Below are 57,671 nucleotides of genomic sequence, written 5' to 3' on the forward strand. Positions count from 1 at the left end.
CGCAACTAATCCCCAGAAGACTACATCTACCGACTACACGGCGGACTGTCTGTCCTGTCACGTGCCGGCGCGAACGTCAGACTGGATCTACACTCACGGCTATCCGCCCCTGAACCGATAAGCGGGGTGTGGCGTCGATGATGTGTCACTGGTCAAGCCGCTGCCCTGCACCGAACAGTTCGGGAAGCGAGGTCACGTCGACCACTGGCAAGGCGCTGTTGCGCCTTCGCTTTCGGAAGCTACCCATGGCCCCTGGCATGAGATGTCGAACGGGCTTTCCAACGCTGCGACATTTCCACCAAAGAGACAAATGATCGAGGAGACAATTATCATGAAGGCGATCGTGGTAACGGACCAGGCTGCGGGAATGGCCGGGATGAAGCTGGTGGAGCAGCCCGAGCCGCAGGCAGCGATAAACGACGTCGTCGTTCAGGTTCATGCGTCGGGATTCACCTGGGATGAGCTGACGTGGCCCTCGACCTGGACCGATCGCCTCGGCCGTAACCGGACGCCGGTTATTCCCGGGCAGGAGGTGGCCGGAGTGGTTACCGCCCTCGGCTATGGCACGACGGGACTGTCGGTGGGACAGCGGGTGTTCGGCCTCTCAGACTCGTATCGCGGCGGCACCCTGGCGGAGTATGTGGCCGTCGAGGCACGCAACCTCGCGCCGCTGCCGGGCGACGTCGACTTCACGGTGGGCGCGAGCGTGGCGATGCCGGGCCTGACTGCGTGGCAGGGACTGTTCGAGCACGGCCACCTTCAGGCGGGGCAGAGCGTCCTCGTGCACGGCGCGGCCGGCGCAGTCGGGTCGATTGTAACCCAGCTCGCACGTGAGGCCGGCGCCTACGTCATCGGCACCGGACGCGCTGCCGACCGTCAGAAGGCGCTCGACTTCGGCGCGCAGGAGTTCGTCGACCTCGAGAACGACGTCCTCGAGGACGTCGGCGAAGTCGATCTGGTGTTCGACGTCATCGGCGGCGACATCGCGAAGCGGTCCGCGAGCCTGATCCGACCCGGAGGAACGCTGGTGACCATCGCCGGGCCGACCGAGGCGCGGCCCGCCGACGGCCTGGCGATCGACTTTGTTCTCGTGTCCGATCGTGCCCAACTGAGTGAGATCGTCCAGCGGGTGCGGGACGAGCGACTGCGGACGAACATCGGCAACGTCGCGACCCTCGACGAGGCCGTCGCCGCCTTCAACCGGACGAAGCGGATCAAGGGGAAGACGATCATCCGCGTTCGTCCGTGAGCGACACGCGCCCATCGATGCACGCGGCCGGCCGGCGCTGTCCAGATCGGCCGGCTGCGTCCTATCAGACCCACCGGGGGCAAGCTGGGAGATTACCCGTGGCCCCTGGCACGAGATTTCGAACGGGCGTTCCAACGCTGCAACATTTCCAGCAAAGAGACAAATGACCGAGGAGAAAATTCTCATGAAGGCGATCGTTGTGACGGACCAGGCTGCGGGAATGGCCGGGATGAAGCTTGTGGAGCGGCCCGAGCCGCAGGCAGCGATAAACGACGTCGTCGTCCAGATTCATGCGTCAGGATTCGTCCCCACTGAGCTGACGTGGCCCTCGACCTGGACCGACCGCCGCGACCGTGACCGAACACCGTCGATCCCCGGCCACGAACTGGCCGGAGTGGTCACCGCTCTCGGCTACGGCACGACGGGGCTGTCAGTGGGACAGCGGGTGTTCGGCCTCGCGGACTGGTATCGCGACGGCACCCTGGCCGAGTATGTGGCGATCGAGGCACGCAACCTCGCGCCACTGCCGGGCAACGTCGACTTCACGGTGGGCGCCAGTCTGCCGATCTCGGGCCTTACCGCGTGGCAGGGACTGTTCGAGCACGGCCGTCTTCGGGCGGGGCAGAGCGTCCTCGTGCACGGCGCGGCCGGCGCAGTCGGGACGATGGTGACGCAGCTCGCGCGTGAGTTCGGCGCCTACGTCATCGGCACCGGACGCGCCGCCGACCGTCAGAAGGCGCTCGACTTCGGCGCGCAGGAGTTCGTCGACCTCGACAACGACACCCTCGAAGACGTCGGCGAAGTCGATCTGGTCTTCGACGTCATCGGCGGTGGCATCCAGAAGCGGTCCGCGGGCCTGATTCGACCCGGGGGAACGCTGGTGTCCATCGTCGGGCCAGCCGAGGCGCGCCTCGCCGACGGCCTCGCGGTCGACTTCGTTGTCGAGTCCGATCGTGCCCAACTGGGTGAGATCGTCCAGCGGGTGCGGGACGAGCGACTGCGGACGAACATCGGCAACATTGCGACCCTCGACGACGCCGTGGCCGCCCTCAACCGGACCGAGCGACGCAAGGGGAAGACGATCATCCGCGTTCGTCCGTGAGCGACGCCCGCCCATCGATGCACGCGGCCGGCCGGCGTCCAGATCGGCCGGCTGCGTCCTATCAGACCCACCGGGGGCAAGCTGGGAGATTACCCGTGGCGCCTGGCATGAGATGTCGAACGGGCTCCATCCCTGCAGCATTTCCAGCAAAGAGAGCGAAAACGCTCTTGTACTTCAACCTATCCCTTCACGCATAGGAATCACCACAACCAACGGAATCACCATGACCAACCAGATGAGCCTCTACGAGGCCATGTGCCGAATCACCTTCAAGTTCAACCAGAGCCCGATCCAAGCCCTTGTCCTGGAGCACGCCAAACATCGAGAGGCAGCATGAGCAACTGGCTGTACCTAATCGGATCGTTTTGCTTCGTAGCCGGGACGCTCCTCAACATGGTGCAACGATGACCTTCAGCCTGGACTTCAACCACGGCGCCCTGAAGGACGCCAACGACCCGCGCGCTCGGGACATCAGCGAGCGGATCAACCCCCACATCGACGCGGCGCTATTCCGCGCCCGCGATGAGGTTTGAACCCACTTCCATCCGCTGCAGCAGGCCGACGCTGTCCAGGTCGGCGGGCTGCTTTCTATCAGCCCCCAGCCACAAGAGGCGGCCATGGCTTTCACCCTAAAGATCAACGGCACACCCCATGAGGTCGATGTTGATGGCGACACCCCGCTGTTGTGGGTGCTGCGCGACGTGCTCGGTATGACCGGAACCAAGTTCGGCTGCGGCCAGGCGCTATGCGGGGCTTGCACCGTGCATGTTGACGGCGCGATGACGCGGTCCTGCATCACTACCGTCGACAGCGTCGGCGAGAGCGAGATCACAACTATCGAGGCGATCGCCCAGACGCCGCAGGGCGCAGCCTTGCAGAAAGCGTGGCTGGAGCTGGAGGTGGTGCAGTGCGGCTACTGCCAGTCCGGCCAGATCATGTCGGCGGCGGCGCTGCTAAAGTACACGCCCAAGCCGACGGATGACGATATCGACGCCGCCATGTCGGGCAATGTCTGCCGATGCGGCACCTATCAGCGCATCCGCGCGGCGATCAAGCACGCTGCAGGAGTTTGAAATCATGGATGAGCTTGTTCTGAAAGAGCAGATTGTCGATGAAGCAGCGATGTCGCGGCGCGCCTTTCTTCGAGGCACAGGTTTGCTGCTTGGTTTTGCGCTGACCGGTGCAAGCACGGAGTCCGTCTTCGCGGCGCCTGCTTCGCGGGTGGTCGAAAACGAGGTCACAGGTACTTTCGCGCCGAACGGATTTATACGGATCAATCCAACCGGCGCCGTCATCCTGGTCATTCCGATGATCGAGATGGGACAGGGGGTTTACACGTCGCTCTCGATGCTTCTCGCTGAAGAACTGGAAGTGAACCTTGACCAGATTCAGGTTCAGCATGCGCCAGCAAATCATGCGCTTTACGTCAATTCGATCATAGGCATTCAAAATACAGGTGGTTCCGCCTCTGTCCGCGCCTTCTGGACACCGCTGCGTCAGGCAGGGGCAGTGGGTCGTCATCTGCTGATTGCGGCAGCCGCAAAGCGCTGGAATGTCGATCCAGCGACTTGCCGCGCCAAGGACGGCGTCGTGTTCGATGCGTCAGGCTCGAAGCATCTGACCTACGGTGCACTTGCCAAGGCCGCAGCGAAATTGCCTATGCCGCCCACGGCGAACGTCAAATTGAAGGATCGGAAGGATTTTAACCTGATCGGCACGCGTGCCAAGCGCGTGGATTCAGCAATAAAGGTCGATGGGCGCGCGCTCTACGGCATCGATACGCGATTGCCGGATATGAAGGTCGCAGCAGTTGCTATTTCGCCCGTGCTCGGTGGCAAGGCGAAAACGGTGGACGAGAAGGCGGCGCTGGCAGTGAAGGGCGTCCGGCAGGTGGTGAATATCGATGAAGCTGTTGCAGTTGTAGCCGATCACATGGGTGCGGCGAATAAGGGGCTCCAGGCCGCCGCCATCACGTGGGACCACGGGCCGAACGTCAAGGTCAGCAACGCCGATATCGTCAAGCAATTGGAAGAGGAATCCAAAAAGCCGGGCGCTGTTGCCCGTAACGTGGGTGATGTGGGGAAGGCACTTGCGGAGGCAACGCAACGGGTTGAGGCCATCTATCAGGTGCCTTTCCTGGCCCATGCGGCGATGGAGCCGATGAACTGTACCGTTCATCTGCAGAAGGATCGTTGCGACATTTGGGTCGGGACACAGGCGCCTACGATCACACAGTCTCAGGTGGCCGAACTCACCGGCCTGCCAAAGGATGCAATCAAGATTCACAATCATCTGATTGGCGGTGGTTTCGGCCGAAGGCTGGAAGCCGATGGCACGGTGCTGGCCGTCAAGATCGCCAAGCACGTCGATGGTCCGGTGAAGGTGATCTGGAGCCGCGAGGAAGACATCCAGCACGATATGTATCGGCCGTACTATCTCGATCGGCTGTCGGCTGGACTTGATGCGGCCGGCAAGCCGGTTGCTTGGACGCATCGGATCGCCGGCTCCTCAGTCATGGCTCGCTATTATCCCCCTTACGTCAAGGACGGATTGGACCCCGATGCCGTAGAAGCGGCGGCCGAGCCGCCCTATGCGCTGCCCAATATCCACGTCGACTTTGTCCGGGTCGAGCCCCCTGGCGTCCGGACGTCCTGGTGGCGCGGTGTCGGACCGACTCACAATGTTTTTGTGGTCGAAAGCTTCCTAGATGAGCTCGCGCATGCCGCGAAGCAGGACCCCGTCGCTTATCGCAAGGGATTGCTTGGCCATAATCCGCGAGTGCTTGCTGTTCTTTCGCTTGCTGCGGAAAAAGCTGGGTGGGGATCACCACTTCCCGCGCGGCATGGCCGCGGGATTTCGGTACAATTCGCATACGGAAGTTACACGTCGCAGGTCGCCGAAGTCGAAGTGGCGTCCGATGGCTCTGTCAAAGTCAAGCGGATCGTCTGTGCGATTGATTGCGGCATGTACGTCAATCCCGATACGATCGAAGCGCAGGTTCAAGGTGGAACGCTTTTCGGGCTGACTGCTGCGCTCCATGGCTCGATCACCTTCAAGGATGGACGCGTCGAGCAGAGCAACTTCGACAGTTATCTGCCGATGCGTATCGACGAGGTGCCGGCGGTGGAAACGCACTTGATTGAGAGCATCGAAGCGCCAGGCGGTATCGGTGAAGCTTCAACGTCCATCGTCAGTGCCGCGGTGGCCAATGCGATCTTTGCCGCAACCGGCAGGCGCCTGCGCAGCCTGCCGTTCGATACTGACTCGCTGAAGTAAGGATCGTCGCAGCAATGCCCCCAATACCCGCGGTGGAGAATTCTGTCCGGCGCGAGGGCTACGCCGAATATCTCGATCAGGTTGAGGAGGTTTAACATGCATCAGCGCGCAGTATTCACTGTGGGATGCTTTTGGGGGATGCAGGACATGATCCGCAAGCTTCCCGGCGTTGTCTCAACTCGCGCCGGCCATGCTGGAGAGAACCCTGCATCGTACAAATCACCATGTCCGGACTTCCCACCTGGTCTCAGCGCAAGCGACGAACCTTTTGACTATGTCGATACGCCAAAACTGCGAGAACCCTATCTCGGCTGGTGCGGCGTAAGCGGATTTGAACTTATTGCCGTCGGAGCGGCGGCATGAGACGGACTGGCGCCTGCTTTTGTTGTCCGGCGATAGTGGCACTGATCTTCGCCGCCGCGCCCGCGAAGGCCGGCGACAACTCCATTGATGTCGCTGTGATCGTCTATGACGGGGTGCTGACCAGCGATATCATTGCTCCGCTTGAAGTCTTCGGGAACGCCGCCAGGAAACCCTGGCTGCACAAAATCAATGTCGAGGCCGTTGCCGCGGACGGGGATCTCGATATCCTTACCGAGGAAGGCATCAAGCTGAAGGCCGACAGGCTTCTCGCTGCAGCGCCCCGCTATGACGCGGTCATCGTGCCCAGCCGCTACGGCATGGACGCCGTTCTCGGCAACCGGGCGCTCATCGACTTTATACGGGATCAGGCAAAAACGGCTCACTGGATGGCGAGCAATTGTTCGGGCGCGTTGGTATTGGCCCAAGCGGGCGTTCTCAACGGAAAACGGGCAACGACCTGGGCAGGTGGCGAAGCATCGTTTCAAAAGAAGTACCCGAACGTGCTTGTGCAACACGACATCAACATCGTCATTGATGACGGCGTCCTGACGTCCAATGGCAGCGTCGTCTCATACGAAGCCGCGATCGCCTTGCTTGCGAAGCTGACGAGCGGCGAATTCGCCGCGGAAGTTGCCAATGATCTTCAGTTCAAACGTGTCGCCAATGCTGTCCTGCCGCCGCGGCTGCACTGGAAACTTGCCTTCGGCATCGCTGCGGCTGCCTTCCTGTCCGGTACGTTCGTTGCGGGTCTCACATTGTTGATACGTACCAGGAGGACAAAACGGTGATCAGCCGTCATCGTGCCCGCTCTCATGGAACTTGCCCAGGGCCGCCAGCATCCCGGCTTCCCCGTCGCTCGGCCTGTCTGGCGCTTGCCATGGGTGCGCTTGTCGTTAGCCCAGTCGGTCCGGCGCTCGCGCAGTCCGCACCGCCTCCACCTTCCGTGACCGTGAGCGCGCCGCTGCAAAAGGAAATCGTCGAGTGGCAGCAATTCACCGGGCAGTTCGCCGCGGTCGACTATGTCGAGGTCAGGGCACGTGTGAGCGGTTACCTGACGGAAATCCACTTCCAAGACGGGCAGATCGTCAACAAGGGCGACCTCCTGTTCGTGATCGATCCCAGGCCCTATGAGGCCGCGCTCGCCTCGATGCGCGCCCAGCTCAGCCGGGCCGAGGCGCAGGTCGACCTGGCGAACATCCAGCTCAAGCGCTCGGCCGAGCTGCGCCGGCGCGATTACGAGCCGGCCAGCAGCTACGACCAGCGGGTCTCCGATCTGAAGGTCGCCACCGCCGCGGTTGAAAACGCCAAGGCCGCCATCCGTTCGGCTGAGCTCAACGTAGAGTTCACGCGCATCACGGCGCCGATCACCGGGCGCATTAGTCGCCATCAGGTCAGCATCGGCAACCTGATCAGCGGCGGCGAGAGCGGGTCGGCCGGCCTGCTGACCACGATCGTCTCGCTCGACCCGATCTACTTCTATTTCGACATGAGCGAAGCGGACTACCTCGCCTTTGAGCGCGCCACGGCCAGGGGCAGGATGCGGTCGACGCGCGACAGTTCGGTCGGCGTCTCCCTCCATCTCAGCGACGAGAAGGGCTGGCCGCACGACGGGCACCTGAGCTTCGTCGAGAACCAGGTCGATCGCGCCGCGGGCACGATCCGCGCCCGCGCCGTCTTCCCCAACCCCGATCTTTTGCTGACGGCGGGGCAGTTCGGCCGCATTCGCGTCCCGGGCTCCGAACCCTACCGGGCCATCCTGATACCCGACGCCGCCATCGTCACCGACCAGTCGCGGAAGATCGTGCTCACCGTCAATGACGACAACGTCGTCGTGTCCAAGATCATACGGCCGGGACCGAGTCAGGAGGGGCTGCGCATCGTCCGCTCCGGCCTGTCGCCGACCGACAAGATCATCATCAACGGCTTGGCGCGGGCGCGGCCGAACGCGAAGGTCGCGCCGCATCCCGGCACCATCGAAGTTGAGCCCGAGACCGACTGAGCCTGGCGGCGCACCATGAAGCTGACGCACTTCTTCATCGACCGGCCGATCTTCGCGATGGTCGTGTCGATCTTCATCACCCTGGTCGGCGGCATCTCGTACTTCTCGCTGCCCGTCGCGCAGTATCCCGAGATCGCACCACCGACCATCGCGATCAGTGCGAGCTATCCCGGCGCCTCGGCACAGGTGGTGAGCGAAACTGTCGCCACGCCACTCGAACAGGAGATCAACGGCGTCGAGAACATGCTCTACATGTCTTCGCAGGCGACCAGTGACGGCAAGCTGTCGCTCACCGTGACCTTCGCGCTCGGCACCAACCTCGACGTCGCCCAGGTGCTGGTGCAGAACCGCGTCGCCGTGGCCGAGCCGAGGCTGCCCGAAGAGGTGCGGCGCCTCGGGATCACGGTGCGCAAGAATTCGCCGGACCTGATGATGGTGGTTCATCTCAGTTCGCCGGACGGGTCCCGCGACCAACTCTATATCTCGAACTATGTGACCCTGCAGGTCAAGGACGTGCTGGCGCGCCTCGACGGCGTCGGCGACGTGCAGATGTTTGGTGCGCGCGACTATTCGATGCGTATCTGGCTCGATCCGGAGAAAGTCGCGGCGCGTAACCTCACCGCCGGCGAGGTCGTGGCCGCGCTCAGGGCCCAGAACGTACAGGTCGCATCCGGCGTGCTCAATCAGCCGCCGGTGCCTCAGAGCCACGCCTTTTCGGTCAATGTCGAAACCCTGGGCAGGCTGGCCGACGTCCGGCAATTCTCCGACATCGTCGTCCGAAACGACCCGGACGGCCGCGTGACCCGCATCCGTGATATCGGCCGGGTCGAGCTGGGCGCGCGGGACTACAACTCTAACGCCTACCTCGATGAGCGGGAAGCGGTGCCGATGCTGATCTTCCAGCGGCCCGGCTCGAATGCGCTCGCCACCGCAGGCCGCATCAAGGCGGCGATGGAGGAGCTTTCGGCGTCGTTCCCGGCCGGGCTGAAATATGACATCGTCTACAATCCGACGGAGTTCATCGCCGAGTCGGTGCACGAGGTCTACAAGACGATGTTCGAGGCCGTCATTCTCGTCGTCGTCGTAGTGATCGTCTTCCTGCAGACTTGGCGCGCCTCGCTGATCCCGATCGTGGCGATCCCGGTGTCGCTGATCGGCACGATGGCCGTGATGGCGGCGGCCGGCTTCTCGCTGAACAATCTCTCGCTGTTCGGCCTGGTGCTGGCCATCGGCATCGTGGTCGACGATGCGATCGTCGTGGTTGAGAACGTTGAGCGCAACATTCGTGCCGGCATGTCGCCGCGCGAGGCCTCGCATGCGACGATGGACGAGGTGGGCGGCGCGCTGATCGCCATCGCCCTGGTGCTCTCGGCGGTATTCATTCCCGCAGCCTTCATTGCCGGCATCTCCGGCCAGTTCTTCCGGCAGTTCGCCGTGACCATCGCGTCGGCGACGGTATTCTCCTGCATCGTCTCGCTTACCCTGAGCCCCGCGCTCTGCGCCCTGTTGTTCAAGCCGCACAGCGAGCATGCCGGCGCCCAGTCCTTTGTCACGCGCACGGTCGGCACCTTCTTCCGCGGCTTCAACATCGGCTTCGACAAGCTGTCCGCCGGCTACGGCCGATGGACCGCCGCATTCGTGCGCCGTAGCGCCATCTTCCTCGCCGCCTATGCCGGGCTGATCGCGCTCGCCGGCTGGCAGTTCACGCGGGCACCCACCGGCTTCATTCCGGCTCAGGACCAGGGCTACCTCATCACGGTGATCCAGCTCCCGCCCGGTGCCTCGCTACAGCGAACCGATGCGCTGGTGCGCAAGGCGGCCAAGGTCATCTTCGAAACCAAGGGTGTCGCGCATGCCGTGCCCTTTGCCGGCTTCGACGGCGCCACCTTCACGTCGGCGCCGAACGCCGGCGCCATCTTCGCCGCCCTGGCGCCGTTCCCCGACCGCGTCGCTAAGGGGCTTTCCGCCGACCACATTCTAGCCGATCTGCGCAAGCGCCTCGGCGCGCTCGAGGAGGCCTTGATCATCGTCATTCCGCCTCCCCCGGTGCGCGGCATCGGCACCGCGGGCGGCTTCAAGATGATGGTGCAGGACAAGCGCGGGCGCGGTCTGCAGGCGCTCGAGGCGGCCACCCAGGAGCTGGTTACCGCCGCCAACCAGACGCCCGGCCTGGTCGGTGTGTTCTCGCTGTTCAATACGCGCACGCCCAAGCTCTACGCCGACATCGACCGCGTGAAGGCCGAGATGCTGGGCGTTCCCGCCGACAACGTGTTCGACGCGCTCGAGGTGTATCTTGGCTCGGTCTACGTCAATGACTTCAACTATCTCGGGCGCACCTACCAGGTCACCGCCCAGGCCGAAGGCCAGTTCCGGCAGACCATCAACGACATCACCAACTGGAAGACGCGCAGCGCCGCCGGCCGCATGGTGCCGATCGGCGCGGTGACGACGTTCCAGGACATCACGGGTCCCTATCGAGTGCCGCGCTACAATCTCTATCCGGCGGCGGAGCTGCAGGGCAATACCCTGCCCGGCTATTCGACTGGCTATGCCCTTGCCGCCATGGAGAAGCTCGCCGCCGAGCACCTGCCGGACGGTTTTGGCTTCCAATGGACCGAGCTTGCCTACCAGGAGAAGCTGGTAGGCAACACCGGTCTCTTGGTCTTCGCCGCTTCCGTGGTGTTCGTCTTTCTGGTGCTGGCCGCGCAGTACGAGAGCTGGTCTCTGCCGCTTGCCGTCATCCTGATCGTGCCGATGTGCCTGCTAGCGGGCGTGAGCGGCCTGTTGTTGCGCGGCATGGAAGTGAACATCCTGGCGCAGGTCGGCTTCGTTGTGCTGATCGGGCTTGCCGCCAAGAACGCGATCCTGATCGTCGAGTTCGCGCGCCAGGCCGAGGCCGAGGGTACGAGCCGCATCGAGGCCGCGGTCCAGGCCGCCCGCACGCGCCTGCGGCCGATCCTGATGACCTCGTTCGCCTTCATCCTGGGCGTCGTGCCGCTCGCCATCGCGGTCGGCGCCGGATCGGAGATGCGCCAGTCGCTCGGCACCACGGTGTTCTTCGGCATGCTGGGCGTGACTGGCTTCGGCCTGATCTTCACCCCAGTGTTTTACGTCACCGTGCGCAACCTCGTCGACTGGCCGCAGCGCCGCCGAGTGCCGAAGCGCCCGACCTCGACCGCGTGAGACCTCAAGCGCAGCCCCGAGCAGCAGGACTGCCACCGCGCGACAATAGAGCGCCATTGCGATGCGGTGCGCAGATGCGTCCCTTTCAAGCCGCGTGGACTGCAGGTCACCAACAAGGGACGATTGGCGTAGGCCCTGGTGATAGCATCAGTCACCAAGCCGATGCTGTCTTCCCGGAAGCGGTATTGTGATCAGAATAGACCTTCCAAAGTCGACTTCAATTCTCGAACGGGGCGTCATGCCGTTGAAGGGCGGAACGAAGCTAGACGTTCGAATCTGGTTTCCAGTGGATACCGATGTTCGCCCAGTCCCGGCGGTCGTGGAATACCTCCCTTATCGCAAGAGACCCCGAATGCACGAGCGAGATGCACGCACATATCCCTATCTTGCTGGTAGTGGGTACGTCCGTGTTCCAGTTGATATCCGAGGACGTAGTGACTCTGAGAGGACTGCTGGAAGACAAATACGCGAAGCAGGAGCATGACGACGCGCTCGAGGTGATCGCCAGGGTCGTTGATCAACCTTGGTGCACAGGTCGCGCGGGCATGACGGGATTCTCGTGGGCGGCTTCATTGGGCTGCACGTTGCGGCACAGCGACCTCCGGTCCTTAAGGCGATTGTGACGTTGTGCTCTATCGACGACCGATGATTTCCCTCGCCCGCATTGCAAGGTCGTTCTTCAAAAGCATGGTCCAATTTCAGGACCAGACACCGAAGGCGCTGCGCCAGCTACAGGTGCTGATTGAACGATACAAGAGGCGCGAAAGCGAAAGACACTGATGTCCCACGAAACCTACGACATTGTCATTGTTGGCGCGGGCACAGCCGGCTGCGTTGTTGCGAGTTACATCGCCGAACACACCGATGCGTCGATCGCGCTGATCGAAGCGGGCGAGATGGATCGCGATCCGTTCATCCACATTCCTGCCGGCTTCGCCAAAATGCTGGTGCACGACCGGCATGTCTGGAGATACGAGACGGTTCCCCAGCACGGCACCAAGCGAGCTTATCGCTCCGACAAGGTGCTCGGCGGCGGCTCCTCGATCAATGCGATGACCTACGTCCGTGGTCAGAGGCGCGACTACGCTGCCTGGCAGGACGCGGTCGGCGACACCGGCAAATGGTCGTATGAAGACCTCCTGCCCGTCTTCATGGCGCAAGAAGACAACGACACCTTCCACGACGAATATCACGGCATCAATGGTGGCCTGGCGGTCCAGTTGCCTAAGGGCATCAACAAGCTGAACCAATACTGCCTGAAGGCCTTCCAGGAATATGGCGTCCCCTTCAATCCCGACTATAACGGCAAGAGCCAGATCGGCGTCTCGCCCGTGCAGTCCACGGTTGGAAATCAGCGCCGGTGCAGTGCGGCCGATGCTTATCTGCGTCCGCACCTGGCGTCGGGCCGCGTAACCCTTCTCACGGGGAAGGCCGTCGTTCGCATTCTTATCAAAAACAAACGGGCTGTCGGCGTTGAACTGAGCGACAAGGGCCTCGAGTCAATCATGGCCGGCGAGGTCGTGCTGTCGGCCGGGTCCGTCCATAGTCCGACGATTCTCATGCACTCGGGCATTGGGCCGGCTGAGCAGATGCGCCAGCACGGCATCGCAGTGATCGTCGATTCTCCGGAGGTGGGCGAAAATCTCCAGGACCACCCGATGGTACCGGTCCGTGCCTATGTAAAGGGCAATCTCGGCTATCAGGCGGCCGCGCATGGCCTCGGCACTGTCAAGGCGGGCCTGCGCTATCTCGTTACCAAAGATGGCCCGCCGTCGGGCAACGGCATTGAAACGGTTTCCCACTGGAATCCGTCCGACTTCACCGCCGAGCCCACGATCCAATGCTATCACACTCCTATCATCTCGAACCAGGAACACAGCCCGACGGGCGACCGCTCCGGCATCACCTTCGAGCTCGTAGTGCTTCAGCCCAAGAGCCTCGGTTGGGTGCGGTTGGCTGACAGCAACCCGACGTCGATGCCCCTCATCAACCCGAACTTCATCGGCGAGGAGGAAGATTTGAGGGCCGTGGTGGAATCGGTGCGCGCGATCCGCGAGGTTATGGCCCAGGAGTCGCTGGCGCCGGTGATCGAGGAAGAGATCGATCCTGGCCCGCACATCCAGTCGGACGCGGAGATTGCCGAGTATGCGAAGCGCGCCGTGACGACGATGTGGCACCCGGTCGGCACGTGCCGGATGGGCCAGGATGCACGAGCGGTGGTTGACGCACGGCTCAGGGTTCGCGGGGTCGACAGCCTCCGAGTGATCGACGCCTCGATCATGCCGAACATCACTAGCGGCAATACCAACGCCCCGACCCAGGCCCTCGCGCGCCACGCCACGGCGATGCTGGTCGAGGATCTGAAGCGGACTTAAGGAGCCCTGGCGTAAGTCGACGACGGCGCCGGCAGCGGTCTCCCGCCCGTGTCCGCCGGCGGGGCGGAGGGCGTTCCCGCCGACAACGTGTTGGACGCGCTCGAGGTCGATCTCGCCTCGGCCTACGTCAATGACTTCAACCAATTCGGCCGCACTTACCAGGTCACGGCCAGGCCGGAGGCCAATTCCGGCAGACCCTGTACGACCCCGCTGGAAGACGCCGCAACGCCGCCGGCGCATATTGCCGATCGGCGTGGTGACGACGTTCCAGGACATCACGACCTCGTTTGCTTTCATCTGGGCGTGGTACCGCTCGGCATCGCGGTCGTCGCGGGCTTAGAGATGCGCCAGTCGCTCGGCACCACGTTGTTCTTTGGCTTGCCGGGCGTGCCCGGCTTCGGCCTGATCTTCACCCCCAACGTTCTACGCCACCATGCGCGACCTCACCGACTGGCCGCAGCGCCGCCGGCGCGTTCCGCGCGCGGCCCAATTTTCCCCTCTGAGTGGATTCCGCTCGGGGGAGGTGCCCACAAGGCGGGCCGAAGGGTTATTCGAAAGGACCATTCGCGCTTCTGACCCCTTCGTCGCCGCAAGACGGCGACACCCCCTTGGGCGGGTTCCGCCAAGGGGAGAAGACGCACACTCACCACGTATCGATGGTCGGCCGTTTCTTGTGGGCTGGCGCGAACTTTGGGCCGCCAACGTTGCGCCTGCTTTCAGTGCCAGATTCCGTAAGTCGATACTTGATGTCGAGGGAGCGCATCCGCTTTCAAGGCGGTCCCACCCACGGATCTTCGATGGCTGCGACGGCCTCTAGATCGTTCAGGTACTCGGTCGCGGCCGGCGAACCGTTTTGGTTCCCGACTGGGCTCAACGTTGTGGCGATGTCGGCGCCCCTCCCGAGTGTCTTGCCGACAGGGCACTGATCAGCCATGAGCAGAATTCGTCCACGCTGTTCATCGTCGAGTGGACCGGAGAGAAAAAGCACTCGGTCATACCGGTCACGCCCTTCCAGCGACCCCTGATCCCAGGATCCTCTTTTGTAGGCCACAGCGACCTGAACCCGCTCGAGCGGAAACTTCTTGCGATCTGCATACACGCGAATGGTCATCGCGGTGCAAGCGGCCAGCGAAGCGCTTAGTAGTTCGTACGGAGTGGGACCCGATGTCCCGTTTTCAGTTCTCCGTGAACCACCGATCAAGAACGCAGAACCAGGGACCTGCCCCAACAACTGCATGCGTTCAATCCCTGTTTCCGACACCAGCATGTAGTCGCCGGCGATAGCAGCAGCTGACAAATTTGAGGACATGGGCATGCTCCCGAACAGCCTGATAAGTGGCTCGGGTGCGATTTAGCAAGCGTTGTCTCTCAATGCGAGTCACGCTGGTGTCTGGTGGATGCAGGGACACCTAAAGTGGACTTCCGGCCTCGTTGGCGCGGACATATACGGCACCGACCGTCGCCAAACATTAGAACAGCGCGCCAGCAACCATCGCAGTGTCAGATCCTGATGCCAGGAAGGCCGCAGCCAGCAAGTATGATGCTCATGAGCGCAGTCCTCAGCGACCCGCCGAACCGAGAGATCGTATTGTTGTTCAGGTCGGACTCGGCCCCGACCTTGCGGCCCTCCGCTATAGTCAACACGAGCGTTGAGATTGGCACGGCAACGCGGACATGCCGCGGAGAATTCCAGCATCGATGCGTTCGCGCAGCCGCCATCTGTTAGCCGTCGCCTCGATGTCTCCGTGTTAGTGCTGGCGAACCGGCCGGGCGGCGTTAGCGATGAACGTCACTATTCCGAGCCCGAAGTGCGTAAACGCGCTTGCATGGCTATGAAATGGTCGTTCTGGACCGAGCGCGCTTCCTCCTCGGCGTTCCCAATGTCACCAAACGAGGTTGCGATGGTGCAACCGCCAGTCAGCGCAACATGGACTGGGCAACCCTCTGCTATGGCAAGCAACTGGCTCCGTTGATCTTCAGTGAGATCACCGTCGAGGGCGAGAATGCGTTCAAAGCATACCTGATTGGCGCCATTCTTTCCGAGGTACTTAACAGCCACTCGGACTCGCGAAAGTCTCCAGGTCCGCTGATTAGCGAAAAACCGGACAGTCATCGATGTGCAGGCACCCAGGGCACCACAAAGCAGATCGTACGGATCTGGACCGCCACCCCGACCTCCAACCGCTGGCGCCTGGTCTGAGAGGAAGGATACCCCTCCGCTTCTGATCTCGACTTGAAACGGCCCGTTCTGCGTTTCGCAAAGTACCACTGTTTTGTGCATCTCGGATGGATCTGACACGGCATGCCTCGTTGTCGGCGGGAGCAGGCCCCTATCGAAGTCAAATGCACGGTCGCCCGCAAGTGAAGCTGTGTGCCGGTGGAATTTTGGACACGGATTGAAGATCTTCAGAGAGGGCAGGGGAGCGTATGTCGTCGCCGGATGACGAGGCTGTCGCCGCCGTCAACTCGACCGAGCGGGAAAATGTTCCTGCGTCCGCGAGGACGCACAAGCCAATAGTCCTTCGGTGATCTCTCGTGCGCTGCGGTTTTCTAATCACAGCGCTTTTCAGCCATTGCGGATCTAGTGCCTTTGGACCGGGGCTCGGAACGCGAGCCCAGGTCCACAGGCGCTACGGATCAACCGAACTGGAAGGGTTCGGCTGGCAATGATCCGCCAATCACACCGTTTAGCGTGGTCCAGTGCATCATCTCATCGGCCGAAATCTGAGCAAAAAGTTGGGATAGTCCGGAATCCCGGATGCTCGATATCTGGCTGATATAGCCGCTGGCGGCGCCCCGTTCGAGCGTTGTCGCCAGAGAAAGAACGTCGGCCTGCGACTTGAGCGCGCCGAGTTTCAGCTGAGAGACATAGTCGTCATCGCTCTTCGGCGCGACCGGCGTCGCGCCGATGTTGCCGATGAGCTTTGCCAACGCGTCGCGATGACCTTCGTGATGGCTTTTGAAGAGCAGGGCGACTTTCAGGGTGTCAGGGACAAGAAGGCCGCTGCCGCCCGCAATCCGATACGCCGCGATCCCAGCATGCTCACCGGCGAGCGCACTCTGGATGACTTCAACATCCTGCGAAATGTCGTGTGCTTTTCCCGTGATAGCCAAAACAACCTCCTTTTCTGGCAGGGCAGGTGCGGCCTTCCGCACCTGCATAGTTTCGATGGCTCGGCGTTCAGTTGCTGTGCTTGTTCACCCTCGAGTGGTTTGGGTTACTGCTTCACCAGTCCATCGCCAGTGGAACGTAGCGGTGCCGCACCAACTGCGAATCCGAATTGTGCATCCAGTCGTCCGGGGGGATGGCTATTGAGCGGAAGCGCATAGCTATTTGGGCGCAGTGGCATAGCGCCGATGGGCGGCGCGACCTACATCATGGTCGATGCTTGCGTGTCGCTGAGGTGATGGCCCCACTCTGAAGGGAATGCACGTGATGGTGGATGGATCAGAGCCAGCCTTCGAAGTCGGTCTTTTCCACACAAAGGTTGACCCGGCAGCCAACGACGACCGCTTCTATCAGGCGCTTGTGCCCTTCGACTCTTTTGATGACGTCGTGCGGCGAGATCGATACCGCCCTCTGCCTAGTGACTGGATCATCGCCGTTACGGACGTCAGCCACTCAACCGAGGCTATTGAACAAGGACGGTACCGCGAGGTGAATACGGCCGGCGCAGCGGTTCTTGCTGCCGTCAGCAATGCACTACCCGACCTCGAGTTTCCGTTCATGTTCGGGGGCGATGGCGCGAGCTTCGCCGCACCTGGCGCCTACTCGTCCATTATCAAGGACACGTTGGCAAAGACCGCCGCTTGGGCTGAAGACGCATTGGGTCTTACGTTGCGGGCTGCGGTCATTCCTATTGCGGACATTCGTGCTCAGCACTTGGACGTCCTGGTAGCCCGTTTCGCACCCTCTTCGAATGTCACCTACGCGATGTTTGCCGGCGGAGGACTTGCCTGGGCCGAGCGCAAACTCAAGCAAGGCAGCTACACCGTCCCACGCGCGCCCATGGGAGTAACAGCGGATCTCACAGGTCTTTCGTGCCAGTTTGCGCCGATCAGTACCAAGCACGGCGTCATCTTGTCTCTTATCGTCGTTCCGCGCGATGATCCGACTTCGTTCGTAGAACTCATACAGGAGGTCCTGCGGATGCTCCGTTCAGATGATCCCGGCCTACGTCCATTGCCTGCCGAAGGCCCGCTGCCCGCATGGACCGGCGACCATCTTGATCATGCAATAAGGACGGGCAGCCGAAAGATGCCCTTTGCGTTTCGGGCAGCTAATTGCCTGCGCGCCATCGTGGCGCGAGTGCGCACCTTGCTGGGCTTTCCTATTGGAGGCTCTGATGAAGCTCGGTTCTGGCGAGAACTTGTGGAGAATACAGACTTCCGAAAGTTCGATGACGGCCTGCGCATGACAGTGGACTGCTCATCTGAACTCGCCGACGTCATAGACGCACGCTTGGAAGAGGCTCAGCGACAAGGCGCGTGCTTTTTCGGAACGCATCGACAGCTGGCCGCAAATCTTACGTGTTTTGTGCCATCACCCACGCAAGCCAACCACGTGCACTTCATTGATGGTGCTTCCGGGGGCTACGCCTTCGCTGCGGCCAACTTGAAGCGAAATATTGCAAGCAGCTGCGTTACACGAGGAGCTCGTGCTTTGGCTGCACATGTCAGACCGATCAGACGCTCCGTCTAGGAGTGCTTCGGGTAGGCTCGCTGAGTCCGTGCGGATGAGTGGCGTCGTCATAGGCTTCGCAGCGCGTGGTGTCGCGTCTCCTACTACCTACTATGAAAGAGTAAGAGGGAAGGCATGAGGATGAGAGCTTGAGCGAGGGCAAGTTCCTGAAGACCCTGGCCGGGACGCGCTTTCGTACGCCGCCGATCTGGCTGATGCGCCAGGCCGGGCGCTACCTGCCGGAGTATCGCGCCGTCCGGGCGACGACGCGCTCGTTCCTCGATTTCTGCTACACGCCGGACAAGGCAGTCGAGGTCACCCTGCAGCCGGTGCGCCGCTTCGGGCTCGATGCCGCCATCATCTTCTCCGATATCCTGGTGGTGCCCGACGCGCTTGGCCAGAAGGTGTGGTTCGAGGAAGGTGAAGGTCCCAAGCTCGAGGCGCTGACCGACCCCGCCGACTTCGGCAAGCTCACCCGGGCGCGGCTGCCTGAGAAGCTGGCGCCGGTCTATGAGGCGATCCGCCGGACTCGTGCCGAGCTGCCGCGCGAGACGGCGCTGCTGGGGTTCGCCGGCGCGCCCTTCACCCTCGCCTGCTACATGATCGAGGGTAGCGGCAGCCGCGACTTCGCCAAGGTGAAGGGCTGGGCCTATCGCCATCCCGATTCCTTCGGCCTGCTGATCGATCTTCTGGTCGATGCGGTGGTCGATCACCTCGTCAACCAGATCGAGGCCGGCGCTGATGCGGTGCAGCTCTTCGATTCCTGGGCCGGGGTGTTGCCGGAAGAGCAGCTCTTCAGCTGGTCGCTCGAGCCGATGGTCCGCATCGCCCATGCCGTGCACGCGCGCCATCCCAAGACGCCGATCATTGCCTTTCCACGCGCTGTGGGTCCGGCGACCCTGATGTATCGCCGCAGCGATGCCTTTGCCGCCCTGTCGATCGATACCGGCATCGGCGCCCATTGGGCGGCGCGCGAGCTGCAGCCGCATATCTGCCTGCAGGGCAATCTCGATCCATTGATGCTGGTCGCCGGTGGTGCGGCGCTGGAGCGCGAGGCCACCCGCATCCTCGACAAGCTCGGGCACGGTCCTTTCGTGTTCAATCTAGGCCACGGCGTCGTGCCGCAAACGCCGCCCGAGCATGTCGCGCAACTGGTCGAGGTCGTGCGCAACTGGAAGCCATCTGCGTCGTGAAGATCGCGATCATCCTGTTCAATCTCGGCGGGCCCGATTCGCTGGAAGCCGTTCAGCCCTTTCTGCGCAACCTTTTCGGCGATCCGGCGATCCTGCGCGTCCCCGGTTTCATCCGCGGACCATTGGCGAGCTTTTTAGCTCGCCGGCGTGCGCCGACAGCGCGGGCGATCTACGACAAGATCGGCGGTTCCTCGCCTATTCTCGGTCAGACCGAGGCGCAGGCGCGCGCGCTCGAAGAGGCGCTGGGTACCGAGCACGAATGGCGCGGCTATGTCTGCATGCGCTACTGGCATCCCATGACCGAGGCCGTCGTGCGCTCGGTCGAGCGCTTCAAGCCCGACCGCATCGTGCTGCTGCCGCTCTATCCGCAATACTCGACCGCGACGACCGAATCGTCCTTCAAGGCCTGGAACGACATCGCAAAGTTCAAGGTGCCGGCCAAGATCGTGAAGGACTATCCGACCGAACCGGGATTCATCGCCGCGTCCGTGGCCCTGCTGAAGGAAGGCCTCGCCCAGGTCGGCAGCGTCCCTCACCGCGTGCTGTTCTCGGCGCATGGCCTGCCCGAGCGGGTGATCAAGGCGGGCGATCCCTATCAAAGCCAGGTCGAGCAGACGGCCGAGGCCATCGCTGATGCTGTCGGCGATCTCGACTGGTCGGTCTGCTATCAAAGCCGCGTCGGTCCGTTGAAGTGGATCGGCCCCTCGACCGACGCCGAGATCGCGCGTGCCGGCGCCGACAAGAAGGCGGTCGTGCTCTATCCGCTATCCTTCGTGTCGGAGCATTCCGAGACCCTGGTCGAGCTCGACATCGAATACCGCCATCTCGCCGACAAGGTTGGCGTTCCGAGCTACATCCGCGTGCCCACGGTCGGCACGCATCCAATGTTCATCGCGGGTCTCGCGAGGCTGGTGCGCGATGCTCTATGAAATCCTGAAGGCCATGCGCGTCCAAGCCGGCCAACGAGGACGTTGGCCGGCGTGGACGCCACTGCCTTCACGATCGCCCGAACCCGGGCTATGTCCGAGGGTAGGGGGCACACAGGCCATCGGATCGACGCGACGAGACGCTTGACGGCTTCCTCGAAGTCCGACCGGCCTTGGATGAACTTGTCCGTCCCATCTCGGCCCGTAATCGGCGCCGAGAATGTTTCAAGGACGTGGAAACCCACCTGCTTCAGCAGGAGCGCCCAACTAGCATCCCAGGCGTTCGATACGCTCGCGGAGCTCAGGTTGGGTCCTGAGGCCTGGGTCTCCCTACTGGCCGGTAGGCCTTGAGCAGCCACATCATAGCGACCATTGGGCACGCTTTCGGGAATCCCGGAGCGCCGCCGTGACATATCCTCTCCTTGAGAGCTTTGAGGTCATCGGCCCTTCGGGTGCTGCGCTTGCCGGTGGATCTTGAGGTCTATCCCCAACAGGAGACCGCTGGCGAGTCCGCGGCAGCTCCTATTCATACTGGTGTGGATGCGCGGTCCTAAATGCTGCACGACTTAGAAGCTAACTTTTTTCCTCTCCGTCGGGGCATCTCTTTGCCGGGCGGACATAATCCATGCTGGTGTGCTCTTTGTCGGATACTCGCACTTCGGCACGTCGAATTTTCATTACTGCTCAGCCGAGTGGGCCTGAAGATTGGGCCGCATTGGAATGCGACACCGGAACGATCGCAGACGTGCTGCCCGAAGAAGACGCGCTCTCTGCACTTACCGCCTGCCGTTTTGCGATGAGCGCCGCCGTGTCGATTGTCCGATTGAGGTCTACGACTTTCCTGAATCGCCCGGCAGATCGACGAGACTGTTTTTGGGGCAGAACACATAAAACTCAAAAGTGACTGCAATGACCAGTGTTAGAAACCAGGGCCGTCTTCAGATCGCCGAAAAGGGCGCTGGCTCCCTCTATTTCCTAGCCCTGCTTAGATGGGCTCTGGTTGTTATTTTTCTTTGGTTTGGCGCAATGAAGTTCACTGCGTACGAAGCAGCTGGCATCGCCCCGTTTATCGAACACAGTCCGATTGTAAGCTGGTTGCACGCCCTATTCGGAACTCAAGGGGCAAGTTACGTTATAGGCATTATTGAGCTGTCGACCGCAGCGGCTCTCATTCTCGGGGCCTTTCGGCCCACTTTTTCCGTACTAGGAGCGGCGATGTCTGCCGCGACCTATCTTATCACGCTGACGTTCTTCCTGAGCACGCTTGGTGTAGCAGAAGCGGCGGCGGGCGGATTTCCGGCGATCTCGGCAGCACCGGGGCAGTTCCTTCTCAAGGACCTTGTTTTGTTGGCTGCATCGCTGTGTCTCCTCTTTGCGTCCATACGGGGCCCGTGGCTCAACGTTCGGAAGTCATGAGATGGAAATCCCTGGTTTACCGATCGCATCTGCGACGGCGAGCATCTCGCCACGAAGCGACCGCCGGCTGCCGTCCGACAACAGCGCAAAAATACGCCGCCCCTGGTCTCATCGCCTCCGCAGAACTCCGCGATGGACAAATGGCTCGGATATCCAGGCCAGCCTACACAACAGGAGATAAGATTATGACGAACACGACCACAGCGACCGGCAAAGAGGCCGCCTATTTCGGTGTGCCGTGGGAAGATGCTTACGGCTACGCACAGGCGATCAAGATCGGTGACACTATCTATGTTTCCGGCCAGCTCAGCCACGACGACAAGGGGACAATGATCGCACCCGCAGCGCTCGATGAATCCGGCAAGCCGGCCGACTTCTCGACGATGGAAGAGCAGATGCGGGTGACCTATGCCAACGCTCGAAAGCTCCTGGCGCGTTTCGGGGCGTCCCTCGACCACGTGGTGGAAGAGACGCTCTATGTCCTCGATGTCGATGAGGCGTTTGCGGTCGCGGGAAAGGTGCGCAAAGAAGCCTACGCCACGGCGCGGCCGCAATGCTCCAGCAATCTGATCGGCGTCTCGAGACTCGCCTTTCCTGAGCAGCTCATCGAAATCGCCTTCAAGGCAGTGCTGCCTCCAGCATAGGCGGACGCGGATAGATCTCCGCTAGGGAGTGTCGGTGGCGGGTGAGGCGCTCTGTGAGACTGGCCGCAAACCCCTCCAGCGTATCGGCCTTGCCGACATGGGCGTCGTTGGCATCTGGAGGTGTGTCCATCCCTAACCCGTCAAAACAGCGGCCCTGTCGGTAGCCGCCAATGGATGCCCCGCAGAACCGGAGAACCACCATGGCCCTGACCAGCAGACCATGTGCGACGAGCAGCGCAGATCCGGCGCCCCCCGAATATTTCAAGGTCTTCGACAAGGCAGTTGTCTTCCCTGGTTCGCGCCCTGGGACTGGGCCTTCCTGCGCACCACGCTCGCACATATCGACCTCGAGGACGCGAAGCGCCAGCTCATCCTGTTGTGCCAGAGCTGGTACATGCATCCGAACCGCTAGGCGGTCGGGCAGCTCGAACTTCTCCCCGGTTTCGTAGGCAGCATCGGATGTCGCCCGTCCATTCACGCTCGGGAACGAACTTGAAGGGATAGGCGGACCCCCCGGTGCTGAGATCGGCTATCTGATCCTCAGAAGCGGATTTGATGCATGGCGCGACCAGCCTTCCTCACCGGCCAGGACGTCCAGGCTGAGGGTCGCAAGGTCATCTGCGACCGGATCCACGTCGAGGTCGCCGGATTGGTAGAACATCTTCGCGTATGTGCCGCAGTCGCCGCATATCTCGACCCTGGCCGCGCCACTATCACCTTTGATTGCTCCCAGTGCCAGGGAGCGCGACTGGCTGCACGTAATGCAAACGGCCCGCACATGGTTCCAGGCCGTCGCGCAGAGCGAGCAATGCAAGTAGCGCGCGCCGCGAACCTCTCCGGACTCGTTGACGACGCCGCACACAGGCGTGCTGCCGCAACTCGGGCAGAGACCACGCCGAGGAAGCAGACGCAACGACGAAACAGGCAAGGACTCCGCCAGGCGCGTGAAATAGACCTGCAGCGCCGCCGCTGTGAAGACAGATGCCCCGACATCGGCAGCATCCACGGATCCACGCAGGACGGAATCGGCCAGGGCTTCCTGTCCATCGGCCCCGCTGTCCCGCAGGCTCTCTATCACCAATCGCGCCAACGCCGGCGCCGGGCCGATGTCGATACCATCAAGCAGCAGGGCGAGGCCTTCGCGCCATATCGGAGCTCGCCGATGGACGCTCGCCGCGATCGGCGGCGTCACCTCGATCACGTCTTCCGCTTCAGGACGACTTGGGCTGCCGAGGGGGCCCATCACGCCTGCGACGGCGTGCTGCGCTCTTGCGAGGCTCGCCATGAAGTCCAGCCACTCCGCCATCGGATGACCGGCCGCGAGGGCCGCCAGCCGGGTGGCGGTGCGGCTAAACCTCGTGGCCGGATCGGGAAGGATCACCGCCTGCGGTGCCTTGACCCCACCATGCGGATTGCCGGTCCACTTGCCGTTGAACAACATTTGTCCTTGTCTCATTGTCGCTGTCTCCCGGTACTGACGCGCGGGCGCGGTCCTTCGGAGCCGCTGGCTGCGAGGCGCCGCAGCCATGCGCGGTGATGCCGCCAGGCCCAGCCCGGCGTCACATATCCCTGAGTCATTGCCCGGACCGAGCCCCTGACCCAGAGCGCCGCGTAGACATGGACGATCCAGACGACGATTGCCGTCACGGCCAGCAGAGAATGGATCAGGGCGGCAAGGCGCTGCTGTTCGATCGTCGTATAGGGGGAGAAGTAGGCATCCCAGATCACGATGCCGGTCAAGAACAGGGCCGGGACCAGCAGGGCCATTGCCCAGAACACGAACTTCTGGCCGGCATTGAAACGATCGACCTCGGGAATCGCACGCTCGTCGTTGCCCAGCACGCTGCCGATGGCACGCATCCAGGCGGCATCCTGCCGGCTCCAGTGATTGTCTCGCCAGAACTGCACGATCATGCCGGCATAGCTGACCAGCAGGACGATCCCGATCCAAGGATGGATCGCCCGGGTCCACTGCCCACCGCCGAACAATTCGGAGAGCCAGAACAGCATAGGGTGGAACATGGCCAGCCCCGACAACACCAGCAGCACGAAACAGCCGCCAGTGATCCAGTGGTTGATGCGGGCGGCGGTGGTGTTGCGGCGGAGCGTTCCCTTCGGGTGGGTCATTTGGGCTCTCCCGAGTCGCGCATCAGGCGTTGAGCTTCTGCGTCATCCTCCGGCTGGACCTCGTTCCGGCCCACGACGACCCAGTGGAAAAAGCCCGCGAGCGCCGCGGCGGCGATGCCGGCTAGCGCCAGCGGCTTGAAAAGCCCCTTCCACGCCCCGACCAACGGGCTGATCCGCGGCGCGTCCGGCAATCCGGCATAGAGGGATGGCCGGTCAGCGTGGTGGAGCACGTACATGACATGCGTGCCGCCCACGCCAGGCGGGTCGTAGAGGCCGGCATTCTGGAAGCCGCGCGAATTGAGATCCGCGATGCGCTCGCCTGCCCACCGCGTCATGTCCGTCTTCGTGCCGAACATGATCGCACCCGTGGGGCAGGCCTTTACACAGGCCGGTTCGAGGCCCGCCGTGACCCGGTCGGAGCACAAGGTGCACTTGTACGATTTGCGATCGACCGGGTTGATCCGCGGGATGTCGAACGGGCAACCCTTGATGCAGTAGCCGCAGCCGATGCAATTCGCGCTGATGAAGTCGACGATGCCGTTGGCGTACTGCACGATGGCACCCGGCGCGGGACAGGCCTTCAGGCACCCCGGGTCCTCGCAGTGCATGCAGCCGTCCTTGCGGATCAGCCATTCGAGGTTGCCCTGCTCGTTCTCCCATTCGGTGAAGCGCATCAGGGTCCAGGTGCTCGGGTCGAGGTCCATCGGATTGTCGTAAGACCCCTGGAAGCGCCCAACCTCTGACCGCAAGTCGTTCCATTCCATGCAGGCGCTCTGGCACGCCTTGCAGCCGATGCACCGACTCACGTCGATCAGCTTCGCCACCTCCTGCTCGTGATTGCGGATCGACGGCGGCGTCAGGGTCGATGCCGAGCGGCGGATATAGTCCTGAGACTGGAGATCAGGCATTGGCCGCGTTTTCCGGTTCTGGCGGTCTGGTCTTCTCGATATTGACCAGGAACGCTTTGAACTCCGGCGTCTGGGAATTGGCGTCACCGACCGACGGCGTCAGAGTGTTCGCGCCATAGCCTTTGCGGGCCTGACCGGTGAAGCCCCAGTGGATCGGCACGCCAATTACGTGCGTCGAGCCGCCGTTCACCGTCAGGGGCCGGATACGCTTGGTCACATAGGCCTTGCATACGACCACGCCGCGCTTGGAGGTCAGACGCACCCAGCCGCCCTGCTCGATGCCCTTTTCCTTCGCCAGGGTTTCGCCGATCTCGACGAATTCCTCCGGCTGCAGGATCGAGTTCATGCGTCCGTGTTTGGTCCAGACGTGAAAATGCTCGGTCAAACGATAGGTGGTCGCGACGTACGGGAAGTCCGACGCAGTGCCGAAGGCCGCCCGGTCATCAGCGAACACACGCGCCACCGGATTCGACTCGACCTTGGGATGCAGGACGTTCGGCACCGGCGATTCGAAGGGCTCATAGTGCTCGGGGAACGGTCCCTCGACCATCTGGTCGAGGGCGAACAGGCGCCCCAGTCCCTCGGTGTTCATGATGAACGGACCGACCCCGTCGGACGGCTTCGTGGTCGGCCCATAGTCGGGCACATCGATGCCGACCCAATGGCTGCCGTTCCACCGAATGAGCGGCTTGGCGGGGTTCCACGGATTGCCGGCCGGGTCGGCGCTGGCGCGGTTGTACATGATTCGCCGGTTGGCCGGCCACGCCCATCCCCAATTCGGCGCGATACCCTGCTCACGCGGGTCGGACGCATCGCGCCGCGCCATCTGGTTGCCCTTCTCAGTATAGCAACCAGTGAATATCCAGCAGCCGGACGAGGTCGTACCGTCGTCACGCAGCTGGCCAAAGTTGTCGAGTAGCTGTCCGGCGCGCAGCACAACGGCGCCGCTTGCGTCATTGAGGTCCGTGAATGTGTAGCCGTTCATGTCCTTTGCCAGCTCTTCCGGGTCCGGGCTGATCGGATCCGTATAGTTCCAGCTGAGGTTCAGGATCGGATCTGGGAAAGCGCCGCCTTCCTTGCGATACATCTCGCGCATGCGATGGAAGATCCCCGTCATGATCCAGATGTCGGATCGAGCCTCGCCTGGACCATCCGTCGCCTTCCAGTGCCATTGCATCCAGCGCGCCGAGTTGATCAGCGACCCGTTCTCCTCGGCGAAGCAGGTCGTGGGGAGCTGGAACACCTCGGTCTGGATTTTCGCCGGATCGGACGGGTTCTGCGGGCCGAAGTCCTGCCAGAATCGTGAGGTCTCTGTGTCCAGCGGATCCATCACGACGAGGAACTTCAGATTGCCTAGCGCGCGGCGGATCTTTCCCCTGTCGGGGAACGACTGAAGTGGGTTGAAGCCCTGGCAGATGTAGCCGTTGATCTCGCCTTTCGCCATCATCTCGAAGGCGCGCAGGATGTCGTAGCCGTCATTGTCGAGCTTCGGCAGCCAGTCATAGGCCCAGTCGTTATCGGCCCGTGCGGCGTCTCCGTAGATCGCCTTCTGGAAGCTGACGAAGAAACTCCGGTAGTTCTGCCAGTAGCTGGTCTGCCCCGGACGCAGCGGTTTGTATTGCCGGGTCTGCATGTACTGCTCGAAATTCGTCTCTGCGTCGTTCGGCAACGTCATATAGCCCGGCATCAGATTCGACATGAGCCCGACATCAGTCAGGCCCTGGATGTTGGAATGGCCGCGCAAGGCGTTCATCCCGCCGCCGGCGACGCCGATATTGCCGAGCAGGAGCTGGACGATCGCCATTGTGCGGATGTTCTGTGAACCGACCGAATGCTGAGCCCATCCCAGTGCGAACAGGTTGGTCAGTGCCTTGTCGGGTGCCGCGGTGCTGGCGATCAGCTCGCAGACCTCGAGGTACTTGTCCTGGGGCGTGCCGCAGATGCGCGACACCATTTCAGGCGTGTAACGATCGACATGCTGGCGCAGGAGATTGATCACGCAGCGCGGGTGCTGCCAGGTGTCGTCGACCTTGGCGTAGCCCTGGTCATCGACTTCGTAGTGCCAGCTCGACTTGTCGTAGCTGCCGCCCTGCTCATCGTAGCCGGTGAACAGGCCCTCCTCGAAGCCGAAGTCTTCCCGCACGATCAGGCCGGCATTGGTATAGGCCCGCACGTATTCTCGTTGGATCGCTCCCTTCTCCAACAGAAGGCGGATCACGCCGCTCAAGAAGGCGATATCGGTGCCGGGGCGGATCGGCGCATATACATCGGCGACCGAGGCGGTGCGAGTGAAACGCGGATCGACCACGATCACCTTGGCCCGGTTCTCGATCTTCGCCTCGATCACCCATTTGAAGCCGCATGGATGGGCTTCGGCGGCATTGCCTCCCATGCACAGCACGACATTGGCGTTCTTGATGTCCTGCCAGGTGTTGGTCATTGCGCCTCGACCGAATGTTGGGCCCAAACTGGACACCGTCGGTCCGTGTCAAACCCTCGCCTGGTTGTCGAAGATCAGCATTCCCATGGACCGGACGGTCTTCCACGTCAGGTACGCGGTCTCGGTCGACGAAGCCGAAGCCGCCAGCATGCCGGTGGTGAGCCAGCGGTTGACCGTGGCGCCGTTGGCATTCCTAGCGATGAAGTTTGCGTCGCGATCATGCTTCATCAGCCTGGCGATGCGGTCGAGCGCGAAATCCCAGGAGACCGGCTTGAATTCGTTACTGCCGGGCGCCCGGTATTTCGGCTGCTCGAGGCGGGTCGGCGCATGGACGACGTCAAGCAGCGCCGACCCCTTAGGGCAAAGCGTGCCGCGATTCACCGGATGGTCCGGATCGCCCTCGATGTGGATGATGTTCGACTTCGCGTTCTTGGCGCGATCGCCGGCGCTGTAGACCAGGATGCCGCAAGCTACCGCGCAATAGCTACAGGTGTTGCGGGTCTCGGTCGTGGCCGCAAGCTTGAAGGGACGGACCGCAGCCGCTAGGGCCTCACCCGACGGCCCGAACCCGAGGGCGCCGAGTGTCGAGGCGGCAAGACCGGCGCCCGTGAGCTTGATGAAGCCGCGACGTCTCAGCTCCATTGCTACTACCTCTCCAACTGGGGAAGGTTGAAGCCACCCTGGCGCAATAGTCGCTCCAGCACCGGGATACCCTCCGCGGATCTACCTCTTTGGCAGTCGTACAAAGCCAGCTCGGCGTAGGACTTCTCTGCCAAGCCAAAGAACACCGGGTCCTCGTCGTACCTCCACCAAAGGTCGTAGAGATGGCTGCAGCGCGCCATGAGCGCAGACGACGAGGGCTGCTGCGCTGACGCGAATGCCGCCGCGGCCGAGACCGACATGGCGCAAGCCGCCAAACAGATTGCCACGCGAATCCGTGTGACCATTGGCTTCCTCTTCGCAGACGGTCGGTACGCCGCGTCAGGCGCGCTTCGACGACAATGCTGTGACGATGTCTAAGGCTGCCGACCTTGCGCAAAAGCGATGGTTGGAAGATGGAGCACTCGCGGGAGCTGGTCGATTGTACCTTGGTGCTAGCGAGGTAAACCAAGGCATCGGTGCTTAAGGGTGCTTCATTGGCTGCTGGGTCATGCAAAACGCGCTCGAGAAGGCCGACGGACTTCGTTTGGCCGCAACGCGCTGCTCTCTATACCGCGCTTGGGTAACTACGACCCCTTGGTATCAATGGCACGATGGACCAACAGGCCCATCTTCTGTTTGACACTTCGTGCATTTCATTTTCAGCGCATAGCTTCATCTACGCGCGCGATCTTCTGATCGAAAGGAGGAGATCGAAGTCGAGTCAGGGCAATAACGCTCGGCAGAGCTTCTGCTGTCCAGAGCTTCCAATCTGGATCAGTCGTCCTGGCGAAAAAGCAACCCCCAGCGCCGCGCGAACGCATTCAACTCGGCTGAATCAAGGGTCCCTTTGCGATCCATTTGTTGCAGTCTTTCTCGGCCTTTTGCGAAATCGGGGTTGCGGCTTAGGTACTGGAAAGCAAATCCAGGGTCATCGAATGTCTGGAGCTTCTCGTACGCCTCCAAGGACCGCCAATACGCGCGGCTCATGCGTCTGCTTCTTCGGTTGCTCGCATTCACACCCCTCTTCGGTTGGAACGCAGGATGCAAAACCGCGCACTACTTCGTTAGCGACTCCCCGCACTAAAAAGATACTGGTGCATGCAAGCAAAGAACCAAACTACAACCCGATTTGGACAAGTCCCTTGAAAGAGAATACTCTGAGATGAAATGCCCGACAACGCGGCGCCACCTCGTGGATGAGGATCCGAGAGGTGCTGGCGCTCAATGTGAGGAATTCGCGGCGGGCTAGCCCCCGCACTCGGAAAGCGTTTCTCGGGCTACTGGCAATTGTAACACCCCGAGGCTCTCCGGTAGCGATAGCGCTTAATAGACGTATCGCTGGCTAACGGACTTCTTGCAGCTTTTCACGCCAAGTTGAAGCTACATCGTCCAAGTGCGTGCTGGATCGGATCGGCGTGACGACAGACCGGTGATGTTCGGCCGCGTCTCTCTGGTGGCGATCAAGAGAGGAAGAGGTGGCTCCGCTACGCATGACGGATTCTCAGGCTTAGGGAGAGTCTCTTGGCCGTCCGTCGCGGAGTATCCCCAATGGCAAAGGCCGTTCAGAAGATCACGCTCAGCGCCTCACGCGACATCCCCTTCAACAAGCTGGCATTCAGTCAGTCCAATGTCCGGCGAATTAAGGCCGGTGTCTCGATCGAGGACCTGGCCGAAGACATTGCCCGGCGCGGGCTCTTGCAGAGCCTCAACGTCCGGCCGGTTCTCGACGCCGATGGCTCGGAGACGGGCACGTTCGAGATCCCGGCTGGCGGTCGCCGATATCAGGCGCTCCACCGCCTCGTGAAGCAGAAGCGGCTCTCAAAGACGGCGCCGATCCCTTGCATCGTCCGTAGTGCATCCGCCGAGGTTTCGGCCGAGGACGATTCGCTTGCCGAGAATGTGCAGCGTGTCGCCCTCCATCCGCTGGACCAGTTTCGCGCCTTCAAGGCCCTGTGTGACCAGGGTGCCGGCGAGGATGAGATCGCTGCCCGCTTCTTCGTCCCGCCGGCCGTGGTCAAGCAACGGCTGCGTCTGGCCTCGGTCTCCCAAAGGCTGCTCGGGATATATGCTGAGGACGGTATGACCCTGGAGCAGCTCATGGCCTTCACCGTCACCATTGACCATGCACGGCAGGAGCAGGTCTGGGAGGCCCTGCAGAAGTCCTACAACAAGGAGCCCTACCTGATCCGGCGTCAGCTCACCGAGAGCGCCGTACGGGCCTCCGACCGCCGGGCGAAGTTCGTAGGGGCGGGGGCCTATGAAGGTGCCGGCGGCGTGGTCCTGCGTGACCTGTTCGAGGATGACGAAGGCGGCTGGCTTCAGGACGTGGCTCTGCTCGATCGGCTTGCGACCGAGAAGCTAGCGATCGAGGCTGAGAAGATTGCCACCGAAGGCTGGAAGTGGATCCAGGTGGCGATCCACTTTCGCTACGGGCATGCTCATCACCTTCGACGGCTCAACGGCGTGCAAATCGAGCTCACGGCAGCCGAGCAAGCGACCCGCGATGCCTTGACTGCGGAGCTGGTGACGCTTGAGAGCGAATACCGTGATGCAGATGAGTTGCCGGACGAAGTCGATTCGCGCCTCGGCGAGATTGAGATGACGCTTGCTGCGTTCGAGAACCGTCCGGTCCGCTATGACCCATCCGAGACTGCGCGCGCCGGCGCGTTCGTCAGCATCGATTCCGAGGGACATCTTGCTGTCGAGCGAGGCTATGTCCGGCCAGAGGACGAGGCAGCCGCCAACGAAGACTCGGCAGAGGAGGGGACATGCGGTTCCGACGGGACGGTATTTGGAGCTCCCGCCGCCCAGCGCACCGTCATCACCGTTGGTGGAGAGAAGGCGGATGACGACGGTGATGATGAAACCATCAAGCCGTTGCCGGAACGCCTCGTAGGCGAGCTGACCGCGCACCGCACCCTGGCACTGCGGGACGCGGTGGCGAACAATCCGCACGTCGCCATGACGGCGCTGCTGCACAAACTTTGCCTCGACACCTTCCAGCACAGCGCGGCGGGCGCGTGCCTTGAGGTTTCGGTGCGCCATGTGTTCTTTCCCGTTCAGGCGTCCGACTTGAAGGATAGCCTCTCTGCCAAGACGGTCGCGGAGCGCCAGAAGGCCTGGGAGGCGGAGCTGCCCAAGGACGGTGACGCACTCTGGGACTGGCTTTCCGATCTCGACGACGATCGGCGGGCGGCCTTGCTCGCGCATTGCGTCTCGTTCGGCGTCAATGCTCTCTACGAGAAGAGCGATCGCTATGGTGGTCCGGGCGTTTCGGTGCATGGCGTCCAGCAGCGCCTTGCCCAGGCGGACCGGCTCGCTCGCGCGGTCGGCCTCGACATGGTAGCGGCGGGCTGGCGGCCGACGGTCGACAACTACCTCAGCCGGGTCACCAAGCCCCGCATTCTCGAAGCGGTCCGCGAGGCCAAGGGGGACCATGCTGCCCAGCTCCTGGACCACCTCAAGAAAGGCGAGATGGCACAGGAGGCTGAGCGGCTGCTCGACGGTACCGGCTGGCTGCCGGAGCCGCTGCGTCTCGCGGACGGCGTGCCCACGTCCGATCCGGCGGCGGGGGAGGTTGAGACCCTCCCGGCATTCCTTACCGACGGCGAGGATGCTCAATCTCAGCAGGCCGCCGAATAGAACGACCTGGCGAGCCGCTACTGCGAATCTGCTGTTCCTCACGCTTCACCCGAAGGCCCGACCAGTGTGTCGGGCCTTCATTTTTGAGGGCACGGGTTTGCTGCTGCTCACGCGCAATGCGTCATGCAGCCAGCTGCCGCCTGTGGGCATCAAGTATCCGGGGGTCGGATGGCGACGTCGGAAAGAGAGGAAGAGGACGGCCGCGACGGGTTTGAGCCGATGGGGCCCTCGAGAGCGCCCTGCGGTTCGACCCGTTCCCGCTCTCTGAGGTCCTCTCCATGACGATCGTTTCCGCTCCGGCGGCTGCCGAGGCACCGCTGCTTGCCCTCGCTTGCCCCAAAGCCCACGTGCCACGTGGCCTTGCCGACGCCGCGCGTCTTCTTCTGCCTTATCTCGAGCGCGGCCAGCGCGTCGACGCGGTCGCACTACGCAATGCCATGGAACGCGCTTTTGACGGCTCCGATGCGGCCGGCGCCTGGGATTGGAAGGGAGCGTACGATGCCTGCGAGGCCGCGACCGTCCTGTTCCTCCGCAGGTTCGGTCCAGCCATACGCGCCAAAGCCGCGTCGCCCGCGAGCGTCCTGCAGATGCTGGGCAAGGTGGCTGCTCTTCTGCCTACGCATACACGCCGATCCCAGGAGAGCCAGGCACTGCAGCAGTTCTCCACGCCAATCGAGCTTGCCTTCGCAGCCGCCACGGCGGCCGCGGCCGGATCGGCCGACGTCGTGCTTGAGCCCTCGGCAGGGACCGGGTTGCTCGCGATCTTCGCGGAGCTCGCGGGAAGCGGGCTCGCATTAAACGAACTCGCCGAGGCACGCGCCGGACTGCTGAACCAGCTCTTTCCTGATGTCTCGATCACCCGGCATGACGCCGCTCACATCCATGACCATCTCGATGGGGCGCTGCGGCCAAGCGTGGTCCTGATGAACCCGCCGTTCTCAGTCGCGGCACATGTCGATGGCACCGTTGCGGACGCGGCCCTTCGCCATATCGCGTCGGCGCTAGCCCGCCTTGCTGATGGTGGGCGGCTGGTCGCGATCACTGGCGCCAGTGTCTCCCCCGACCATCCGTCCTGGCGTGACGCCTTCGTCCGCCTCCAGGAACGCGGGCGGGTCGTCTTCTCAGCGGCGATTGAGGGGCGCGTCTATGCCCGACACGGCACGACGGTCGAAACCCGCCTGACGGTCATCGATCGGCTGCCAGCACCGGATCCGGAGTCATTTCCAGCGTCCCCGGGCATGGCGCCCGATGCGGCCACGCTGCTCGCCTGGGTCCTGCAGCACGTGCCGGAGCGCTTGCCTGTCCACGGAGCTTGTCTCGTTCGCGAGGCTGCGGGCGTCATCCCTGTCCGTACCAGGCCCGCATCTGCACCACGCCCCGCGTCGAGCGCGGCGACAGCGTTCGCACCCGCCGGTACCGAGCTGGCCTATGAGACCGTCGACTGGATGCCGGCCGAGGACGGCCGCCTCACCGAGGCGCTGTATGAGCCGTATCGCCTGCAGTCGGTTCGCATCGAAGGCGCGCGCCCCCATCCGACGCGCCTCGTGCAGTCGGCAGCGATGGCTTCGGTCGCATCGCCCAAGCCCACCTACCGGCCACGCCTGCCAGCTCAGGTCGTCACTGATGGCATGCTGTCCGATGCCCAGCTCGAAAGCGTCATCTATTCCGGCGAGGCCCATAGCGGCCATCTGGCCGGATCGTGGCTGGTCGATGAGACCTTCGATGTCGTCTCGGCGGCACCCGATGGCGCAGAGAACGCCGTGCAGTTCCGGCGCGGCTGGATGCTGGGCGACGGCACCGGCGCCGGCAAGGGCCGCCAGGTGGCGGGCATCCTGCTCGACAACTGGCTGCAGGGTCGCCGCCGCGCCGTGTGGATCTCGAAGTCCGACAAGCTGATCGAGGACGCTCAGCGCGACTGGTCGGCCCTGGGGATGGAGCGCTTGCTGATCACGCCGCTTGCCCGCTTCCGCCAAGGCAACCCGATCCGTCTGGAGCAGGGCATCCTTTTTGCCACCTACGCCACGCTACGGACCGACGCGCGCGAGGAAAGGGTTTCGCGGGTCCAGCAGATCGTTGATTGGCTCGGATCGGATTTCGACGGAGTGATCGTGTTCGACGAAAGCCATGCCATGGCGAACGCCGCCGGTAGCAAGGGCGAGCGCGGCGAGCAGGTGCCGTCCCAGCAGGGCCGAGCGGGATTGCGCCTGCAGCACGCGCTGCCGAATGCGCGTGTCGTCTACGTTTCGGCGACGGGTGCCACCACCGTGCATAATCTCGCCTATGCCCAGCGGCTCGGCCTCTGGGGCGGCGAGGATTTTCCCTTCGCCACCCGCGCCGAGTTCGTGGCTGCGATCGAGGCTGGCGGCGTCGCTGCCATGGAGGTGCTGGCCCGCGATCTCAAGGCGCTCGGCCTCTACACCGCCCGCTCCCTGTCCTACGAGGGCGTGGAGTACGAGCTGGTCGAGCACGCGCTCACCCCTGAGCAAATCCGCATCTACGACGCCTATGCCGGCGGTTTTCAGGTCATCCACAACAATCTCGACGCCGCCCTGCAGGCCGCCAATGTCACTGGTGAGCGCGGCACGCTCAACGCGCAGGCGAAGTCCGCGGCTCGCTCGGCCTTCGAGTCCGCCAAGCAGCGCTTCTTCTCGCACCTTATCACCTCGATGAAGACGCCGACGCTGATCGCGGCGATCGAGCGTGACCTCGAGGCAGGCCACGCCGCCGTCATCCAGATCGTCTCCACCGGCGAGGCTCTGATGGAGCGAAGGCTTGCCGACATCCCGACCGAGGACTGGGGCGATGTCCAGGTCGACATCACGCCGCGCGAGTATGTGCTCGACTATCTGGCGCACAGCTTCCCGACACAGCTCTTCGAGCCGTTCACTGATGGCGACGGCAATCTTTCCTCGAGGCCGGTCTACCGCGACGGCCAGCCCGTGCAGTGCCGGGATGCCGTCGAGCGGCGCGACCGCCTGATCGAACGGCTGGCCGCTCTTGCCCCCGTACAGGGCGCACTCGACCAGATCGTGCAGCGCTTCGGCACCGACATGGTCGCCGAGGTTACGGGCCGTTCACGGCGGATCGTGCGAAAGGGGGACCGGCTCTGTGTCGAGAACCGCCCCGGCTCCGCCAATCTTGCCGAGGCCCAGGCCTTCATGGATGACGACAAGCGCATCCTGGTGTTCAGCGATGCAGGCGGGACGGGGCGCTCGTATCACGCCGACCTTGGCGCCCGGAACCAACGCCCGCGGGTTCACTATCTGCTGGAGGCGGGTTGGAAGGCGGATACGGCGATCCAAGGCTTGGGGCGCAGCAACCGGACCAATCAGGCTCAGCCGCCCTTGTTCCGGCCGATCGCCACCGACGTGAAGGCCGAGAAGCGCTTCCTGTCGACCATCGCCCGCCGGCTCGACACGCTGGGCGCCATCACCAAGGGCCAGCGTCAGACCGGTGGTCAGGGCCTGTTCCGAGCCGACGATAACCTCGAATCGCCCTATGGCCGGGCCGCGCTGCGCCAGCTCTACCTCCTGTTGTTTGCCGGCAAGGTCGAGGGTTGCTCGCTGGAGGCTTTTCAAGCTGCCACCGGGCTGCACCTGACTGAGCAGGACGGCAGCTTGCGCGAGGAGCTGCCGCCGATCACGACGTTCCTCAATCGGCTGCTGGCGCTGACTATCGATTTGCAAAACACGCTGTTCGGCGTGTTCGAGGAGCTGCTCCAGGCCAAGATCGAGGGCGCGCGTGCCTCAGGTACCTACGACGTCGGCGTCGAGACGCTGACTGCCGAGAGCTTGGTGGTGACCGATCGGTGTGCGGTCTACGTCCATCCCCAGACCGGCGCGGAGACCCAGGTCTTCACCATCCGCCGGCGCGAGCGCAATCGGCCGTTCAGCCTCGCTGAGGCATTAGATCGTGCGGATGACCCGCGGGCCGCCTTGCTGGTGAACGCTCAGTCCGGCCGCGCCGTCGTTCAGGTCCCGGCGCCCAGCGTCATGCTGGACGATGGCGAGGTCGAACGTCGTGTCCGCCTGCTGCGCCCGATGGAGCGGACAGCCGTGTCCGTCGCCGCACTGGCGCATACGCACTGGGAACGGGCCGACCGTGATGTCTTCGCCGACGCGTGGAGGCGGGAACTTGCTGAGATTCCCACTTTCACGGACAGCGATCTTCATATCGTCACCGGTCTCCTGTTGCCGATCTGGAAGCGGCTGCCGGACGAGTCCATGCGGGTCTACCGCTTGCAGACCGATGCGGGCGAACGTGTCATCGGCCGCCGGGTCTCGCCGGCTTGGGTCGCCCAGGCGGTCAGCGCCGAGGGCGTCAGCATCACGCCGGCCGATGCCTGGTCCGCCCTTCTCGACGGCCGCACGATCCTCGAGCTGCAGGATGGGCTGAGCCTCCGCCGTGCCAAGGTCATGGGCTTGTTCCGGGTCGAGCTCTACGGCTTCACCGAGGGCATGGTCGATCGCCTCAAGGCGATGGGCCTGATCTCCGAGATCATCACCTGGAAACTCCGCCTGTTCGTTCCGACCGGCTCCGGCGGTCCGTCGATCCTCGCTGAATTGATGGAGCGCTACCCGGTCATCCGGGTCGCCGACCGGGCGGCGTGAGGAGGCCGCCATGCCGTCGCACGCCGCGGACCTGGCTCGGCGTCTCGCGCGTAACGCCGAGGCGGTGTGCCGTCACTATCTTTCCAACGGTCATCGGGAGGGCCGCTACTGGTTGGTCGGCGATGTTGCCAACACGCGAGGTCGGAGCTTGTTTGTCCGACTGTACGGCCCAGACCATGGCAAAGGTGCCGCCGGCAAGTGGACCGACGCTGCTACCGGAGAGCACGGCGACCTTTTAGACCTCATTGCGCTCAGCCGCGGTCTCGACCGGCTGCGCGACACCCTCGATGAGGCACGTTCGTTCCTTGCCATGCCTCCTGGCCCAGCTCCACGGCAGGACCGCCTTGCGGCGCCGCGCGGTTCGCCCGAGTCGGCGCGCCGTCTCTATGCCATGTCCAGGCCGATCGCCGGCACTCTCGCGGAAACCTACCTGAGCAGTCGTGGCATCGTCACCATGGCTGCAGGCGACCCGTTGCGCTTCCATCCGCGCTGCTACTATCGCCCTGACGGGGACAGTCCGACCGAGACCTGGCCGGCTCTGGTTGCCGCGGTCACCGATCTCCGCGGCAGGATCACCGGGGCGCATCGCACCTGGCTCGACCGGTCCGGACAGGACAAGGCGCCGATTGCTTCGCCGCGACGGGCCATGGGCCATCTCCTGGGACATGGCGTCCGCTTTGGTGTGGCCGACGACGTCATGGCCGCGGGCGAGGGCATCGAGACCATGATGTCGCTGCGTACGATCCTGCCGGGCCTGCCCATGGTCGCTGCTCTCTCTGCCAACCACTTGGCGGCCCTGCTCTTCCCACCGACATTGCGCCGGCTGTACGTCGCACGCGATCGCGACCCAGCCGGCGATGCCGCGATGGCCAGTCTGCACCATCGCGCCACGGCTGCCGGGATCGAGACGCTTGGCCTGTCGCCCAGCTTCGACGATTTCAACGAGGATCTCCGCCGGCTGGGTATCGAAGACTTCCGGGCGTCTGTACGCCAGCAACTCGTCCTGCAGGACGTCATGCGCTTCATGACTCGGACATGGCCGTGACGGGATGATGACGGCCACGGCCAATCGCTTCGTCGTCGGTCGCCTTGATGTCCTTATCGGAATAGGCCGCGCCCCGGCCTTCTAGAGGGCGATCGGACGGCAGGCAGCCCGGTCCCGCAACGGCGGGCCTGCGGCTTTCTTCCCCTGCCGGCTACGCCGGCATTCCTCGCGAGACAAGAAAGCCTCGGCCCGCCGTCCTCCGCTGCGCTTCGGCCGCGCGCGGTGCAGGACCAGGCTGCCCACCGTCTGAGGGATCGCCACGAAGGCCGCGGTGGGCGCGGCCGATCCGAGAAAGGACATCACCATGGCGACCAACGACGATCCCGACTTCGAGCCCGTGCACGACGCATCCCCGACCGATCAGGTCCTCACCGAGCTGCAGCTTTATGGTCATCGTCCCTTCCAGGACGAAGATCCGCGGCCGTTGCCGGAAGGCGAAATCATCGTCGGCGCCGTCGTGGACATCTTCGACGCACTTGTCTCAGCGCTCACTGACACCCGCCTCGAACCCGATCTCGAGGACCTGCTGTGGTCGACCGTCAACCTTTTCCACCGCAGCATCGAGCGCATCGAACGCGAACTCGACGACAACGAGCGCGCCCAGCATCGCAGCCAGCGGGAGCAGAACGGCTCGGAGGTCCGCTCGGTCGAGCTCGAGCGCCTCGTCGCCCAGGGCGTGACGCTGATCGAACGCCGCAATGCCATGGAACTCTTCCGCGAACAGGCCGTCGATCGCTTTGAGGCCTGCACCGGCTCGGCTTGGCGGCCGCGCTCCGGGTCGATGGTCAATCACCGGGCGCTGACGGCGGCCATGATCGACAGCCGCGAGTTCCTGGCTGCTCGGCGCCGCGCCGAGACCGAATTGCTCATCCCCGCCGGCCCGAAGATCGCCTTCACCGGCGGTGGCGAATTCAACGACCATCAGCTGATCTGGAGCACGCTCGACAAGATCCACGCCAAACATCCCGACATGGTCCTATTGCACGGCGGATCGCCGACGGGCGCCGAGCGTATCGCGGCCCGCTGGGCCGATACCCGCAAGGTGACGCACATTCCGTTCAAGCCCGACTGGACGCGCCACGCCAAGGCTGCACCCTTCAAGCGCAACGACCAGATCCTGGAGGTTCTGCCGATCGGTGTCGTCGTCTGCCCAGGCTCGGGCATCCAGGAAAACCTCGCCGACAAGGCCCGGAAGCTCGGCATACCCGTCTGGCGCCTCGGCAAGGGCGGCGCGTGAGCGCCGCTTCCTTTGCGCGGTCGGTATCGCGGTCGCGCGAAGTACGCGCACGAGGCTTCTGTCCACTGCGCCAAGCGCGGTTCCGGTCCGGCGGAGGACGGCGGACCGTCGAGCAAGAGGAGGGCCGGAAGCGGGTGAGTCGTGGGCTTCCGAGAGAGCGGGCCCGCGGCTTGCCCGTCCTGCTCTCCGGAAACTTATCCATGTCTGCATCATCTTTGGCTCTTGCAGCCGCGTCGTCCGCCCAAGGTCTGATCGGGGACAGTCTTGTTCTCCTCCCGACGGAAGAGACGTCAGAGCAGGACTTGCTTACCGGCCTGCTAACCTCATCGCCTGGCTCGGCCTCCGCGTCCGCCCTTCTGCGGACGTTTCCCAGCATCGGCCATGTCATTACGGCCGAAGCCTCGCAGCTTCGCACCTTCGGACTGACAGGGCGCGACATTGCCCTGTTCCGGCTTGTCCGCGAGATCGCGTGTCGCATGGCCAAGGCAGAGGTGCGCAACCGCCCCGCGCTCAGCAATTGGCAGGCGCTGCTCACCTACCTGCAGACGGCAATGGCCTACGAGCAGATCGAGCAGTTCCGAATTCTGTTTCTCGATCGCAAGAACAATCTCATCGCTGACGAGGTGCAGCAGCGCGGCACCGTCAATCACACGCCCGTCTACCCGCGCGAGGTCGTAAAGCGCGCACTGATCCTCAACGCCTCCGCGCTTATCGTTATTCACAATCATCCCTCCGGCGATCCCAAGCCGTCCCGCGAGGACATCCAGACGACGCGCGATTTGAAAGCAGCGGCCAGTGCCCTTGAGATTGAACTGCACGACCATGTCGTGATCGGACACGGGACCCATGCGTCCTTCCGGTCGCTTGGACTGCTTTGAAGCCGGCTCTTACAGCATGGCCGGTCTGAACTGTGATCTCCGGCTGATGACTTTGCCGGCGGTCATGAACACGCCGTCACCGGTGTAATGCAGCGTTTGCGGATGTTTGGGCGAAGCCGCGACATGCGCCTTCACCACCTCGAAGATAAAGAAGTTGTACTTCGAGATCAGGCTGCCGTCCGCCAACCGGCATTCGAAGCTGGCGTGGCATTCTGCGATCAGGGGCGCTTTGACATGCTGCGCTGTCTCGGGCGTCAGCTTGAACTTCTCGAACTTGTCGATCTCCACCCCCGACGTGTTGCCGACGCCCACCACTTGGTCGGTGAGAGCCGTGGTCGGGAGGTTGATCACGCATTCCTTGCTGCGCCGGATCAGGCCGAAACTGTGATTGCCGCCGGCGATGATGCATCCGACCAGGGACGGCGTGAACTCCATCACCGTGTGCCAGCCCATGGTCATGATGTTGCGCTCATCGCCATGCGCCGATGTGACTAGCACGATCGGGCCAGGTTCCAGATAGCGCCGGATCTCGGAGACCGGCAGGTCGGTCTTGCGACGGGGCCTCGCCATCTTTTCTCCTTGGACTGGATTGCGGTTGCTCGAGATTGAGGTCCAGCGTCTCTCGTTTGCAACCCAAAGTATCTCTTCGGCCACTTTCAATCCTGATACGATCCGGCGGCGCCACGGAGGTGGTGGAAGGCGCGACCGTTCGACCCTGGCCACGGAGATCCGCCATGCTTGCTGTCAGTATCGTTCTCAGCATCGCCGGCCTCGGCTTCTTCTGCTGGCTGCTGTTCACGATGGCCGTCTATGCGCTTCCCACCTTCGCCGGACTCACCGCGGGATTGGCGGCGTTTCACAGCGGGGCCGGTGTCGTCGGTGCGCTCGTTGTCGGATTGCTGGTGGGAGGCGCGATCTTGGCGCTTGGACAGTTCGCTTTCGCTGTCACGCGCACGCCGCTGATCCGCATCGCTATCGGTCTGCTCTATGGCGTCCCGGCCGCGATTGCCGGCTATCAGGTGTCGTTTGCCTTGGCCGGCGTCGGCATGCCCATCAGCGTATGGCAGACGGCATTTGCCGTGGTCGGCGCCGTTGTCTCTGGCTGCACGGCCTTCTCGCGTCTAGCACAGTTGGCCCCGCCGCCGGACGTGCAGGGCGCCGGGATTGCTTACTCGCCTGCTGGCGGGCGGCTGCACGACCAGGGTCGCTGACGCTTCTAAGTCCCCATCATCGAACAGGTTGGCGAAGATCGCGGCGGAATCGGCGGTCTCGACGCGACAGGCAAACGCAGCTTTCTATGACCACTTCGAGGGGCCATCCCATGGCGCGGCCGACGGGGTGCAGGCGAGATGCGCCGTCTAAGACCGGTTGGCGTGAGATGATGCCGTCCTTTTTCTACGCCCTGGCCGCCGTCTCCTTGCCCGGTACGCCGGACCTCTTGCGCAGGACACTTCAAGTTGGCCACGACTTCTCACGAGGATGCTGTTCGGCGTGCGACCCACGGCCTCTCCTTGGCTGATCTGGCCAGAGGACGGCTGCGCCTCGATCGCCTGAGCCGCAACGGCGGCGGTTCGACTTTCTTCCCCTGGGCTTCGCCCATTCCTCGCGAGGCAAGAAAGTCGTCCCGCCGCCATCCTCCGCTCTGCTCCGGCCCGTGAACGGGTGCGGCGTCGATCGCCTCCGGCCTGCAGATCGCCATCGAGGCCGCGATGGTCGCGGGGCTCGAAACAGCACAGGAGACGTCACATGGCCAACATCGGTTCCTTCAAGAAGTCCGGCAACGAGTACCAGGGTGAGATCGTCACGCTCAGCGTCCAGGCGAGGGGCGTACGCATCGTCCCCGAGGCCAACCGGAGCAGCGACAACGCTCCTAGCCACCGGGTGTTCGTCGGCCGTGCAGAGATCGGGGCCGCCTGGTCGAAGCGTTCCAACGAAGGCCGCGACTACCTCTCGCTCAAGCTCGACGATCCGAGCTTCAACGTCCCGATCTTCGCCAACCTGTTCGATGACGAGGATGGCGAGGGCTTCACCCTGATCTGGTCGCGCAGCCGCAAGAAGAACGGCGAGTAGGCCGGCGCCCCCAGAGCCCCGCCCGGTCCGCCGGGCGGGGCTTCTCTTTGCTGGTCCAGCGCGAGACGGTCGTGAAGCCAGAGAGCCAGCGCGGAACATTGGCCACACCTGAAAGGCTTAATGGTCAGCCATGTTCCGCGACCGCGGTAAGAATGGTGAAGGCTCCGATCGTTTCGCCGCCGATCGCGCGCTCCTCACGCACGGGCCAATGCTGAACTGACAAACACGGGAGAGTATTCGGCCCCGACATTGGCCGCAAAAAAAGCGGCGAACTCGGTGGCGCGCTGGCGAGCATCGCACCACACCGGCAGGATTCGGTCGGACATCATTGACAGTACCTCGACGGGCTTGACCGCGACGGGCTGGCGACCTTCACTTGCAGTGACGATGAATCGTAGGAGGTCTGTCCATGCTGCGTCGTTCGCTCCTCGCTCTGTCGGCCCTTCTGCTGGCGGGGCCCGCGCTCGCGCAGCAGCCCAAGACGATCAAGGTCGTGATGCATTCGGATCTCAAGATCATCGATCCGGTGTGGACCACCGCCTACATCGTGCGCAACCACGGGTACCTGATCTACGACCAGCTGTTCGCGCTCGACGCCAAGCTCGAGCCGCAGCCGCAGATGGTCGAGAGCTGGACGGTGAGCGACGACAAGCTCACCTGGACCTTCAAGCTGCGCGACGGGCTCAAGTGGCACGATGGAACGCCGGTCACCACGGCAGACGTCCTGCCCTCGATCAAGCGCTTCACCGACAAGGACGTCCAGGGCGGCCTGCTCGCTCGGGTGACGCAGTCGATGAATGCGGTCGACGACCGCACGTTCAGCATCGTGCTTAAGGAACCCTTCGGCCTGGTGCTGAAGACGCTCGCCAAGACCGCCTCGGTACCGCTGTTCGTCATGCCCAAGCGGGTCGCCGAGGTGCCGATCAGCCAGCAGATCGCCGACACCACCGGCTCGGGCCCGTTCATCTTCAAGCGGGACGAATGGAAGCCAGGCGAGAAGGTCGTCTACGTGCGCAATCCCGACTACAAGCCGCGCAGCGAGCCGCCGTCGAGCCTGGCCGGCGGCAAGGTCGCCAAGCTTGACCGCGTCGAGTGGATCTCCATCCCCGACGGCCAGACCGCGATCAACGCGCTGACCTCGGGCGAGGTCGACATGATCGAGACGGTGGCGCACGACCTCCTGCCGGTGCTGGAGAAGGACAAGAACATCCAGATCCGCGTCCCCGACCATCTCGGCAGCACCTATGTGCTGCGCTTCAACTGGAAGCTGCCGCCGTTCGACGACCTCAAGGTCCGCCGCGCCGCCGAGTACTCGCTGAACCAGCCCGACTTCCTGAAGGCCAATATCGGTGATTCGCGCTACTTCAAGGAATGCCGGGCGATGTTCGGCTGCGGCGCGACGTTCGAGACGACCGCCGGCTCCGAAGGCATCCTGCGATCGAACTTCGAGGAGTCCAAGAAGCTCCTCAAGGAGGCAGGCTACGACGGCAAGCCGATCGTCATCCTGCAGACCACCGACCTCGCAACGCACGTCAACCTGGCACCGGTCGCCAAGAGCCTGCTGGAGAAGGGCGGCTTCAATGTCGACGTGCAGTCGATGGACTGGCAGACCCAGGTCACGCGCCGCGCCAAGAAGGACCCGGTCGACAAGGGCGGCTGGAACATCTCGATGACCGCGGCGGCGACGGTCCTGCTCTCCGACCCGATCGTCAACCACTACACCGAGGCGACCGGCGACCGCGCGCAGTTCGGCTGGCCGCTCGACGCGGAGATCGAGAAGCTGCGCATGGAGTTTGCCCGCAGCAGCGATCCCAAGCAGCAGTTCGAGCTCGCCGAGAAGGTGCAGAAGCGGGTGCTCGACCTCGGCATCACCGTGCCGCTCGGCCAGTTCGTGCAGCCCGCGGCAAACCGCAAGTCGGTCACCGGCATCGTCCCCTCGCCGGTAACGGTGTTCTGGAACATGGAAAAGAAGTAGTCAGCAGTCCGGGCAGCTCCAAGCCATTCGAATTGGTGACAGCCGCGGGCTGAGATGGTCGCGGCCTGACACTGTGCCTGGGTGGGCTGCTAGGCTAAATGCGGCAAGGGGCGTGGGTCAGAGGCATCTGGAACTCGGAAGCGCTAGTTCCTGGCGTAGAGTTTTGCCCGTCATTGTGATCAGTCCCGGACCTGGTCCAGCCGCCAGTAGCCCATCAGGTTGGTAGGCTGCGCTCCCGGACGAGCTGCTGGCGCATGGACCTGACGGCGCGCGAATTGAAGGTAGGGGCCCCTGCTCTCGAGGTTGAACTGCACGACCATGTCGTGATCGGGCATGTCGAGCACGTATCGTTCAGGTCTCCGGGGTTGCTCTAGTCGAACATTTAGGCTGCGGATTGCTCATTAGTCACTGAGAGTCTGATGCCCGAAACTAGCTCGACCGCCGTCAAGAACTCGCGGGCAAAGGTCGGTCCGTCGATGTCGAGCATAGCATGCAGGGCCTCATGTGAGCGGGCTGCTGTACCGTTGCGAGCCAGCGAGACATGGAAGCCGAGCTCCATTCCGATGCGGGCCGTGGCCTCGAGGCGGGTATTCGCGAGTAGGCCTATGCAGATGATCTTTTCCTTGCCGTACCGCTTCAGCTGGTGTTCGAGGTCGGTGTTCGGAAAGCCGCTCGATGCCCAATGCTCGGTCACGACGATGTCGCCCGGCCGCACCGGGAAGTCGTTATGGAACGTCCCGCCCCAAGTGTCCTTCGCGAAGGCCGGCCGCTCTGCCGCGCCGAGCTGATAGGCAGACGGGTACTTCCAGTCGACATAGTCTCCCGGCTCCCAGCGATGATGCGGGACGTGATAGACCTTGATTTCCGCCTCACGCGCGGTCGTCACGATCGTGTTGACGAGCAGGTTGACCTCCTCGGCAATGACCTTAACCCACGGCCAGAGCTTTCCGCCAACACTCAGGAAGTCGTTATAGAAGTCGATGCACAACAACGAAGTGATCCTAGAGTCGTAGAGGCTCATCATTGGACTCTCGTTGCTTGAGACCTCGGGGGGGCGGGTCATCCGACTTCCCTGAAATGGTCGTCCATCGCATTGGCGCCAACCGACACCAAGGTGTTGGCGATACCTTGGTCCGATAGCTCCGTCTCCAACCCGGCGTCATCTGATGTGGATGATGACAATGAGGATAGAGCAATGAGGGAATTCAAGTTGCTGATCGACGGCAGGCTCGTATCCGGCGCTGCAAGGGTCGATGTCGTCAACCCCGCGACCGAGGAAGTACTGGCGGCAGCGCCGCGCGCCGACCGGGCGCAGCTCGACGAGGCGGTCGCTGCCGCCAAGGCGGCGTTCCCTGCCTGGTCGGTCAAGCCGATCCGCGAGCGAGGTGCACTGCTGGCCGAATTGGCCAACGCCTTGGAAGCGAGACGAGACGAATTCACGCGATTGCTGACCCTGGAACAGGGCAAGCCGCTTTCCGAAGCCCATTGGGAGATCGACTTCACCATCAGCATCATTCGCCATCACGCCACGCTCGACCTGCCGGACACGGTCTTGAAGGAAGACGCCAGACAAAAGATCGTGCAGCAGCACATCCCGCTCGGCGTGGTCGCGGCGATCGTACCGTGGAACTTTCCGATGCTGCTGCTCGTCATCAAGGTGGCGCCGGCGTTACTGGCCGGCGACACGGTGGTCGCGAAGCCGGCGCCGACGACCCCACTTACGACGCTGCGATTCGGGGAGATCTGTGGTGAGATACTGCCGGCAGGCGTGATCAACATCATAGTCGATCACAATGATCTGGGTGAGGGACTCGCCAGTCACGCCGACGTTGCCGGGGTCGCCTTCACCGGCTCGACCGCGACAGGCAAGAAGGTGATGGCCAGCGCGGCCGGCACGTTGAAGCGGCTGACCCTTGAGCTGGGCGGCAACGACGCCGCGATCGTGCTCGATGACGTCGATCCCATCGAGGTTGCGCCCAAATTGTTCCTCGCCGCGACGATGAACGCTGGCCAGCTCTGCCTTGGCGCCAAGCGCCTCTACGTCCATGATTCGCAGTACGATGGGATTTGCGAGGAACTGGGACGCCTGGCACGCGAGTCGGTGGTGGATGATGGGTTGAAACTGGGGACGCAGATCGGCCCGCTGCAGAACAAGGCGCAGTTTGAGAAGGTCAAAGGCTTCCTCGAGGATGCCAGGCGGAACGGCAAGATTATTGCCGGCGGCGAAGTGCTCGATCGCAAGGGCTACTTCATCCAGCCGACGATCGTCCGAGACATTTCCGATGATGCGCGATTGGTGAAGGAGGAACAGTTCGCCCCGATCGTTCCGGTGCTGCGCTATTCCGACATCGACGATGCAATCTCGCGCGCCAACGACTCGGACTACGGTCTCGGCGGAACGGTATGGGCAAAGGATCTCAAAAGGGCATTCAAGGTAGCAGCCAGGCTCGAGACCGGTACAGTCTGGATCAACTCATTTCTGGACGTGTCGCCTGATGTTTCCTTCGGGGGCGCCAAGCAATCGGGTATCGGCGTCGAATTGGGCCAAGCGGGGCTCGAAGCCTTCACCCAGATCAGGATCATCAACATGGCGAAGTAGGCGTTCGGTCCTGTGAAACGCCAATCCGACCAGATGGAGCATCGGACTCCATCGGTCGGATTTCTCTCCATTTGCCAATCTCACCGGAGGGCTCTCAGACCCCCTTTGCCGCCGGCGGAATCCGAAATCCGATGGCCAGCCGATTGTAGGTGTTCATGAGGCCGATCGCGATCGTCAGGTCGGTGAGCTCCTTCTCGGAGAATACGGCCGCGGCAGCCTGGAACTCGGCATCCGGCACCGTGGTGTCGGCAACGCGAGTGACGGTTTCCGCCCAGGCCAGCGCCGCGCGCTCGCGTGCATCGAACAGGCCGCCGGCTTCGCGCCATGCCGGAACCAGCACGAGCTTTTCGACGGCCAGACCGCCCTTGACCAGGTCGCGCGAGTGCATGTCGATGCAGTAGGCACAACCGTTGATCTGCGAAATGCGCAAATAGGCCAGGTTCACCAGCGAAGCGGGCAGGCCGCACTGCAGGATGTAACCGTAGACGCCGCCGAGCGCCTTCGCACCGGCGGGCGCGACGGTCGTGTAGTCCAAGCGTTGGGTCATTAGGGGCTCCTCAAGGTTTGATCCACTCGCGAATTTCATAGCGCCGCAAGGATCAGTCGCGATATCCGGACAAAGGTCTGGCCGACCATGCCGTTTGGTCGGGGAAGCTTCGTCCACGCGCGCAGTGTTCTCAGCTTCCCGATACCAGCTTCAGCCCGATGACGCCTGTCAGGATGAGCACAATACAGAGCACTCTCATCGGCGCGGCGGAATCGCCCAGGACCACCATGCCCAGGATCGCCGTACCCGCAGCACCGATGCCGGTCCAGACCGCGTAACCGGTGCCCACCGGCAGCGTCCGCAGAGAGAGCGACAAAAGGAAGACGCTCGACAGGCCGGCGGCGACGGTCAGCAACCCGGGCACCAACCGCGTGAAGCCTTCGGACGACTTCATGCTGTAGGCGAAGGCGATCTCGAGGATGCCGGCGATACCGAGCAGCGCCCAGGCCGTGTTCATGACGCCCTCCACGCAATCGAAGGAACCAGCGCGAGTGCGGCCGCCACGGATTGCGCCATCGTTGTCGTCGGCCGTCCAATGAGCGCACTCAACTGCTGCCTCCCATCGAGGAGAGCGCCCTGCGCCGCCTTGACGTCACTCTCGGCGTAGAGCGCTGCGAACTCCTCCGGCAGGCCGTCGGCCTGCAGCGCTGCCTTGTAATCGGCTTCGGACAAATCCTTGTAAACGATCGGCCTGCCAGACTGCCGGGCGATCTCGGCCGCAAGCTCCGTGAGCGTATAGGCGCTGTCGCCGGCGAGCTCGTAGACGCTCCCCGCCTGGTCCGCATCGCTCGCGAGCACGACCGCCGAGGCCGCGGCGAAGTCGGCGCGCGCAGCGGCCGAGACGCGCCCGTCCCCTGCCGCCCCGAGAATGGTGCCGCGCCGCAGCGCAGCGGCGAGTCCGGCCGTGTGATTCTCCGTGTACCAGCCGTTGCGAAGGAACACAAACGGAAGGCCGGACGAGCGGATGAGCGCCTCCGTCTCGCGATGCTCCACTGCCAATGCCATCGGGTTGGCATCGGCATGGAGAATGCTCGTATAGGCTAAAAGCTCGACGCCCACTGCCTTCGCCGCATCGATGACGTGGCGATGCAGTCGGGTGCGCTGCTTGGCTTCGCTCGAGGAGATCAGAAGCACCTTGTCGGCACCCGCGAATGCGGCGGCGACGGAGGCGGCATCCTCATAGTGGGCCGCCCGCAACTCGATGCCTCGATCGGACAGATCTCTCGCCGCGCCTGGATTGCGGACAACGCCGATTACATGGGCCTCAGGCGCCAACCTCAAGACGTCGGCGACGATCATCCGACCTAATTGCCCGGATGCTCCCGTGATGGCGATGCTCTTAGATACTGTCATGGTCGACTCCGGCTAATACAGTGCTTCCGCGCGATTGCCGCCTGCATGCAGGCCTAGGACCTCCACCATCCGCACGAGCTCGGCCAGGGACCTCGCTCCCATCTTCTTCATCGCCTGACCCCGATAGAGTTTCACCGTGCCTTCCCTCAGGCCGAGGTGACCCGCCACCTGCTTGTTCATCAGGCCGGAGGTTACGAGCAGCATTGTTTCCCGCTCACGCCGACTCAATGTCCCCAGATGCGCGCGCAGCTCGGCGGTTGCCTTCTCGGTGCTGCGATGGGCACGATTGCGCTCAATCGCCGCTGCCACTGCATCCAGCATGTCCTGATCCCGGAACGGCTTAGTCAAAAAGTCGACCGCTCCCGCCTTCATGGCTCTTACCGTCATTGGCACGTCGCCGTGCCCAGTCATGAAGACGAGGGGCGTGTTGATCTTTGCCTGGGCAAGCGTGGCCTGGAAGTCGAGCCCGCTCATTCCCGGCAAGCGTATGTCGACGACCATGCAGCTCGCATCCTCAGACCGCCCGTGGTCCAGCAGGTCGACCGGCTCGGCAAACGCCTGCACCTGCAGACCAACCGACTGAAGCAAACCGCACAGGGACTCGCGCACTGAAATGTCATCCTCGATAACGAAGACCGTCTCCATACCACTGACATTCCGAGGGGCTCCAAACGCGCTGGGTTTCGGCACTCCGGCCAATTGTCGATGGACATCTTGGGATCTTGTTGCTGCCTGCGTACCGGTCATGGGCCCTTCCTTCGACGGCAGCTTGGAAGCACACGCTTAGCTGCCCGGCTTTCGACAGTTATGTCTCTGTAGGGATGGGGCAGGACCGAAGACGAAGCTATTGGACCATGGTGTCGTCGACACTTTCGTGTCGGTCACGGCGCAGGAATCAGCATCCTTGGACACAGGATCGTCGAGAGAGCCGCCCCGGGAAGCGGCCTCACGGAACACCGACACCAAGGTATGATCGACGCCAAAGGCAGACTGGCGCATTGTCCGGTCGTAGCGGCCGTCGCGAAAGGACTCGCATGGAGAACGATCTCAGCTCCGTCGTCGATTCGCTTCCGGGACTGGTGTGGACTGCGCAGCCGGATGGGCAAGTCGACTTCCTCAATCGACATTGGTCTGTCTATACCGGACTCAGCATCGACGAGGCCCTGGGGTCGGGCTGGCAGCTTGCCATCCATCCCGGCGACCGGCCCGGCCTGCTCGAGCGTTGGCGATCCATGCTGGCGGCCGGTGAAGCGGCCAGCATGGAAGCGCGCCTGCGGCACCTCGATGGAGAGTATCGCTGGTTCCAATTCCGCGCGAGGCCGCTGGCCGAAGCCTCCGGGCATATTGTCAAGTGGTGTGGAACTGGCACTGACATCGATGACCTCAGACGCTCCGCGATGGGTCAGCCCGGCGGCAACGATGACCATCGTTCAGTCGCCGACATCATTCCGGCCATGATCGCTTTCCTGACGCCGGCCGGGGAATTCGAGAACGCCAACCGCCATGTCCTCGAGTACCTGGGCGCAACGCTCGAACAACTGAAAGGCCGCAGAGCGAGCGACGCGATCCACCCAGACGATCTTCCATCGGTGATAGCAGCCTCGGAGCGAGCGGTCGCCACGGGACGGTCGGAACCATACGATATCGACCACCGCATTCGCCGTGCCGATGGCGTCTATCGTTGGTTCCATGGACGCGTGATGCCCCTCATGGATCTGCAAGGGCGTGTCGTCCGTTGGTACATTGTGAACATCGATATCGAAGACCGGAAGCGAGCCGAAACACTACTTGCCGGCGAGAAGCAGCTGCTCGAGATGGTCGCGCGTCGCCAATCGATGTCGGAGATACTCAAAGCACTCTGTCGACTGGTCGAAAACGCCGTGACCGATTGCTACTGCAGCGTCGTGTTGGTCGACCCAGACTATACACATCTCGAAGCGGGAGCGGCACCAAGCCTCCCGCCCGGTTTGACCAATCCCATGATCGACCGTCCCGTGCACGTCGATACCGGTCCGTGCGCGATGGCGATATTCCTGAACGAACAAGTCATTGCGTCAGACATCGCGTTGGATACGCGTTGGGACGCCTGGCGGCCGATGGCGATGGCACATGGCGTGCGGGCATGCTGGGCGACACCAATTGCGTCCGCCACCGGCCCGGTCCTGGGCGCGTTCGCCGTCTACTACGGAGAGCCGCGAACGCCTACGCCGCAGGAACTGGGCTTGATCGATCAGCTGACCCACATTGCAAGCATCGCTATATCCCGTGCACAAGGCGACGACGCGCTACGGCGAAGCGAAGCGCGCAAAGCGGCGATTTTGGACGCCGCCCTCGACTGCATTATCACGATCGATCACGAAGGGTGCGTCACCGAGTTCAATCCGGCCGCGGAACGGGCATTCGGCTATCGCCGAGACGATATCGTGGGAAAGCAGCTGGCCGATACCATTATTCCTCCGTCACTTCGGGAAAAACATCGTCAGGGATTTGCCCGATACCTGGCCACCGGCGAGACGAAACTTATCGGCAGGCGCGTGGAGATGACGGCGATGCATGTCGAGGGAAGCGAATTCCCGGTCGAGCTTGCGATCTCCCGTATTCTCCTGGAGGGGCCGCCGTCATTCACCTGTTACTTGCGCAACATCACGGAGCGCAAGCAGTCCGAGGAGAGGTTGCGGCGTAGCGAGGCGCTTCTTGCAGAAGCCCAACATCTCAGTTCGACCGGCAGCTTTTTCTGCCCGCGACCGGGCGAATTCACATGGTCCACGGAGCTGTACCGCATCTTTGAGTTCGAACAGCAGATGCCCATAACCTTCGAACTAATCATGTCTCGATACCACCGCGAAGATATCCCATTGCTGAACGACGTAATAGACCAGGTGAATCGCGGGGTCATCGATTTCGATTACGAGCACCGGATAGTAATGCCAGACCAGTCGGTCAAGTATGTACGCGTAGTGGCTCATGGAAACCCGAGCAAGGATGGCCATTTTGAGTATGTCGGCGCAGTCCAGGACGTGACGGAGCGCAGACGCTCGGAGGCGGCACTTGCCAAGGCTCGGTCGGAGCTCGCACACGTGGCCAGGACGACGAGCCTCGGAGTGTTGACGGCAGCGATCGCGCATGAGGTCAACCAGCCACTGTCAGGTATCATTACCAACGCAAGCACCTGTCTCAGGATGCTAGCCGCCGAGCCTCCCAATATCGATGGCGCCCGCGAAACCGCGCGGCGCACTATTCGCGATGGTAATCGTGCGTCTGATGTGATCAGGCGGTTGCACGCGCTCTTCAGCAAGAAAGATACCGCAATCGGCCCGCTCGATCTGAATAGCGCCGCACGAGAAGTAATTGCGTTGTTGATGAGCGACCTTCAGAGAAGCCGCGTGATTCTGCGCGCGGAACTCTTCACCGATCTTCCGCTTGTCGTGGGCGACCGTGTCCAGATTCAGCAAGTCATCCTAAACCTGGTTCGGAACGCTTCGGACGCAATGAGCGATGTCGACGATCGCCCGAGGCAGTTGTCAATCAAAACCGAACGAGACGAAGACGATCACGTGCGGCTGACCGTACAGGACGCGGGAGTGGGCTTCTCGCCCCAGGATGCAGACAGGTTATTCGACGCCTTTTACACCACGAAGGATAGCGGCATGGGAATCGGGTTGTCTGTCAGCCGCTCCATCATCGAGAGGCATCAGGGCCGGCTCTGGGCATTGCCTAACGATGGCCCTGGCGCCACGGTCTCTTTCTCAATTCCCTGCAGGCCCACGAATATGAAGGGCACCCCAGAACTCGGCGCGATGCGAATAGTCAGCGGCGAAGAAAAAGCAATGAGTAACCAGTGATGATTGGTCGCCCCCTTGTGTCGGTAGTTGACGACGATGAATCGGTACGCGAGTCCCTACCGGACTTGCTGAGGGAGTTTGGATTCGCGGTTCAGGCTTTCTCGTCGGCCGCGGAGTTTCTCGCGTCTGATTCCATCGGCCAGACCAAGTGCCTGATTCTCGATATCGCAATGCCGGGCATGTCCGGGCCCGATCTGCAACAGGAGCTCAAGCTGCGCGGGCAGGCCATTCCGATCGTCTTCATCACGGCGCACGGAGACGAGACCGTCCGCCCGCGCGTGCTCGCGGCGGGGGCCGTGGAGTGCCTTCTCAAGCCCTTCAGCGATGCCGCCCTGCGCAAGGCAATCGATGACGCCCTCCAGACCGATGAGGGCGTGGGCCCATAAGCTCGCGAGCGAAGCGATTTTAGCAAGTCGTAAGGGGACCGCGGCTCTTCGATAGATCGCGCCACGGCGCACCTGAGCCCGCAGAGCCAAAAGATGCCATCGAGGAAGCGCCGGTCATCCACCCGCGGCACGTCGCACCGTTAATACCAACGTATCGGCAACACCATGGTGCAATAGATTTGCTCTCGGCGTGGCGTCATCACTGTCAGGCAAAAAGGCGGAGACAACGAAGATGCAAGCAATCCAAATGTCGGCCATTCCAATCACGGTTGCCGTACTATTTCACAGCGGCTTCGGACACACTGCGCGGCAGGCTGAAGCCGTGCGGCGCGGAATCGAACGGGTCGCGGGCGCATCTGTCCTCTATCTGACGTCAGCCGAGGCTCAAGGCCGCTTGGATGATCTCGAACTTGCGGACGCGATCATTTTCGGCGCCCCTACTTACATGGGAAGCGCGTCCGGACCGTTCAAAACGTTCATGGATTCGACGTCAAAAGCCTACGCCAGAGGCGCCTGGAAGGATAAGATCGCGGCAGGCTTCACAAACTCGGCGTCACGGTCCGGAGACAAGCTCGCAACACTGACCCAATTCGCCATTTTCGCGGCTCAACATTGCATGCACTGGGTCAATCTCGGTTTACCGGCGGGCAACAACAGTACGCACGGCTCGGAACAGGACCTTAATCGGCTAGGCTTTTGGCTCGGTGCTGCGTCACAGTCGAATGCCGATCAAGGGCCTGACGTTGCGCCGCCCGAAGCTGATCTTCTGACCGCCGAACACCTCGGCGAGCGCGTATCGATAGTCACACAGCAATTTGTGCGTGGTCGTTTGCCTGCAGCCGAAGGCTTGTGGTCAGGGATGTCCCGCGAGGCACGTCATGACCGAGTTCGGCTGTGACAAGGAGTAACGGTGATGACTTACAGGATCTTCCTCGCCGGCGCGTCCGGAGCCATCGGCAGCCGCCTGACACCACTCCTGCACAGAGCTGGCCACTACGTCTGTGGCAGCACCAGGTCGAAAGCGAAAGCCGACGCGCTGCGCTCGCTGGGGGCGGACCCGGTCGTGGTCGACGTCTTCGATGCGGCAGCGCTGTGCCGCGCCGTCGCATCGGCACGCCCGGACGTCGTGATCCATCAACTCACCGACCTCCCGAAGGATCTTGATCCACGTGAGATGGGAGCAGCGATCATTCGCACCGCCCGCATCCGTGGTGAAGGGACGCGGAACCTCGTCAGGGCCGCCATTGCGGCGGGGGCGCACCGGATGGTGGCGCAAAGCATTGCGTGGGCCTATGCGCCGGGGCCTGAGCCGCACGCGGAGACGGACCCGCTCGATGCCGCGGCCGAAGGAGATGGCCGTATCAACGTGCAGGGACTGCTCGCGCTGGAAGATCTGACTTTGAAATCACCGCCGCTCGAGGGCATCGTCCTTCGCTACGGCCAGCTTTATGGCTTCGGAACCGCTTCGGAGTGGCCGTCAAATCATGCGCCCGTTCACGTCGATGCGGCAGCCTATGCCGCTCTGCTGGCCATCGACCACGGCCACCCGGGCATCTATAACGTCGCGCAGTCCAACGGACACGTTGCGACCGAAAAAGCACGCGTGGAGCTGGGTTGGACTCCCGATTTTCGTCTTCCGGCCTGACGATTTCGCACTGGAAGGGGACGAGTTGACCTGGAGCGGTACCAAGCGCACCGTCGACACTCGCTCGCCGCTGCATGGCGGTGCGCTCCTGGAACAATGCGTGTCGAACAGATCGTCGACTTTCCTGAGCTCGTTCGACGCGCCTGACCAAGGATCGAGGTCAGCAATCATGCCGCAGGCCACACCGATTGTGTTTGTCGTCGACGACGACATCTCGGTTCGCGAATCGCTGGAGCTGATGATCCAGTTTGCAGGCTGGCAGTCGAAGACATTCGCGTCGGCACAGGAATTCCTGTCCGAGCCGCGCCCCCGGGTTCCGAGCTGCCTGATCCTCGATCTCAATCTTCCCGACCTCAACGGCCTCGATCTGCAGAAGCGCGTCGCCAGCGACCGACTGGACATGCCCATCATTTTCATTACGGGCTATGGCGACGTGCCCGTTTCGGTCCAGGCGATGAAGGCGGGCGCCGTCGAGTTCCTGACGAAGCCATTCAGCGACGAGGTAATACTGGAGGCGATCCGACACGCAATCGAGCGCAGCCGCATCGCGTTCGGCCATGAAATCGAGCGGCAGACACTCCACGACCGCTACGCGTCGCTCAGCGCCCGCGAGCGCGAGGTCATGGCTTTGGTCGTCACCGGCCAGCTGAATAAGCAGGTCGGATTCAAACTCGGCATCAGCGAGATCACCGTGAAGGCGCACCGGGGCAAGGTCATGCGAAAAATGAAGGCGGGATCTCTCGCCGACCTCGTCACGATGGCCGCAAAACTCTCGTTACGCGATCAGCCGATGGGAACTGATCATGCCGCCACCTCCCGGTGAGCCTGGGCCTCATCGACTCGTTCACCGGCAGCCACGTCGGCCATCGCGTCGCGCTCGCGGACATGGGCAACAGGCGTGCGATCGACCAAGAGGCTGAGCAGTTCCGGCCGGCTGTAGTGACCGCGCGCGTCCATCAGGCGCTTGCGCTTGTCGATCAAGCTGAAATCGAGATCGGCAACCACCGCCCCTTCGCCAGAACGGATGGGTTCGCCCATCAATTCGCCCTGGGGTGAGACGATCGCCGTGAAGCAGCCGCCGGAGATCGGGCCGATCGGGCAACCCGTGTCCTGCATGAGCCGGGCCTGCTGATCGGCGTCCAGCCAGGCCGTTGCGTTAACCACGAAGCAGGCGGATTCCAGGGCGTGCTGACGGATATTGATCTGGGTCTGGTCGGCGAAGAGCTGCCCGCCAAACGAACCGGGATACATCGCAGCGTGGATCTGCTCGCCATCCGCTATCAGGGCGTAGCGAGCCAGGGGATTGTAGTGTTCCCAGCACGCCAGCTGTCCGACACGGCCCACTGCGCTATCGACGGCACGAAGGCCGGATCCATCGCCCTGCCCCCAGATCATCCGTTCGTGATGTGTCGGGCTAATCTTTCGGCGGCGTTGTATCAGGGTGCCGTCGGCATCGAAGAGCAACTGAGTATTGTAGAGAGTGCCGCCGTCGCGCTCGTTGACGCCAATGGCAACCACCATGCCGGCCTGCTTGGCGGCTTCAGCGATGGCGCGGGTGGCCTGCGACGGCACGGTCACGGACTGTTCGAGCAGCCTGACATGCTCCGCGGCCATCTCGAATGGGCGCGTCACAAAGGAAAAATACGGGTAGTAGGGCACGATCGTCTCGGGAAAAGTGGCGAACTGCACGTCCTCCCGGCCCAGCTCCAGGATCTTCCGGACGACCCTGTCGATCGTGCCTTCACGGCTATAGAGTACCGGGCTGATCTGCACGGCGGCGGCCTTGATGGTCATGGCGGATACCTTTCGTGAGAGAATTTCAGAAGACTGAACGCGAGATTCGTCGTCGGACAGGTCGCGCTGGTCGCGCGCCTACCCTGCTGCATGGATCAAGACATCGTAGATTTGGCGATCGAGCTCTTTCGCGACGGCAGTCACCCTTTCGTCGCCATACTGGCCGAAGAGCGTGGATGGTCGATCGTATTCGATGGTGGCGGTGCCTTCGTCATTCTCATAGAGCATGACCCTGAGTGGCGCATAGAGCCCCGCTGCCAGCCTGTGCCTCGTCATCTGGGTCGAGACCAGCACATTGCCGATCACATACTGCGCCGCCTTGCGCTTCCCGGAGACGATCTGCAGCCAGTCTCCATGCGTCGCGATCGAGAAGACGACGAGATGAGCTGCTCCCTGGGTGGCCCGCAGCTCGCTTCTGACGCGATCGATCTCGCCATCCCGCAGAAGACCGCGAATCCGATTGTCGAATTGTGGAAGTGCCGCCAGCGCCGCCTGTACCTCGTCATAGCGCCTATTTGAGTCGATACGTAAGTGTTCGACCAGAATGGCCTTCCTTTGGATGATCGACCCGATGAGGGCCGCTGAATTGGGATTCGTTTGAGTGGACTGGTGGTCCCCGAGCTTCATTGTCGATGGACGTTGGATTTGCATAACCATTCCAAAGATCCTCCATGCTGAGCCAGCCGGCTTCCTCCGAAGCGCGATTGACATCGCGGAGGGTGATGTTGCGCGGAGTGCAGCCGGCGACAAGACAGACGTCCGGCCAGACACCTCCCCCGTAAGGCGGAGGCGGACACGCCCTACAGAGGTATCCGCACGCAAATGCCGGCAGGCACGATGACTGGCAGTAGAGGCCGTCTTAGTCTTTCGTCTCAATCGACTATGGGCCGGCCATGGACATAACGTGTCAGCGAAATTTCCAATGCCGGATCGAAAGCATGACGATACGTTCAATCAAGGCCATTGCTGTATTTTGCGGATCGAACCACGGCGCATCGGCGGAATTCGCCGATGGTGCGCGCACTCTCGGTCGGGCCCTGGGAAGCCAGGGCATAACGACCGTCTATGGTGGAACGACAAAGGGTCTGATGGGCGTTGTCGCAGACGCCGCTTTGGCGGCCGGCGGCAAGGTGCATGGCGTGATCACTGAAGGCCTGCATCGACGTGGGCAGTCGCATTCAGGCCTGACCAGGCACGAAATTGCCCTGACCTTGCGCAGCCGGAAAGAGCGCATGATCGAGATTGCAGATGCATTCATCGCACTGCCGGGAGGAATCGGGACAATCGAGGAGCTCATGGAGGTGTGGACCATGAACCAACTTTCAGAGATCGATAAACCTGTAGGTCTGTTGAACACCGCCGGCTTCTTCGCGGCGTTTCTAGGATTCATCGACCATATGGTCGCAACGAAATTCCTGCCGGCGGCGCATCGGCACTCGATATCAGTGGAAGAGAACGCGACTACCTTGATCGACAAGCTTCACCGTCATGCCCGCATCGATGTGCCCAAATGGCTTTAGTTCC

49 protein-coding genes and 1 pseudogene are annotated in these 57,671 nt (G+C 62.7%); 33 read left to right on the forward strand and 17 right to left on the reverse strand.

Features of this window, described 5'->3' with window-relative positions; translation table 11 throughout:
* The first annotated feature begins 331 nt into the window (after positions 1–331).
* The 13 genes and pseudogenes from RSO01_RS23715 (at position 332) to RSO01_RS23770 (ending at position 14,123) form a co-directional block, all read left to right on the forward strand.
* On the forward strand, positions 332–1,249 hold the full coding sequence (locus RSO01_RS23715) for an NADP-dependent oxidoreductase (protein ID WP_147152026.1): 918 nt from the start codon (positions 332–334) through the stop codon (positions 1,247–1,249).
* A 184-nt stretch (positions 1,250–1,433) separates the two neighbouring features.
* Entirely contained in the window at positions 1,434–2,351 is a 918-nt protein-coding gene (locus RSO01_RS23720) for an NADP-dependent oxidoreductase (RefSeq protein WP_147152138.1), read from the forward strand.
* A gap of 404 nt (positions 2,352–2,755) precedes the next feature.
* Complete coding sequence (locus RSO01_RS49515) at positions 2,756–2,884, forward strand: hypothetical protein (protein WP_281291493.1); 129 nt, start codon at positions 2,756–2,758, stop codon at positions 2,882–2,884.
* A gap of 84 nt (positions 2,885–2,968) precedes the next feature.
* Positions 2,969–3,424, forward strand: coding sequence for a (2Fe-2S)-binding protein (locus RSO01_RS23725; RefSeq protein ID WP_147152029.1), 456 nt, complete (start codon positions 2,969–2,971; stop codon positions 3,422–3,424).
* Positions 3,425–3,428: 4 nt separating this feature from the next.
* Entirely contained in the window at positions 3,429–5,627 is a 2,199-nt protein-coding gene (locus tag RSO01_RS23730; RefSeq protein ID WP_147152030.1) for a xanthine dehydrogenase family protein molybdopterin-binding subunit, read from the forward strand.
* A 96-nt stretch (positions 5,628–5,723) separates the two neighbouring features.
* Positions 5,724–5,840, forward strand: a pseudogene (locus tag RSO01_RS49955) (peptide-methionine (S)-S-oxide reductase); the annotation flags it as partial.
* Between the two features lie 185 nt (positions 5,841–6,025).
* A complete protein-coding gene (locus RSO01_RS23740) occupies positions 6,026–6,778 on the forward strand; it encodes a DJ-1/PfpI family protein (RefSeq protein ID WP_218037439.1) in 753 nt (250 codons plus the stop codon).
* A 161-nt stretch (positions 6,779–6,939) separates the two neighbouring features.
* Entirely contained in the window at positions 6,940–7,989 is a 1,050-nt protein-coding gene (locus RSO01_RS23745; protein WP_218037440.1) for an efflux RND transporter periplasmic adaptor subunit, read from the forward strand.
* 15 nt (positions 7,990–8,004) lie between these two features.
* The gene (locus RSO01_RS23750; protein WP_147152039.1) at positions 8,005–11,172 is read left to right on the forward strand and encodes an efflux RND transporter permease subunit; all 3,168 of its coding nucleotides are present in this window, start codon (positions 8,005–8,007) and stop codon (positions 11,170–11,172) included.
* A gap of 238 nt (positions 11,173–11,410) precedes the next feature.
* Positions 11,411–11,656, forward strand: a complete 246-nt coding sequence (locus RSO01_RS49520; protein WP_281291495.1) for a CocE/NonD family hydrolase — start codon at positions 11,411–11,413, stop codon at positions 11,654–11,656.
* Positions 11,538–11,795, forward strand: coding sequence for a CocE/NonD family hydrolase (locus RSO01_RS49030; RefSeq protein ID WP_281291496.1), 258 nt, complete (start codon positions 11,538–11,540; stop codon positions 11,793–11,795). The genes RSO01_RS49520 and RSO01_RS49030 overlap by 119 nt, the downstream gene beginning before the upstream one ends.
* Before the next feature lie 156 nt (positions 11,796–11,951).
* Entirely contained in the window at positions 11,952–13,547 is a 1,596-nt protein-coding gene (locus tag RSO01_RS23765; protein WP_147152045.1) for a GMC family oxidoreductase, read from the forward strand.
* A 90-nt stretch (positions 13,548–13,637) separates the two neighbouring features.
* Entirely contained in the window at positions 13,638–14,123 is a 486-nt protein-coding gene (locus tag RSO01_RS23770) for an efflux RND transporter permease subunit (RefSeq protein ID WP_147152047.1), read from the forward strand.
* A 193-nt stretch (positions 14,124–14,316) separates the two neighbouring features.
* Here the strand turns inward: RSO01_RS23770 and RSO01_RS23775 are convergent, their stop codons facing one another.
* The 3 genes from RSO01_RS23775 to RSO01_RS23785 all read right to left on the reverse strand — a co-directional run bounded on the left by RSO01_RS23775 (position 14,317) and on the right by RSO01_RS23785 (position 16,703).
* Positions 14,317–14,856, reverse strand: coding sequence for an OsmC family protein (locus RSO01_RS23775; protein ID WP_170303306.1), 540 nt, complete (start codon positions 14,854–14,856; stop codon positions 14,317–14,319).
* Between the two features lie 483 nt (positions 14,857–15,339).
* Entirely contained in the window at positions 15,340–15,828 is a 489-nt protein-coding gene (locus RSO01_RS49960) for an OsmC family protein (protein WP_373867939.1), read from the reverse strand.
* A 356-nt stretch (positions 15,829–16,184) separates the two neighbouring features.
* Positions 16,185–16,703 (reverse strand): ferritin-like domain-containing protein, encoded by a 519-nt coding sequence (locus tag RSO01_RS23785; RefSeq protein ID WP_170303307.1) that lies wholly within the window; start codon positions 16,701–16,703, stop codon positions 16,185–16,187.
* 271 nt (positions 16,704–16,974) lie between these two features.
* Here RSO01_RS23785 and RSO01_RS23790 point away from each other — a divergent pair, with 271 nt between their 5' ends.
* The 5 genes from RSO01_RS23790 to RSO01_RS23810 all read left to right on the forward strand — a co-directional run bounded on the left by RSO01_RS23790 (position 16,975) and on the right by RSO01_RS23810 (position 22,407).
* Positions 16,975–18,249: a DUF3095 domain-containing protein gene (locus RSO01_RS23790; protein ID WP_147152057.1), complete on the forward strand. Its 1,275-nt coding sequence runs from the start codon at positions 16,975–16,977 to the stop codon at positions 18,247–18,249.
* Between the two features lie 128 nt (positions 18,250–18,377).
* The gene (gene hemE / locus RSO01_RS23795) at positions 18,378–19,421 is read left to right on the forward strand and encodes a uroporphyrinogen decarboxylase (protein WP_147152060.1); all 1,044 of its coding nucleotides are present in this window, start codon (positions 18,378–18,380) and stop codon (positions 19,419–19,421) included.
* A complete protein-coding gene (hemH, locus tag RSO01_RS23800; protein WP_170303308.1) occupies positions 19,418–20,350 on the forward strand; it encodes a ferrochelatase in 933 nt (310 codons plus the stop codon). The genes hemE and hemH overlap by 4 nt, the downstream gene beginning before the upstream one ends.
* Positions 20,351–21,256: 906 nt before the next feature.
* Positions 21,257–21,763 carry a YkgB family protein gene (locus RSO01_RS23805; protein WP_147152063.1) on the forward strand — a complete coding sequence of 169 codons (507 nt, stop codon included), beginning with the start codon at positions 21,257–21,259 and terminating at the stop codon, positions 21,761–21,763.
* A 185-nt stretch (positions 21,764–21,948) separates the two neighbouring features.
* Entirely contained in the window at positions 21,949–22,407 is a 459-nt protein-coding gene (locus RSO01_RS23810; protein WP_147152064.1) for a Rid family hydrolase, read from the forward strand.
* 529 nt (positions 22,408–22,936) lie between these two features.
* Here the strand turns inward: RSO01_RS23810 and fdhE are convergent.
* The 5 genes from fdhE to RSO01_RS47500 all read right to left on the reverse strand — a co-directional run bounded on the left by fdhE (position 22,937) and on the right by RSO01_RS47500 (position 29,511).
* Complete coding sequence (fdhE, locus tag RSO01_RS23815; protein WP_246158723.1) at positions 22,937–23,848, reverse strand: formate dehydrogenase accessory protein FdhE; 912 nt, start codon at positions 23,846–23,848, stop codon at positions 22,937–22,939.
* A gap of 11 nt (positions 23,849–23,859) precedes the next feature.
* Positions 23,860–24,534: a formate dehydrogenase subunit gamma gene (locus RSO01_RS23820; protein ID WP_147152067.1), complete on the reverse strand. Its 675-nt coding sequence runs from the start codon at positions 24,532–24,534 to the stop codon at positions 23,860–23,862.
* Entirely contained in the window at positions 24,531–25,442 is a 912-nt protein-coding gene (gene fdxH / locus RSO01_RS23825) for a formate dehydrogenase subunit beta (protein ID WP_147152069.1), read from the reverse strand. Before fdxH ends, RSO01_RS23820 begins: the two co-directional genes overlap by 4 nt.
* Complete coding sequence (gene fdnG, locus RSO01_RS23830) at positions 25,435–28,524, reverse strand: formate dehydrogenase-N subunit alpha (protein WP_147152071.1); 3,090 nt, start codon at positions 28,522–28,524, stop codon at positions 25,435–25,437. The genes fdxH and fdnG overlap by 8 nt, the downstream gene beginning before the upstream one ends.
* A 774-nt stretch (positions 28,525–29,298) precedes the next feature.
* On the reverse strand, positions 29,299–29,511 hold the full coding sequence (locus RSO01_RS47500) for a transcriptional regulator domain-containing protein (protein WP_170303309.1): 213 nt from the start codon (positions 29,509–29,511) through the stop codon (positions 29,299–29,301).
* Positions 29,512–30,072: 561 nt separating this feature from the next.
* Between RSO01_RS47500 and RSO01_RS23835 the strand changes: the two genes are divergently transcribed.
* The 5 genes from RSO01_RS23835 (at position 30,073) to radC (ending at position 39,936) form a co-directional block, all read left to right on the forward strand.
* Entirely contained in the window at positions 30,073–32,166 is a 2,094-nt protein-coding gene (locus tag RSO01_RS23835) for a ParB/RepB/Spo0J family partition protein (RefSeq protein ID WP_147152073.1), read from the forward strand.
* A 278-nt stretch (positions 32,167–32,444) separates the two neighbouring features.
* Positions 32,445–36,776: a strawberry notch-like NTP hydrolase domain-containing protein gene (locus RSO01_RS23840; RefSeq protein WP_147152075.1), complete on the forward strand. Its 4,332-nt coding sequence runs from the start codon at positions 32,445–32,447 to the stop codon at positions 36,774–36,776.
* A 10-nt stretch (positions 36,777–36,786) separates the two neighbouring features.
* Complete coding sequence (locus tag RSO01_RS23845; protein ID WP_147152077.1) at positions 36,787–37,821, forward strand: DUF7146 domain-containing protein; 1,035 nt, start codon at positions 36,787–36,789, stop codon at positions 37,819–37,821.
* Between the two features lie 304 nt (positions 37,822–38,125).
* Positions 38,126–39,058: a DUF2493 domain-containing protein gene (locus RSO01_RS23850; protein WP_147152079.1), complete on the forward strand. Its 933-nt coding sequence runs from the start codon at positions 38,126–38,128 to the stop codon at positions 39,056–39,058.
* A gap of 200 nt (positions 39,059–39,258) precedes the next feature.
* On the forward strand, positions 39,259–39,936 hold the full coding sequence (gene radC, locus RSO01_RS23855) for a RadC family protein (protein WP_147152081.1): 678 nt from the start codon (positions 39,259–39,261) through the stop codon (positions 39,934–39,936).
* A 9-nt stretch (positions 39,937–39,945) separates the two neighbouring features.
* Here the strand turns inward: radC and RSO01_RS23860 are convergent, their stop codons facing one another.
* Positions 39,946–40,506 (reverse strand): flavin reductase family protein, encoded by a 561-nt coding sequence (locus tag RSO01_RS23860; RefSeq protein WP_147152140.1) that lies wholly within the window; start codon positions 40,504–40,506, stop codon positions 39,946–39,948.
* Positions 40,507–40,670: 164 nt separating this feature from the next.
* On the opposite strand from RSO01_RS23860, the gene RSO01_RS23865 reads away from it, so the two are divergent.
* From RSO01_RS23865 to RSO01_RS23875, 3 genes are all read left to right on the forward strand, one after another.
* Entirely contained in the window at positions 40,671–41,147 is a 477-nt protein-coding gene (locus tag RSO01_RS23865; protein ID WP_147152083.1) for a hypothetical protein, read from the forward strand.
* 535 nt (positions 41,148–41,682) lie between these two features.
* The gene (locus tag RSO01_RS23870; protein ID WP_147152085.1) at positions 41,683–42,006 is read left to right on the forward strand and encodes a DUF736 domain-containing protein; all 324 of its coding nucleotides are present in this window, start codon (positions 41,683–41,685) and stop codon (positions 42,004–42,006) included.
* A gap of 409 nt (positions 42,007–42,415) precedes the next feature.
* On the forward strand, positions 42,416–43,981 hold the full coding sequence (locus RSO01_RS23875) for an ABC transporter substrate-binding protein (protein ID WP_246158726.1): 1,566 nt from the start codon (positions 42,416–42,418) through the stop codon (positions 43,979–43,981).
* Positions 43,982–44,160: 179 nt separating this feature from the next.
* On the opposite strand, the gene RSO01_RS47505 is transcribed toward RSO01_RS23875, so the two are convergent.
* Both RSO01_RS47505 and RSO01_RS23880 read right to left on the reverse strand, forming a co-directional pair.
* On the reverse strand, positions 44,161–44,316 hold the full coding sequence (locus RSO01_RS47505; protein ID WP_170303310.1) for a hypothetical protein: 156 nt from the start codon (positions 44,314–44,316) through the stop codon (positions 44,161–44,163).
* 47 nt (positions 44,317–44,363) lie between these two features.
* A complete protein-coding gene (locus tag RSO01_RS23880) occupies positions 44,364–45,005 on the reverse strand; it encodes a cysteine hydrolase family protein (protein ID WP_218037441.1) in 642 nt (213 codons plus the stop codon).
* 171 nt (positions 45,006–45,176) lie between these two features.
* Here RSO01_RS23880 and RSO01_RS23885 point away from each other — a divergent pair, with 171 nt between their 5' ends.
* On the forward strand, positions 45,177–46,580 hold the full coding sequence (locus tag RSO01_RS23885; RefSeq protein WP_147152089.1) for an aldehyde dehydrogenase family protein: 1,404 nt from the start codon (positions 45,177–45,179) through the stop codon (positions 46,578–46,580).
* 94 nt (positions 46,581–46,674) lie between these two features.
* Here the strand turns inward: RSO01_RS23885 and RSO01_RS23890 are convergent, their stop codons facing one another.
* From RSO01_RS23890 to RSO01_RS23905, 4 genes are all read right to left on the reverse strand, one after another.
* Positions 46,675–47,127, reverse strand: a complete 453-nt coding sequence (locus tag RSO01_RS23890; RefSeq protein WP_147152091.1) for a carboxymuconolactone decarboxylase family protein — start codon at positions 47,125–47,127, stop codon at positions 46,675–46,677.
* 130 nt (positions 47,128–47,257) lie between these two features.
* Entirely contained in the window at positions 47,258–47,584 is a 327-nt protein-coding gene (locus RSO01_RS23895) for a DMT family transporter (RefSeq protein ID WP_147152093.1), read from the reverse strand.
* The gene (locus RSO01_RS23900; RefSeq protein WP_147152094.1) at positions 47,581–48,480 is read right to left on the reverse strand and encodes an NAD(P)H-binding protein; all 900 of its coding nucleotides are present in this window, start codon (positions 48,478–48,480) and stop codon (positions 47,581–47,583) included. The genes RSO01_RS23895 and RSO01_RS23900 overlap by 4 nt, the downstream gene beginning before the upstream one ends.
* Before the next feature lie 12 nt (positions 48,481–48,492).
* Positions 48,493–49,125, reverse strand: coding sequence for a response regulator transcription factor (locus RSO01_RS23905; protein ID WP_147152097.1), 633 nt, complete (start codon positions 49,123–49,125; stop codon positions 48,493–48,495).
* A gap of 389 nt (positions 49,126–49,514) precedes the next feature.
* Here RSO01_RS23905 and RSO01_RS23910 point away from each other — a divergent pair, with 389 nt between their 5' ends.
* The 5 genes from RSO01_RS23910 to RSO01_RS23930 all read left to right on the forward strand — a co-directional run bounded on the left by RSO01_RS23910 (position 49,515) and on the right by RSO01_RS23930 (position 55,176).
* Positions 49,515–52,322 (forward strand): PAS domain S-box protein, encoded by a 2,808-nt coding sequence (locus tag RSO01_RS23910; RefSeq protein WP_170303311.1) that lies wholly within the window; start codon positions 49,515–49,517, stop codon positions 52,320–52,322.
* Entirely contained in the window at positions 52,322–52,708 is a 387-nt protein-coding gene (locus RSO01_RS23915; RefSeq protein WP_147152144.1) for a response regulator transcription factor, read from the forward strand. The genes RSO01_RS23910 and RSO01_RS23915 overlap by 1 nt, the downstream gene beginning before the upstream one ends.
* Before the next feature lie 232 nt (positions 52,709–52,940).
* Positions 52,941–53,606 (forward strand): flavodoxin family protein, encoded by a 666-nt coding sequence (locus RSO01_RS23920; RefSeq protein WP_246158729.1) that lies wholly within the window; start codon positions 52,941–52,943, stop codon positions 53,604–53,606.
* Between the two features lie 15 nt (positions 53,607–53,621).
* The gene (locus tag RSO01_RS23925; RefSeq protein WP_147152101.1) at positions 53,622–54,353 is read left to right on the forward strand and encodes an NAD-dependent epimerase/dehydratase family protein; all 732 of its coding nucleotides are present in this window, start codon (positions 53,622–53,624) and stop codon (positions 54,351–54,353) included.
* A 25-nt stretch (positions 54,354–54,378) separates the two neighbouring features.
* The gene (locus RSO01_RS23930; protein ID WP_373867935.1) at positions 54,379–55,176 is read left to right on the forward strand and encodes a response regulator transcription factor; all 798 of its coding nucleotides are present in this window, start codon (positions 54,379–54,381) and stop codon (positions 55,174–55,176) included.
* Here RSO01_RS23930 and RSO01_RS23935 read toward each other — a convergent pair.
* Positions 55,155–56,147, reverse strand: a complete 993-nt coding sequence (locus tag RSO01_RS23935; protein WP_147152104.1) for a nitrilase-related carbon-nitrogen hydrolase — start codon at positions 56,145–56,147, stop codon at positions 55,155–55,157. The two genes, RSO01_RS23930 and RSO01_RS23935, sit on opposite strands and share 22 nt — an antisense overlap.
* Positions 56,148–56,225: 78 nt before the next feature.
* Positions 56,226–56,774, reverse strand: a complete 549-nt coding sequence (locus RSO01_RS23940) for a DUF302 domain-containing protein (RefSeq protein ID WP_147152147.1) — start codon at positions 56,772–56,774, stop codon at positions 56,226–56,228.
* A gap of 311 nt (positions 56,775–57,085) precedes the next feature.
* Here RSO01_RS23940 and RSO01_RS23945 point away from each other — a divergent pair, with 311 nt between their 5' ends.
* Entirely contained in the window at positions 57,086–57,667 is a 582-nt protein-coding gene (locus RSO01_RS23945; RefSeq protein ID WP_147152106.1) for an LOG family protein, read from the forward strand.
* Positions 57,668–57,671: the final 4 nt, after the last annotated feature.

It is taken from the genome of Reyranella soli, from assembly GCF_007992495.1.
Taxonomy (GTDB): Bacteria; Pseudomonadota; Alphaproteobacteria; order Reyranellales; family Reyranellaceae; genus Reyranella; species Reyranella soli.

What these genes read in the sequence shown, in the direction of transcription:
- RSO01_RS23715 (WP_147152026.1), top strand. Translation starts at nt 332, where the DNA reads ATGAAGGCGATCGTGGTAACGGACCAGGCTGCGGGAATGGCCGGGATG.
- RSO01_RS23720 (WP_147152138.1), top strand. Translation starts at nt 1,434, where the DNA reads ATGAAGGCGATCGTTGTGACGGACCAGGCTGCGGGAATGGCCGGGATG.
- RSO01_RS49515 (WP_281291493.1), top strand. Translation starts at nt 2,756, where the DNA reads ATGACCTTCAGCCTGGACTTCAACCACGGCGCCCTGAAGGACGCCAAC.
- RSO01_RS23725 (WP_147152029.1), top strand. Translation starts at nt 2,969, where the DNA reads ATGGCTTTCACCCTAAAGATCAACGGCACACCCCATGAGGTCGATGTT.
- RSO01_RS23730 (WP_147152030.1), top strand. Translation starts at nt 3,429, where the DNA reads ATGGATGAGCTTGTTCTGAAAGAGCAGATTGTCGATGAAGCAGCGATG.
- RSO01_RS23750 (WP_147152039.1), top strand. Translation starts at nt 8,005, where the DNA reads ATGAAGCTGACGCACTTCTTCATCGACCGGCCGATCTTCGCGATGGTC.
- RSO01_RS49520 (WP_281291495.1), top strand. Translation starts at nt 11,411, where the DNA reads ATGCCGTTGAAGGGCGGAACGAAGCTAGACGTTCGAATCTGGTTTCCA.
- RSO01_RS49030 (WP_281291496.1), top strand. Translation starts at nt 11,538, where the DNA reads ATGCACGCACATATCCCTATCTTGCTGGTAGTGGGTACGTCCGTGTTC.
- RSO01_RS23765 (WP_147152045.1), top strand. Translation starts at nt 11,952, where the DNA reads ATGTCCCACGAAACCTACGACATTGTCATTGTTGGCGCGGGCACAGCC.
- RSO01_RS23775 (WP_170303306.1), bottom strand. Translation starts at nt 14,856, where the DNA reads ATGTCCTCAAATTTGTCAGCTGCTGCTATCGCCGGCGACTACATGCTG.
- RSO01_RS49960 (WP_373867939.1), bottom strand. Translation starts at nt 15,828, where the DNA reads ATGCACAAAACAGTGGTACTTTGCGAAACGCAGAACGGGCCGTTTCAA.
- RSO01_RS23790 (WP_147152057.1), top strand. Translation starts at nt 16,975, where the DNA reads ATGCACGTGATGGTGGATGGATCAGAGCCAGCCTTCGAAGTCGGTCTT.
- RSO01_RS23805 (WP_147152063.1), top strand. Translation starts at nt 21,257, where the DNA reads ATGACCAGTGTTAGAAACCAGGGCCGTCTTCAGATCGCCGAAAAGGGC.
- RSO01_RS23810 (WP_147152064.1), top strand. Translation starts at nt 21,949, where the DNA reads ATGACGAACACGACCACAGCGACCGGCAAAGAGGCCGCCTATTTCGGT.
- fdhE (WP_246158723.1), bottom strand. Translation starts at nt 23,848, where the DNA reads ATGTTGTTCAACGGCAAGTGGACCGGCAATCCGCATGGTGGGGTCAAG.
- RSO01_RS23820 (WP_147152067.1), bottom strand. Translation starts at nt 24,534, where the DNA reads ATGACCCACCCGAAGGGAACGCTCCGCCGCAACACCACCGCCGCCCGC.
- fdxH (WP_147152069.1), bottom strand. Translation starts at nt 25,442, where the DNA reads ATGCCTGATCTCCAGTCTCAGGACTATATCCGCCGCTCGGCATCGACC.
- RSO01_RS47500 (WP_170303309.1), bottom strand. Translation starts at nt 29,511, where the DNA reads ATGAGCCGCGCGTATTGGCGGTCCTTGGAGGCGTACGAGAAGCTCCAG.
- RSO01_RS23835 (WP_147152073.1), top strand. Translation starts at nt 30,073, where the DNA reads ATGGCAAAGGCCGTTCAGAAGATCACGCTCAGCGCCTCACGCGACATC.
- RSO01_RS23840 (WP_147152075.1), top strand. Translation starts at nt 32,445, where the DNA reads ATGACGATCGTTTCCGCTCCGGCGGCTGCCGAGGCACCGCTGCTTGCC.
- RSO01_RS23845 (WP_147152077.1), top strand. Translation starts at nt 36,787, where the DNA reads ATGCCGTCGCACGCCGCGGACCTGGCTCGGCGTCTCGCGCGTAACGCC.
- RSO01_RS23850 (WP_147152079.1), top strand. Translation starts at nt 38,126, where the DNA reads ATGGCGACCAACGACGATCCCGACTTCGAGCCCGTGCACGACGCATCC.
- radC (WP_147152081.1), top strand. Translation starts at nt 39,259, where the DNA reads ATGTCTGCATCATCTTTGGCTCTTGCAGCCGCGTCGTCCGCCCAAGGT.
- RSO01_RS23860 (WP_147152140.1), bottom strand. Translation starts at nt 40,506, where the DNA reads ATGGCGAGGCCCCGTCGCAAGACCGACCTGCCGGTCTCCGAGATCCGG.
- RSO01_RS23865 (WP_147152083.1), top strand. Translation starts at nt 40,671, where the DNA reads ATGCTTGCTGTCAGTATCGTTCTCAGCATCGCCGGCCTCGGCTTCTTC.
- RSO01_RS23870 (WP_147152085.1), top strand. Translation starts at nt 41,683, where the DNA reads ATGGCCAACATCGGTTCCTTCAAGAAGTCCGGCAACGAGTACCAGGGT.
- RSO01_RS23875 (WP_246158726.1), top strand. Translation starts at nt 42,416, where the DNA reads ATGCTGCGTCGTTCGCTCCTCGCTCTGTCGGCCCTTCTGCTGGCGGGG.
- RSO01_RS47505 (WP_170303310.1), bottom strand. Translation starts at nt 44,316, where the DNA reads ATGCCCGATCACGACATGGTCGTGCAGTTCAACCTCGAGAGCAGGGGC.
- RSO01_RS23880 (WP_218037441.1), bottom strand. Translation starts at nt 45,005, where the DNA reads ATGATGAGCCTCTACGACTCTAGGATCACTTCGTTGTTGTGCATCGAC.
- RSO01_RS23885 (WP_147152089.1), top strand. Translation starts at nt 45,177, where the DNA reads ATGAGGGAATTCAAGTTGCTGATCGACGGCAGGCTCGTATCCGGCGCT.
- RSO01_RS23890 (WP_147152091.1), bottom strand. Translation starts at nt 47,127, where the DNA reads ATGACCCAACGCTTGGACTACACGACCGTCGCGCCCGCCGGTGCGAAG.
- RSO01_RS23895 (WP_147152093.1), bottom strand. Translation starts at nt 47,584, where the DNA reads ATGAACACGGCCTGGGCGCTGCTCGGTATCGCCGGCATCCTCGAGATC.
- RSO01_RS23900 (WP_147152094.1), bottom strand. Translation starts at nt 48,480, where the DNA reads ATGACAGTATCTAAGAGCATCGCCATCACGGGAGCATCCGGGCAATTA.
- RSO01_RS23905 (WP_147152097.1), bottom strand. Translation starts at nt 49,125, where the DNA reads ATGGAGACGGTCTTCGTTATCGAGGATGACATTTCAGTGCGCGAGTCC.
- RSO01_RS23910 (WP_170303311.1), top strand. Translation starts at nt 49,515, where the DNA reads ATGGAGAACGATCTCAGCTCCGTCGTCGATTCGCTTCCGGGACTGGTG.
- RSO01_RS23915 (WP_147152144.1), top strand. Translation starts at nt 52,322, where the DNA reads ATGATTGGTCGCCCCCTTGTGTCGGTAGTTGACGACGATGAATCGGTA.
- RSO01_RS23920 (WP_246158729.1), top strand. Translation starts at nt 52,941, where the DNA reads ATGCAAGCAATCCAAATGTCGGCCATTCCAATCACGGTTGCCGTACTA.
- RSO01_RS23925 (WP_147152101.1), top strand. Translation starts at nt 53,622, where the DNA reads ATGACTTACAGGATCTTCCTCGCCGGCGCGTCCGGAGCCATCGGCAGC.
- RSO01_RS23935 (WP_147152104.1), bottom strand. Translation starts at nt 56,147, where the DNA reads ATGACCATCAAGGCCGCCGCCGTGCAGATCAGCCCGGTACTCTATAGC.
- RSO01_RS23940 (WP_147152147.1), bottom strand. Translation starts at nt 56,774, where the DNA reads ATGAAGCTCGGGGACCACCAGTCCACTCAAACGAATCCCAATTCAGCG.
- RSO01_RS23945 (WP_147152106.1), top strand. Translation starts at nt 57,086, where the DNA reads ATGACGATACGTTCAATCAAGGCCATTGCTGTATTTTGCGGATCGAAC.